The 57,671-nt window shown below is 33.0% G+C and carries 50 protein-coding genes (2 of these 50 only partly in view); 47 read left to right on the top strand and 3 right to left on the bottom strand.

Annotated features, from left to right (window positions below; genetic code table 11):
* The 13 genes from AAGU76_RS11490 to AAGU76_RS11430 all read left to right on the top strand — a co-directional run.
* Window positions 1-1,014 carry the 3' portion of a DUF4173 domain-containing protein gene (locus tag AAGU76_RS11490; RefSeq protein ID WP_342485627.1) on the top strand. 480 nt of this gene lie to the left of the window's left edge, so 1,014 of the gene's 1,494 nt are visible here — the last part of the coding sequence; its start codon lies beyond the left edge, outside the window; its stop codon occupies window positions 1,012-1,014.
* A 221-nt stretch (window positions 1,015-1,235) separates the two neighbouring features.
* Complete coding sequence (gene sdaAA / locus AAGU76_RS11485; protein WP_342485626.1) at window positions 1,236-2,783, top strand: L-serine ammonia-lyase, iron-sulfur-dependent, subunit alpha; 1,548 nt, start codon at window positions 1,236-1,238, stop codon at window positions 2,781-2,783.
* Between the two features lie 28 nt (window positions 2,784-2,811).
* Window positions 2,812-3,921, top strand: a complete 1,110-nt coding sequence (locus AAGU76_RS11480; protein WP_342485625.1) for an NAD/NADP octopine/nopaline dehydrogenase family protein — start codon at window positions 2,812-2,814, stop codon at window positions 3,919-3,921.
* On the top strand, window positions 3,896-4,570 hold the full coding sequence (locus tag AAGU76_RS11475; RefSeq protein WP_342485624.1) for a GntR family transcriptional regulator: 675 nt from the start codon (window positions 3,896-3,898) through the stop codon (window positions 4,568-4,570). The genes AAGU76_RS11480 and AAGU76_RS11475 overlap by 26 nt, the downstream gene beginning before the upstream one ends.
* 89 nt (window positions 4,571-4,659) lie before the next feature.
* Window positions 4,660-5,148: a TRAP transporter small permease gene (locus AAGU76_RS11470; protein ID WP_342485623.1), complete on the top strand. Its 489-nt coding sequence runs from the start codon at window positions 4,660-4,662 to the stop codon at window positions 5,146-5,148.
* A 4-nt stretch (window positions 5,149-5,152) separates the two neighbouring features.
* Window positions 5,153-6,460 (top strand): TRAP transporter large permease, encoded by a 1,308-nt coding sequence (locus AAGU76_RS11465; RefSeq protein WP_342485622.1) that lies wholly within the window; start codon window positions 5,153-5,155, stop codon window positions 6,458-6,460.
* Between the two features lie 111 nt (window positions 6,461-6,571).
* Window positions 6,572-7,564 (top strand): ornithine cyclodeaminase family protein, encoded by a 993-nt coding sequence (locus tag AAGU76_RS11460; RefSeq protein WP_342485621.1) that lies wholly within the window; start codon window positions 6,572-6,574, stop codon window positions 7,562-7,564.
* Window positions 7,565-7,599: 35 nt separating this feature from the next.
* Complete coding sequence (gene dctP / locus AAGU76_RS11455) at window positions 7,600-8,652, top strand: TRAP transporter substrate-binding protein DctP (RefSeq protein WP_342485620.1); 1,053 nt, start codon at window positions 7,600-7,602, stop codon at window positions 8,650-8,652.
* A gap of 63 nt (window positions 8,653-8,715) precedes the next feature.
* A complete protein-coding gene (locus tag AAGU76_RS11450; RefSeq protein ID WP_342485619.1) occupies window positions 8,716-10,011 on the top strand; it encodes an L-serine ammonia-lyase, iron-sulfur-dependent, subunit alpha in 1,296 nt (431 codons plus the stop codon).
* Between the two features lie 500 nt (window positions 10,012-10,511).
* Window positions 10,512-11,708, top strand: coding sequence for a flavodoxin domain-containing protein (locus tag AAGU76_RS11445; protein ID WP_342485618.1), 1,197 nt, complete (start codon window positions 10,512-10,514; stop codon window positions 11,706-11,708).
* 123 nt (window positions 11,709-11,831) lie between these two features.
* Complete coding sequence (locus tag AAGU76_RS11440; protein WP_342485617.1) at window positions 11,832-12,497, top strand: hypothetical protein; 666 nt, start codon at window positions 11,832-11,834, stop codon at window positions 12,495-12,497.
* A 118-nt stretch (window positions 12,498-12,615) separates the two neighbouring features.
* The gene (locus AAGU76_RS11435; protein WP_342485616.1) at window positions 12,616-13,671 is read left to right on the top strand and encodes a hypothetical protein; all 1,056 of its coding nucleotides are present in this window, start codon (window positions 12,616-12,618) and stop codon (window positions 13,669-13,671) included.
* Window positions 13,672-13,732: 61 nt separating this feature from the next.
* Complete coding sequence (locus AAGU76_RS11430) at window positions 13,733-14,290, top strand: hypothetical protein (protein WP_342485615.1); 558 nt, start codon at window positions 13,733-13,735, stop codon at window positions 14,288-14,290.
* A gap of 1,059 nt (window positions 14,291-15,349) precedes the next feature.
* On the opposite strand, the gene AAGU76_RS11425 is transcribed toward AAGU76_RS11430, so the two are convergent.
* From AAGU76_RS11425 to AAGU76_RS11415, 3 genes are all read right to left on the bottom strand, one after another.
* Window positions 15,350-16,015 (bottom strand): hypothetical protein, encoded by a 666-nt coding sequence (locus AAGU76_RS11425; protein ID WP_342485614.1) that lies wholly within the window; start codon window positions 16,013-16,015, stop codon window positions 15,350-15,352.
* Window positions 16,016-16,151: 136 nt separating this feature from the next.
* Window positions 16,152-17,612 carry a DUF4179 domain-containing protein gene (locus tag AAGU76_RS11420; RefSeq protein ID WP_342485613.1) on the bottom strand — a complete coding sequence of 487 codons (1,461 nt, stop codon included), beginning with the start codon at window positions 17,610-17,612 and terminating at the stop codon, window positions 16,152-16,154.
* The gene (locus tag AAGU76_RS11415; protein ID WP_342485612.1) at window positions 17,602-18,135 is read right to left on the bottom strand and encodes a sigma-70 family RNA polymerase sigma factor; all 534 of its coding nucleotides are present in this window, start codon (window positions 18,133-18,135) and stop codon (window positions 17,602-17,604) included. Before AAGU76_RS11415 ends, AAGU76_RS11420 begins: the two co-directional genes overlap by 11 nt.
* Before the next feature lie 835 nt (window positions 18,136-18,970).
* Between AAGU76_RS11415 and AAGU76_RS11410 the strand changes: the two genes are divergently transcribed.
* The 34 genes from AAGU76_RS11410 to AAGU76_RS11245 all read left to right on the top strand — a co-directional run.
* Complete coding sequence (locus AAGU76_RS11410; RefSeq protein WP_342485611.1) at window positions 18,971-19,636, top strand: hypothetical protein; 666 nt, start codon at window positions 18,971-18,973, stop codon at window positions 19,634-19,636.
* A 380-nt stretch (window positions 19,637-20,016) separates the two neighbouring features.
* A complete protein-coding gene (locus AAGU76_RS11405) occupies window positions 20,017-20,676 on the top strand; it encodes a GntR family transcriptional regulator (RefSeq protein ID WP_342485610.1) in 660 nt (219 codons plus the stop codon).
* 128 nt (window positions 20,677-20,804) lie between these two features.
* Window positions 20,805-22,010, top strand: coding sequence for an aconitase X catalytic domain-containing protein (locus AAGU76_RS11400; protein WP_342485609.1), 1,206 nt, complete (start codon window positions 20,805-20,807; stop codon window positions 22,008-22,010).
* Window position 22,011: 1 nt separating this feature from the next.
* Window positions 22,012-22,434 (top strand): DUF126 domain-containing protein, encoded by a 423-nt coding sequence (locus AAGU76_RS11395; protein ID WP_342485608.1) that lies wholly within the window; start codon window positions 22,012-22,014, stop codon window positions 22,432-22,434.
* A gap of 29 nt (window positions 22,435-22,463) precedes the next feature.
* The gene (gene hisD, locus AAGU76_RS11390) at window positions 22,464-23,732 is read left to right on the top strand and encodes a histidinol dehydrogenase (RefSeq protein ID WP_342485607.1); all 1,269 of its coding nucleotides are present in this window, start codon (window positions 22,464-22,466) and stop codon (window positions 23,730-23,732) included.
* Window positions 23,733-23,934: 202 nt separating this feature from the next.
* Window positions 23,935-25,476, top strand: a complete 1,542-nt coding sequence (locus AAGU76_RS11385; RefSeq protein WP_342485606.1) for a sugar ABC transporter ATP-binding protein — start codon at window positions 23,935-23,937, stop codon at window positions 25,474-25,476.
* A 7-nt stretch (window positions 25,477-25,483) separates the two neighbouring features.
* Entirely contained in the window at window positions 25,484-26,509 is a 1,026-nt protein-coding gene (locus AAGU76_RS11380; protein ID WP_342485605.1) for an ABC transporter permease, read from the top strand.
* A gap of 36 nt (window positions 26,510-26,545) precedes the next feature.
* Complete coding sequence (locus AAGU76_RS11375) at window positions 26,546-27,664, top strand: sugar ABC transporter substrate-binding protein (RefSeq protein ID WP_342485604.1); 1,119 nt, start codon at window positions 26,546-26,548, stop codon at window positions 27,662-27,664.
* A 94-nt stretch (window positions 27,665-27,758) separates the two neighbouring features.
* Window positions 27,759-28,535: a glucose 1-dehydrogenase gene (locus AAGU76_RS11370; protein ID WP_342485603.1), complete on the top strand. Its 777-nt coding sequence runs from the start codon at window positions 27,759-27,761 to the stop codon at window positions 28,533-28,535.
* Window positions 28,536-28,568: 33 nt separating this feature from the next.
* Window positions 28,569-29,561 (top strand): alcohol dehydrogenase catalytic domain-containing protein, encoded by a 993-nt coding sequence (locus AAGU76_RS11365; protein ID WP_342485602.1) that lies wholly within the window; start codon window positions 28,569-28,571, stop codon window positions 29,559-29,561.
* Window positions 29,562-29,799: 238 nt separating this feature from the next.
* Window positions 29,800-30,747, top strand: coding sequence for a GIY-YIG nuclease family protein (locus tag AAGU76_RS11360; RefSeq protein ID WP_342485601.1), 948 nt, complete (start codon window positions 29,800-29,802; stop codon window positions 30,745-30,747).
* Window positions 30,748-30,933: 186 nt separating this feature from the next.
* Window positions 30,934-32,022 carry a phospholipase D-like domain-containing protein gene (locus tag AAGU76_RS11355; protein ID WP_342485600.1) on the top strand — a complete coding sequence of 363 codons (1,089 nt, stop codon included), beginning with the start codon at window positions 30,934-30,936 and terminating at the stop codon, window positions 32,020-32,022.
* 7 nt (window positions 32,023-32,029) lie between these two features.
* On the top strand, window positions 32,030-32,185 hold the full coding sequence (locus tag AAGU76_RS11350) for a hypothetical protein (protein ID WP_342485599.1): 156 nt from the start codon (window positions 32,030-32,032) through the stop codon (window positions 32,183-32,185).
* Between the two features lie 132 nt (window positions 32,186-32,317).
* Complete coding sequence (locus AAGU76_RS11345) at window positions 32,318-34,051, top strand: phosphoadenosine phosphosulfate reductase family protein (protein ID WP_342485598.1); 1,734 nt, start codon at window positions 32,318-32,320, stop codon at window positions 34,049-34,051.
* Window positions 34,052-34,055: 4 nt separating this feature from the next.
* Entirely contained in the window at window positions 34,056-34,934 is an 879-nt protein-coding gene (locus AAGU76_RS11340) for a DUF4007 family protein (protein ID WP_342485597.1), read from the top strand.
* 9 nt (window positions 34,935-34,943) lie between these two features.
* Window positions 34,944-38,528 carry a hypothetical protein gene (locus AAGU76_RS11335; protein WP_342485596.1) on the top strand — a complete coding sequence of 1,195 codons (3,585 nt, stop codon included), beginning with the start codon at window positions 34,944-34,946 and terminating at the stop codon, window positions 38,526-38,528.
* Window positions 38,529-38,538: 10 nt separating this feature from the next.
* The gene (locus tag AAGU76_RS11330; RefSeq protein WP_342485595.1) at window positions 38,539-39,693 is read left to right on the top strand and encodes an aminotransferase class V-fold PLP-dependent enzyme; all 1,155 of its coding nucleotides are present in this window, start codon (window positions 38,539-38,541) and stop codon (window positions 39,691-39,693) included.
* Window positions 39,694-39,728: 35 nt separating this feature from the next.
* Window positions 39,729-41,891, top strand: a complete 2,163-nt coding sequence (locus AAGU76_RS11325) for a DUF262 domain-containing protein (RefSeq protein ID WP_342485594.1) — start codon at window positions 39,729-39,731, stop codon at window positions 41,889-41,891.
* Between the two features lie 103 nt (window positions 41,892-41,994).
* Complete coding sequence (locus AAGU76_RS11320) at window positions 41,995-44,208, top strand: DEAD/DEAH box helicase family protein (RefSeq protein WP_342485593.1); 2,214 nt, start codon at window positions 41,995-41,997, stop codon at window positions 44,206-44,208.
* Complete coding sequence (locus tag AAGU76_RS11315; protein ID WP_342485592.1) at window positions 44,195-44,383, top strand: hypothetical protein; 189 nt, start codon at window positions 44,195-44,197, stop codon at window positions 44,381-44,383. The genes AAGU76_RS11320 and AAGU76_RS11315 overlap by 14 nt, the downstream gene beginning before the upstream one ends.
* Window positions 44,364-46,376 (top strand): AAA family ATPase, encoded by a 2,013-nt coding sequence (locus AAGU76_RS11310; RefSeq protein WP_342485591.1) that lies wholly within the window; start codon window positions 44,364-44,366, stop codon window positions 46,374-46,376. The genes AAGU76_RS11315 and AAGU76_RS11310 overlap by 20 nt, the downstream gene beginning before the upstream one ends.
* A 6-nt stretch (window positions 46,377-46,382) precedes the next feature.
* Window positions 46,383-46,916: a hypothetical protein gene (locus AAGU76_RS11305; RefSeq protein WP_342485590.1), complete on the top strand. Its 534-nt coding sequence runs from the start codon at window positions 46,383-46,385 to the stop codon at window positions 46,914-46,916.
* Window positions 46,917-47,551: 635 nt separating this feature from the next.
* Window positions 47,552-49,411 (top strand): hypothetical protein, encoded by a 1,860-nt coding sequence (locus tag AAGU76_RS11300; RefSeq protein ID WP_342485589.1) that lies wholly within the window; start codon window positions 47,552-47,554, stop codon window positions 49,409-49,411.
* A 14-nt stretch (window positions 49,412-49,425) separates the two neighbouring features.
* Window positions 49,426-50,142: a hypothetical protein gene (locus tag AAGU76_RS11295; protein ID WP_342485588.1), complete on the top strand. Its 717-nt coding sequence runs from the start codon at window positions 49,426-49,428 to the stop codon at window positions 50,140-50,142.
* A gap of 89 nt (window positions 50,143-50,231) precedes the next feature.
* Window positions 50,232-50,723, top strand: a complete 492-nt coding sequence (locus tag AAGU76_RS11290) for a GNAT family N-acetyltransferase (RefSeq protein WP_342485714.1) — start codon at window positions 50,232-50,234, stop codon at window positions 50,721-50,723.
* A 39-nt stretch (window positions 50,724-50,762) separates the two neighbouring features.
* Window positions 50,763-53,054 carry an ATP-binding protein gene (locus tag AAGU76_RS11285; protein WP_342485587.1) on the top strand — a complete coding sequence of 764 codons (2,292 nt, stop codon included), beginning with the start codon at window positions 50,763-50,765 and terminating at the stop codon, window positions 53,052-53,054.
* 212 nt (window positions 53,055-53,266) lie between these two features.
* Window positions 53,267-53,977 carry a gamma-glutamyl-gamma-aminobutyrate hydrolase family protein gene (locus tag AAGU76_RS11280; protein WP_342485586.1) on the top strand — a complete coding sequence of 237 codons (711 nt, stop codon included), beginning with the start codon at window positions 53,267-53,269 and terminating at the stop codon, window positions 53,975-53,977.
* Window positions 53,978-54,047: 70 nt separating this feature from the next.
* Window positions 54,048-54,326: a chorismate mutase gene (locus AAGU76_RS11275; protein ID WP_342485585.1), complete on the top strand. Its 279-nt coding sequence runs from the start codon at window positions 54,048-54,050 to the stop codon at window positions 54,324-54,326.
* Between the two features lie 128 nt (window positions 54,327-54,454).
* On the top strand, window positions 54,455-54,832 hold the full coding sequence (locus tag AAGU76_RS11270) for a hypothetical protein (RefSeq protein ID WP_342485584.1): 378 nt from the start codon (window positions 54,455-54,457) through the stop codon (window positions 54,830-54,832).
* A gap of 204 nt (window positions 54,833-55,036) precedes the next feature.
* A complete protein-coding gene (locus tag AAGU76_RS11265; protein ID WP_342485583.1) occupies window positions 55,037-55,834 on the top strand; it encodes a tryptophan-rich sensory protein in 798 nt (265 codons plus the stop codon).
* 188 nt (window positions 55,835-56,022) lie between these two features.
* Complete coding sequence (locus tag AAGU76_RS11260; protein ID WP_342485582.1) at window positions 56,023-56,343, top strand: putative heavy metal-binding protein; 321 nt, start codon at window positions 56,023-56,025, stop codon at window positions 56,341-56,343.
* A complete protein-coding gene (locus tag AAGU76_RS11255) occupies window positions 56,340-56,732 on the top strand; it encodes a DUF2809 domain-containing protein (RefSeq protein WP_342485581.1) in 393 nt (130 codons plus the stop codon). The genes AAGU76_RS11260 and AAGU76_RS11255 overlap by 4 nt, the downstream gene beginning before the upstream one ends.
* Window positions 56,733-56,824: 92 nt before the next feature.
* Window positions 56,825-57,289: a nitric oxide synthase gene (locus tag AAGU76_RS11250; protein ID WP_342485580.1), complete on the top strand. Its 465-nt coding sequence runs from the start codon at window positions 56,825-56,827 to the stop codon at window positions 57,287-57,289.
* Window positions 57,290-57,487: 198 nt separating this feature from the next.
* On the top strand, window positions 57,488-57,671 hold the start of the coding sequence (locus AAGU76_RS11245) for a hypothetical protein (protein ID WP_342485579.1). 1,238 nt of this gene lie beyond the right edge of the window; only the first 184 of its 1,422 coding nucleotides appear in the window; its start codon is at window positions 57,488-57,490; its stop codon lies beyond the right edge, outside the window.

Below are 57,671 nucleotides of genomic sequence, written 5' to 3'. Positions count from 1 at the left end.
TGCGTGATATTTCTCCTCATGATGCTTTCCTCAGCGGACATGGTGTTTTCAAGCAAGGTTGACAGCACTTTGGGATGGTTCTTTGATGCGCTTAATATTGATTATATGTTCAGAGCTGCGTTCGGAGCGCTGGCAGGACTGTATCTTTTCAGCCTGTTGTACATCGTGTTTGAAGTGAAGAATGAAGCTGCTGAAAAAAACAAATTGATCATGTTAAATGAAGTGCCAAGGCCCATGAGCAAGGATACGGTTGTAATCAACATTCTGATGTTTTCAATTTTGACTGTTTATACGCTGTTTATCTTCATACAGTTCAAGTACCTGTTTGCAGGCTCATCACTGCCTGACAACATGAACTATTCCGAATATGCAAGGAGAGGGTTCTTTGAACTGATATTTCTGAGCATATTGAATGTGGGACTTATACTGATGACAGTGTACCTGTTCAAGGAAAATATCTATGTAAACAAAGACAAATGGTCCACAGTGACGAAGATATGCATGATGTACCTGTGTGCAGTTACATTCATAATGCTCGTATCATCCTTTTACAGAATGTATCTGTACGATCAGGAGTACGGCTTCACACGATTGAGGGTTCTTGTATACGGTTTTCTCATATTTGAAACCGCAGGACTTTTCATGACGCTGCTGTTTGTTAACAAACCAAGGTTCAACATTGTGGCGGTATACACGCTCATAGGTCTGTGCTACTACCTGTGCCTGAACGTAATACCCATAGATTATGTAATAGCAAAAAGAAACGTGGACATGTACCTTACCCATGAAACGAAATCAATTGACATTGATTATCTCATGAGCTTGTCTGTTGACGCAGCTCCTCAGATATGGAGGCTTAAGGACAACATGGACGCTGATATAATGACCAGGTACAAGACAGACCAGTATTTTGAGAACATCAGGGAGCAGTATGCAGACAGAGACGACTGGCGAAGCAGCAACTATGCTGTTGAGAGAGCCTTAAAAATTACCGGTAATATAGTATCAAAATAAGAAAGCAGTAAATATTTTAATTTATATAAATTGAAAAATTTTATATAGAGGGATGCAACTAAAAAGGTAGCATCTCTTTTGTTTTTTTATTTGTCTCCATAAGAAATATGCTCTCAAAATTTATTTTAAGCAATAGGTATACTTAATGTATACACAACGTATACATAGAAATAAGAATTGAGAAATATCTATATAAGGAAGGTCGAAAAATGAAGTCGATTATGAGGTTTGATGCATTTGACATTATGGGACCGATAATGATAGGCCCATCCAGCTCTCATACAGCTGGGGCAGTGCGAATAGGACTTATGGCAGGTCAATTATGCAACTACAACCCTACAGAAATTGAAGTGTTATTCCATGGCTCATTGGCAAGTACATATTCATTTCATAAAACAGATGTTGCAGTTATAGCCGGAGTTCTTGGCATGCCTGTTGACGATGAGAGGATTAAAAATTCTGTATCCATTGCTAAGGAAAGAAACATACATGTTGGTTTTGGTACTATAAACATTGACGGAGCTCATCCAAGTACGATTGTAATAAAACTAAAATGTAAAGATAAAGAATATTTGATTAGATCTGCGACAATAGGTGGCGGAAACATTTTAATCGAAGAGGTCAACGGAAATAAAGCTGATATGAATGGTAAGCAATATAATCTGATTGTGGATGTAAGTACAGAAGATTTAAACGAATTGAAAAAGATTATCTCCGAAGAAGTCAGCGGCAATTTTTTATCAGGGTGCAACAAATCAAACAACAGATATTTTCTTAATGTAATTTGTGAGGACAAGATTGATGAGCGCAAAATTGAGAAAATAAAAAATCTAAATGGTGTAAATGATGTGTATTACTTTTCTCCGATAATGTCAGCAAGCAATGATTCTTTAAGCTTTTTCAAAACAGTCAAAGAACTGGTTGACAAGTCCAAAGAAGATGATTGCCTGATAAGTGACACTGTAATTAAATTTGAGTGTACCAATTCCAATAGAACAGAAAAAGAAGTAATAGCTGAAATGGAAAAGAACCTTACTTCAATGAAAGAAGCAATCAACAATGGAAGTGAAAATGAAAATTTAATGCTTGGTAATATTTTCAGTGGTAATGCAAGGAAGATGAGTACGTTTATTTCAGATAAGAGAAGCATATGTGGAGTATCTTTGTCAAAGGTTATTAAAAATGCTCTTGCTGTAATGGAAGTTAACGGATCAATGGGTAAGGTAGTAGCATGCCCTACAGCAGGATCTGCAGGCACATTACCGGCAGCAGTAATAACCATAGCTGAAATAAACAATATAGAAGATGAAAAGGTTGTCAAATCCCTGTTCACAGGAGCGGGATTAGGTATGATAATAGCAGAAAATTCAACTATTTCCGGATCTGTTGGAGGATGTCAGGCTGAATGTGGAGTTGCATCAGCGATGGCCGCAGCGATAATCACTGAACTTTTCGGTGGAACATATGAGCAAATCTTAAGCTCATCATCTTTGGCTTTAGGGAATATACTGGGTCTGGTCTGTGACCCTGTAGCTGGAACTGTTGAACTTCCTTGTATACAGAGGAATGTTATGGCAGCTGCTAATGCAATTGTTTCAGCAGAAATGGCTCTAGCCGGAGTAGATAGTGTGATACCTCTAGATGAGATAATAGGAGCATTAGATGAAGTAGGAAAATTAATGGACAAATCACTGAAGGATACTCTGGGAGCAGGTATTTCAAATACACCTACGGCAAGACGATTAGAGGCTGATTTATTCAAGAAATAATTTGTGAAAATTATCTTAGGAGGGCAATATGAAAAAATTAAAATTTGCGGTTTTGGGTGCAGGAAATGGTGGCCAATCAATTTCAGCTTATCTAACCTTAAAAGGATATGATGTAAAGTTGTATGATAAATATGATGAAGTTGTAGCTCCTTTAATTGAAAAAGGCAACATTGAATTGAGAGGAGTATCTTTAAACGGGAATGCTGTAATAAGTGTGATAACAACTGATATAAGCAAGGCTGTTGAGGACACGGATATTATACTGGTTACGGTACCTTCTAATGCTCACAGTTTTATTGCCAATGAACTGGCCCCCGTTCTAAAGGATGGTCAAGTAATAGTACTATGCCCTGGATCCACAGGCGGTGCGTTAGAATTTAAGAAAATTCTAAACTATAAAAATTGTTCTGCTGATTATAAATTAGCGGAAACTACCAGTCTCTTTTATGCGTGCAGAGCAAAGGAAGGTGTGGCGAACATAAGTGGTGTTAAGAATATATTGCCTATTGCTTCACTACCAAGTTCAGATGTTGACTATATAATCAATCTGCTGGATGATGTTTATCCTCAGTTAGTTAAAGAAGAAAATGTAATAGCATCTTCTTTAAATAACTTAAATGCTATTTTACATCCTATTGCAGTCCTACTCAGTACCTCATGGATAGAAGCCACTGGTGGAAACTTCAAATTTTATTACGACAGTATAACTCCATCAGTAGGAAAGTTAATTGAAAGGATGGATGCTGAAAGAATGTCAATCGGGAAAGCTTTAAATGTTCATGTAAAAAGTGCTGCGGATTCGTTGAAAACATACTATTCAGCCACTGGAGACAGTATCTATGATATGGTTAGAACCGTAAAGGCATATGAACCGATAAGTGCACCGCCCAGTCTTAATTCAAGGCTGTTGTTCGAGGATATCCCGATGGGACTGGTTCCGATGGTTGAATTAGCTAAGTTAGTAAGTGTTAACGTACCAACTATGAATTTAATTATTGATTTAGCTTCTCAAGTTTTAGAGAAGGATTTCAGAGAAGAAGGAAGAAGCTTAGAGCGATTAGGAATATCAAATATGAACATAGATGAGTTGAACAAATACGTTAGTAACAACTTTGAATGCACACAAGGAGGAAAATAAAATTAAGACTAATTCAAAGATAGCATATGACATAATTAAAAACAAAATACTTAGATGCGAATACTTGCCGGGGCAATTATTATCTGAAAAGGAAATAGTTGAAGAATTGCAGATGAGCAGGACTCCGGCAAGGCAAGCATTAAATATATTAGCCGGAGAAAATTTAATATCAATTATATCAAACAAAGGTATACAAATAACTCAAATTTCAGAAAAAAAGGTAAAAGAAGTTACAGAAATAAGAGTAATGCTTGAAAAGCTTATGATAGAAAAAGCTATAGATAATATCACTGACAAGGATCTGGAAATGCTTGATTGTCTTCATGAAAAATTAAAAAATGATTTAAATAGAACAGATGCATTAGCGATATTTGAAGCTGGAAAGAACATTCACCAGTTCATTGCGGATATTGCAGATGATGAAACATTAAATACAATCATAAAAATCTTAAGGAACGATAGCAGCAGAGGATACATTTACTTCTTAAAAAATAAATTTCAACGTAGCTCTCAAGAACAAATTAGAATTATTAAGGATAGTCTAAGAACTTCACATGAAGACATTCTACATGCATTAAGAGAAAAAAATAAAGAGAAGGCTGTTGAGGCCATTGCCAGAGATGTAACAATATTTAAGGAGTTAATATAAAACTATCATATGCTTTTAAGTAAGAGATAATTTGCCAGTGGTTACTTTACATGAATAATTATTATAAGATATGAAAGGAGAATTTAGTGATGAAAAGCTTGGCATCTAAGTTAATAGGCTTTCAGAAACTTGTTACAACTATACTTGGTATCATGATACCGACAATTGTTGTAATACAGGTTTTACTAAGATATGTGTTCAAGGCTCCATTGATGGGGATTGAAGAATTGCTTTTTTTCCCCACGATTTGGTTATACATGTTAGGCGGAGCCAATGCTTCACAGCAACGAAACCATATAGAATGCGGAATATTGACTTTATATATTAAAAGGCCAAAAAGCATAATGATATTCAAAATTGTTAAGAACACAGTTTCTTTAATCGTAAGTGTATGGCTGCTGTACTGGTCATTCTGTCTGTTCAAATATTCCTTTAACGCCTGGAAAACCAGTGACCTATTGTATATTCCTATGTTTTTCCTGGAAAGTGCACCATTTATAGGGCTTCTTCTTATGACATTTTATGCAACAGTTGAATGGGTTGATCATGTTAGAGTTTTCATCAGGGAAAGGGGCTGAGATAATGGATATAGCAGTTATAGTTTTGCTAACAATTATATTACTTATCTTTTTACTTATGCTTAGTATACCATTGCCATACTGCTTTGGCGGAGCATTGCTTTTCTTAAGTGTTTTCGGCGGTGTTGCAATGAAAAGCATGTTCCTGTGGGGAACAAATCAATTAATAAGTTCAGTGTTGCTTGCCAGTCCGCTGTTTATATTAGCAGGTTCGTACATGGGCAGCAGCGGTATAGCCAAAAAGCTTCTTGATCTTGCGGATGCCTTTGTCGGAAGGATTAAGGGAGGTTTAGGTATAGTTAGCGTGCTTACTTGTGCTCTTATGGGAGCCATTTCTGGGAGCGGTTTTACCGGAGTAGCCGCAACAGGACCAATTATGATACCCAGAATGGTTGAACAGGGATATCCCAGGGGATATGCAACTGCCCTTGTTACTGTATCATCAGTACTGGGACTATTGATACCTCCAAGTGCTGTAATGATTATGTACGGTTGGGTTACGGAAACATCAATACTTGCATGTTTCTTATCAACGCTCGGACCAGGACTAATAATCACATTTTTATTCTGTGTTATCAATATGTTTTGGACTAGAAAATTTGATTTAGTTTTGCAGTCTAAGGAACCTATTGATATAAAAATAAAACAAATACGTACTAAGACTTGGGCGGCCGTTCCAGCATTATTTATGCCGGTTATAATTTTAGGCGGAATCTACGGTGGCGTTTTTACTCCTACAGAAGCGGCAGCTGTATCAGCTATTTACGCAATATTGGTTGGCTTCTTGATTTACAGGAGTATGACTGGAAAAGAATTTTTCAATATTACTTTGGAATCCACTACTTCAATAGGTGCAATCATGACGATGATACTGTTTTGTCTTATGCTGAGCCAGACGTTAGTGATGCTTCAAGTTCCTCAAGCCTTGATAAAAGTAATTTATGGCTTCACAACCAACAAGACTATCATACTGATTGTGGTCAACCTGTTCCTCTTTGTAGTTGGAATGATAGTAAACGATTCTACAGGAATGATTCTGATTGCTCCTCTTCTGCTGCCTCTTATGAAGGATTTAGGAGTTCATCCGGTACATCTTGGAGCAATAATGGGAGTAAACCTGGCAATGGGAGGAATTACACCTCCATATGCAAGTATTTTGTACCTTGGTATGAGAATAGGTAAGTGCGAATTTAAGGATATATTAAAACCTGCTTTAATGTTCCTGCTTTTTGGATATGTTCCTGTTGTATTCCTGACTGCATTTTTCCCTGCTGTGGCATTGTGGATACCTGGATTATTTGGTTTAGTGTAAAAGCTTAGGTGATTGGAAAACGTTACGCAAGCACATTAGTGTGCTGCTTTCTGTAAGGCATAGCGATTTTAAAAATCAGCTAAGTATAATAGAAAATAAAGGAGAATGAAGATGGAAACTATTTTGTTAAGTCAAGAGCAAATTAAAGAACTCATTTCTATGAAGGAGGTTGTTGAGATATGTGATAAAACCTTCCAGGGTTTTGGCGAAGGAACTGTCATAAATCCAACTAAAGTAAATCTAGACTTAGGGGAGACAAGTTCGTTTCCGCCATACAATGGTTTTATGAACGCTATGCCTGCCTTCATTGGCTGGTTGGATGTTGCAGGTATAAAATGGGCAGGCGGATTCTTAGGCAAAAGAAAAGAACTTGGATTGCCATACATAACATCGATGATATTGTTGATAGACCCAAAGATAGGAAATTTTAAGGCAGTCATGGATGGAGAATATATTACAAGTTATAGAACAGGTGCACAAACTGCAGTGGCGTTGAAATATTTGCTGGATAAGAAGTCAATCAAAATAGGACTATATGGAGCAGGAATGCAAGGACATACTCAAACACTTGCTATTTCACAATTGTTTGACATCGAAGAATTGAAAGTATATGACATTTACAAAGAAGCGGCACTTAAATTTGCAGAGGATATGAAAGATGTTGTCAAAGGTAAAATAATTGTGGTTGACAATCCAGAAGAAGCGGCAGTTGGAGATGCAATTATATCCGTGACTCAGTCTAAAGATAAATTTATTAAAAATGAATGGGTGAAACCAGGTACGATATTGTTTCCAATGGGTTCCTACCAGGAATGCGATGATGAGTTCATTCTCAATGCAGATAAGATAGTTGTAGATCACATAGGACAATGCCTTCACAGAGGAGCATTAGCCGAATTAAATGCACAAGGAAAGATTGCTGAGGAAAATATATATGCTACTATAGGGGAGTTAGCATATGGATCAAAGGAACATAAAATTTCCGGCGATGAAAGAATACTTTGCATACCCATAGGAACAGGAGCTATGGATATTTCAGTTGCAGGAGTCGTTTATAATAAGGCAGCAGAAAAGGGAATCGGATCAACATTTGAATTTGTCTGAGATTTGAATAAAGTTAAAAAAATAGGAGGATTACAATGAAAAAAAGATTATTAGCGTTGTTATTAGTAACGATTATGACAATTTTACCAGCTATAACAGCATGCTCATCCGGAGATACAAATCCTAGTGCCAATTCAAGTACAAGCGGCAGTACTGATATAAAAGAAAGAACATTTAAGATTGGTCACATTAGACCGGAAAATTCAAGTGCAGATTTAAATGTTAAGTTTTTTAAGGAAGAGTTGGCAAAAGCCAGTGGAGGAAAACTTAACGTGGAAATATATCCTGCCAGTCAGTTGGGAGATTACACTGTTGTACAAGAACGTGTTGCTATAGGCGATGTTGAAATGCAAATTGCCCCACTAGCCACTAATATGGATAAGGGATTTGGAATATCCAATGCCCCATACATAGTTGAAAACTGGGAACAAGCAAAGAAGGTATACAGTAGTGACGGAGAACTGGTTAAAGCAATGGCTGCTTTGCTTGAGAAAAACGGTATAAAGTATCTGGCTGCATATCCTTTGTATTTTGGTGGAATAGCTTTAATTGATGAGCCTGCAAGTCCTGGTGATGCAAATGTACCTAAGAATATTAAAATAAGGGTACCATCTATGAAATCTTTTGAACTAACGGCAGATACATTAGGATATATGGCTACGCCATTGGCATGGGCAGATACGTTTACATCTATGCAGACAGGAATAGTAGACGGGGCAATAGGAGCCGGTGCTGAAGGATATTATTCAAACTTCAGAGACTTAATTAAATACTACCTCCCATTAAATGACCATTTTGAAATGTGGTATTTGTACATGAATTTAGAGCTTTGGAACAAACTTTCTCCGGAGGAGCAAAAAATTATTCAAGAAACTGCAAAAGCATTGGAGCAAAAGAGATTCAGTGAAGCGGAAGCAGAAGAAGATGAATATAAATCGAAATTAGAAGCAGCGGGAATTACTGTAATTAAGTTTACAGATGAAGAACTGAAGGCATTTGCTGTTAAGTGCAGAGAAAATGTATGGCCAAAAATAAAAGCTGATTTTGGAGCAGAATTGTTTGACAAAATAACCAGCAATATAAAATAGGATTTTGCTGCCAATACATGACCATGATACAGTGTATTGGCAGCAATTTAAGGGGGCATTAAAATGTATGAAGGCTTACTATCAATATTGCATAAGGAAGTAAAACCTGCATTGGGATGTACCGGACCAACTTCCGTATCCTATGCTGCTAGTGTTGCAAAAGATGCAGTAGGCGGTGAAGTCAAATCAGTTAAGGTTTTTGTTGACAGAGATACGTATAAAAATTCAATAGCAGTTGGAATTCCGGGTACATCTGAAATGGGCGTTGTTATTGCTGCAGCCCTTGGAGCAGTATGTGGTGACTCAACATTAGGACTTGAGGTATTAAAGAATGTTACAAAAGAAGATGAAGAAAAGGCAAAAACTCTCGCTGAACATAACGTATCTTTGGAAATAAACTGGGATATTGAAGGCGTTGGCCTATACATAGATGTATGGGTGGATACTGATTTAGGTACAGGGCATGCAATAGTTGCAAAAACTCATACTAATGTAATATTAATTGAAGCGAATAATGAAATTAAATATAAAGTCAAAGAAGACGAAATAAAGAATATTCTTGATGAAACAAAAGACATCATAGCTGGTTATACTGTGAAAGATTTTTATGATTTCGCAACTAAGATGCCTATTGAAGAGTTAAATTTTCTAAAAGAATCTATTAATATGAACAAGGAGCTTGCAGAAACCGGTCTTGAAAAAGGATCCGGCAAGGGTTTTGGAGAAGCATTTCTTAAACTTCAAAAAACACAATCTGCATTTTTCAAGGCTAAGGCATATACAGCTGCTGCATCGGATGCCAGGATGGCAGGTGAAAATTTACCTGCAATGAGCTGTGCCAGCAGCGGGAATGTTGGAATCACCGCATCACTTCCATTGTATATAGTAGCTTTAGAAAACGGAATCAATGAAGACATACTGATAAGAGCGTTAAGTTTAAGCTTTTTAATGACGATTTATATTAAGAACCACATCGGCCGATTGTCGGCAATGTGTGCATGTGCTATTGCGGCATCCATTGGTGTTGGTACAGGAACGGTTATTCTTTTTGAAGGCTCTTTTAGCCAAGTTGAAGGGGCCGTAAAAAATATAGTTGGAAGCATTGGTGGTGTTCTGTGTGACGGAGCTAAACTGGGGTGTGCGCTAAAATTATCTTCTGCAGTTGGTATTGCAATTGAATCAGCTTATATGGCATTGGACAATACTGTTATTGCTTCAGGAGATGGAATAGTTTGTGATACTGCTGATGAAACTATCAAAATGTTGGGTCGAATCGCAAGACTAGGTATGATTGAAACAGATAAGGTTTTATGCAAAGAAATTATACAACGAGAACAAAATAGTAAAAGATATAATTAAGATAAGAATATTTACTTAAATCATTACTGATATGATAATCTGAAATCTTTCATAAATCTCTCCATAAAACCTGCTGATTTTCCAGCAGGTTTTGACTTTTGTGCAAAGTCAGCCTTTTGGAATGTGGGAGGATGTCGGAAATATAATGCTAGAGATAATGAGATTTATAGTAAGCTAACCAGTTGTTTTAATCGTGATTTGTTTGTATAATTGTATTTAGTAATGTAATATTTAAACCGGAGAGGATCGTTATGAATTGCAATTGCTGTTTCAAGGGGTTATGCACTTGAGGAAGAGGGCATCATAGAGCTTGACGGTCATAAGAAGATTAAGATAATTGACAAGGAATCTCTGAGAAATATTTTCGAATACAGAAATTAATTTGAAAAAATGATTTAAATCACGGTTTCATCTATCCATAATCCATATAATAAGGACATAAAACAAAACAATAGAAATGACAGAACGAAAAAATCATTTCAAATACATGGGAGGAAAATATGAAAAAACTTGTGAAAAATAATGTTTACTGGGTAGGAAAAATGGATTGGGAGTTGGAATGGTTTCATGGAGCAGACTATTCCATAAACAACGGCTCAAGTCAAAATGCATACCTGATCCAGGAAGAGAAGACGGTTCTCATAGACACAGTCTGGAAGCCGCATTCAACGGAGTTCATTGATAATCTGGAATCCGAAATCGACTTGAAAAAAATTGACTTCATCGTCATGAATCACGGAGAGATCGACCACAGCGGTTCACTACCTGCATTGATGGAAAAGATACCTGAAACTCCGATCTATTGCACGGCAAATGCAGTAAAATCCCTGACAGGTCAGTACCATCATCCGGAATGGAACTACAAGGTGGTAAAAACCGGTGATTCCATTGACATAGGAAACGGAAAGAAGCTCGTCTTTGTTGAAATGAGAATGCTTCATTGGCCGGACAGCATGGCCACGTATCTGACTGAAGACAACATACTTTTTTCAAATGATGCTTTCGGACAGCACTATGCCGTAGAAGAACTTTTCAATGACAAGGCAGATCAGTGCAGGCTATGGGAAGAAGCCATGAAGTATTATGCAAATATTCTGAACGCATTATCTTCGTTTGTTACTAAGAAAGTAGAAGAGGTTGTAAGTCTGAATCTCCCCATAGAAATCATCGCACCAAGCCATGGTGCCATTTGGAGAGATAATCCTCTGCAGATAGTGAATAAGTACTATGAATGGTCAAAGGAGTATCAGGAAGATCAGATTACAATTGCATATGATACCATGTGGGATGGCACAAAGCAGCTGGCGCATAAAATTGCTAAAGAAATTTCAAGTATTTCCCCGGAAACACGCGTTAAAATATTTAATATCTCCCATGCAGACAAAAACGACATCATGACCGAGGTATTCAAGTCAAAGGCAATTGCAGTGGGTTCTCCTACCGTAGGGCAGAGCATTCTATCATCTGTTGGCGGATGGCTGGATTTTTTGAAGGAATTGAAGTTCAAGAATAAGGATGCGGCAGTGTTCGGATGCTACGGTTGGAGCGGCGAATCAACAAAGGTGCTGCGAGAAAGGCTGACAGACGCAGGCTTTAAGGTTGTGGAACCGGAAATAAAATGCAACTGGAATCCTAGAGACGAAGATTTGGATAAGGCAGAAGCAATAGCAAAGGCCCTTTGCAAACAAACAAATTAATAACAAAAATAAGGATGCATAAAGTGATGATATGCATCCTTTTCATATTTGCCAAAATATGTTAGAATATTATAGGGTAATAAAATAGGGGCCATGTGGTCCTGGGATATATCGGGGGGATATATGGCTAAATATAAGTATATGTTTTTATTGATGTTTGCATTTTTGCTGCTCACTGTGAGAGAAGTAGCAGTGATTCAATTTGGAAGAATGAAACGAAAAGATTCAGAAATCATATCCCTGAACAAAAAATTCAGCATAGTGGGGTTTATGTACCTTGTTTTTCTAGTTTTCTGGATTGTATTAACCGCAATAAATGTTTTAAAGGTTTACCATCTGCTTAAATATGATTATGTGGACAGCATTTTTCAGATGTTCAACTTAAGTTATATGGACAACTTAATTGAAGGTTTCTTCAATAACAACGATCATGTATGGTACCTTCGAACATACGACTACATGTCTAATTTAACCAATGGGCTGTATTGGATGTTTTTCTCGCTGAACATGTCACTTATGTATTGTTACAGAGGATCAGTAGGAACCATCATCTACGAAGAAGGAATCACCGACAGCGGCAACTTCTTCAAGTGGGAAAAATTCAAGGGATACTATAGCTGCGGACCGTACAAGAAGTCCTTTAATGAAGAAACATATTACAAATTCATATTCAATCGTCCAACATTCTTTTCCAAGGATAACACACTGGTCTTGAATGTCCACAGCGAATACAAGGAAGCAGTTGAAAAAGCAGTATCAGTCTACGTGCAGAAAACAGAGGAGCAATAATAAAGGATGTGTTCCGCTAGCGGGAGCGGTAATTGAATTAAGTGAATCAGAGTGTAAGTACTGAGAGAAACCAGAAAGGCAAATTACTATGTCAATAGATATAAACAGGAGGAGTAAAGTGAAAAAAATAATTATAACAATCATATTTAGTTTTATCGTATTTTTTAATTTATCGTCATTTTCTGTGTGCATGGCCAGTGACAGCGTGATTGTAACATTGCCTGCTTTCAGTGTCAGTTTGAATGGTCAGCATACCACATCAACGTATCGTAAATATCCGCTCATAGTATATAAAAATATAACATATTTTCCAATGACATATTATGATGCCAGATTGCTTGGGTTATCTACAAAATGGAATAAGGTTGATGGACTGAGCGTGGATAAAAATGAAGGATATTTTTATGAATATGTCAATGAAGTTAATGTTGATAAGAATTCAAACAAGCAAACAGCAAAAATAATAACAAGTAAAATAAAGGTAAACGGAAAAGAAATAGACAATGCAAAGGAGCCCTATCCTTTATTGTTTTTTAGAGACGTGACGTATTTTCCTCTAACCTGGCGATTTGCAGTTGATGAATTCGGTTGGAAATATAGCTTTGATAATACAAACGGGCTCATCATTTCAAACGATAAAGTTATAATGAAGAATCCAAATGCTTACAATTGGATAACAGGTGACTATGCAGGTGCCGGAGCCGGGTCGATGGCAGGAACAGACGATTTAATGTTTCCTATACGTGCATTAGTTAATCATGTAGATATCTCACCGGGAAATACTACGTTTGAAGAAAAGGAAAAAATAGAAAATTTAAAAGAAACTAGTTTATTATTGTACAACCGAAGTTCAGAAGATGTAGGCATAAAAGAATCCGATCAATGGCAGTATCATATATATAAAATTATTAACAACCAGGAGGAATTGGTTTATAAAAAAATATTCCCATTTTATTATGGAGAGCTCAGAGCCCTTCAATTTGCTTACTGTAGAATAGATACCCCATATTGGAAAGAAAATATGAGTGCCGGAAATTATGTAATCAGATACATTCATCCTGAAAATCTTGAATATACCAAGAAGGGCTCAGAGCAATCACATTCTGTTCCAATAGAAGCTCCTTTAAGGTCTGCTGATTTTTACTTGGAGGGTACTGTAACAGTAAATAAATAAAATTCACATAAAAACACAGGTATGTTCCTAATTACCAGACTAATAATAAAGGATACGAACTATGAAGAAAAAAATATTTTTATTTAGCATACTAATTTTATTGGTATTATTAACTGGAATTGGTTATATTTATGATAAAAATAGTAATATACAATATGGTTATGTTGTAAATCCTACAGTAAATATTCCACCAGTAGGATATGAAGCCAACTTACTACAAAGTAGCATTGCAAGTATAAATACTGTGCTTGAAAGTCGAGATGGAGATAAATTAATTATGTTCAAAGATGGTACATTAATCCATTTTCCTGTTAATGACGAAACTGTATTAAGCCAAATAAGTTCTGTTTATAAAGAAGTAGGCTACTGGATTATGAATCCATCTAACATGACTGAATTTGTAATAAATAAAGTGACTGTTTCGGTTAATAAACAAATTAAAGTTGATGTAAGTATAACAACTCATTTTTTAGTAGAGAATCCTAAAGAAACAGGATTTGTAATAACAGATAAAAGTAAAATAAAACTATTAGACAAAGAGTTTCATTTAGAAGATTCATTTACAATAAATGATAGTAACGAGAAAATATTGGATTTTATAAATTCTCATAATGAATAATGATAGATAAATATACATAGAAATCGCAAAAACTGCATGTAATTTAAAAAACAATAACATAGCTATAAAGAATACATCTGAATATGCAAAGTGTAACACAACTGAATTTTATTAATATGGATTATACAAAATAATAATATAGAAAGGAAAGTATACAAGGTTTCTATGGATAGAATAAATAGAGAACAGCTTTTGAAATATTCAGTGCGAGCAGGTCTGAGTTGGATTATTTCCCACTTTGTATTGTTCTATTTTTTCAATGATAACGGCCTATTGGACGGCTATGGGGATTATAATTTAGCAGCATATATTCTTATGATTGTGTACTTGATAAGCCTACTTATTTTTGACACATTGCTTTGGTTTATTAAAAGCCAGGAGGCAAATCGAGTAATGAAGCGGTATTGGGCGATAATTTGTGTTATTACATTTATATGGCTTTTGTTTAAGCAACCGCTGATGGCATCAAGGGCTGGCGGGGAAATTTTAATATTATTATTTATCTGGCTATTATCGCCTTTAGCACCAATGTTACCTTTCAGTTACTTATTACTATTTCAAAGACTCGGCATTAAATGGGATATGGTGATGACATGGCACAGTATTATAATTTTATCTATATCTTTAATTCATTTCTTTTATTTTTATATGTTGTCCAAAAGAGTTAATTGAGTGGAGAATCAACAAAATACTTTACTCTCCAGTTTCTTACATATGTAAGGAACCATATAGTCTTGTAAATACACTATAAAAGTTTCTTTTGTCAATTTATTAAGTGATGATACATCATAAACGCAATAACCTTTATTATCAGTTGCAGTAGTTAGTGTAGCAAATTCTGGTCCCAAAGTGCCTAATTTAGATGACCTTTATCCATAACGAGGTTTTCTGACTTCTTGCTTATCTAAATAGCTTATGAGATTGCTACTTCCTTTTTGACAATCTATTACAAATGTTTCATTAAAATAAATTATACCAGTTAGTGTAGGCATAGGCATTGCAGCAAGTGCAACATTAAATAGTATAACAGCACCTTTTTAAAAAAAGTACCAGTCTAGTTTAAGGCTGGGTCTCTTCATTAATCAAAACTTCGGGGTGATCTTTAATGTAAAGTTCGTTAGTGTGTATAATATCAAAAACTGTAGATAAATTATCCATTAATTCTGTTTTCCTTACAAATAAATCTCTATAGTAATATGTTTCAGGTTTTTCCATTGCTACCCTTGTGAAATAAAGCGTAGGGGATGATTCCGGATATTTAAAAACATACCTATATTCTATCAAAGAAAAATACGGAAGTTTTTCGAATTTAGCGGAGTATCTCTCCATTATGTTGCCGTATTCAATATATTCTTCTCCCCTGTAATTAACTATACCCAATCCTGTAGTCTCATAGATACTAATAACTTTATTAGATTTAGAGTCAACTACTTTTAAATTATTTAAAGATTCTTGTAATTCTTCAATATTTACATAAGTATCTTTCCCTATTTTAAAAGCTTGTATATCATTTTCTTTCCCATTAATTAGAATGTTATAACCTTCTTCAATGTTTTCAACATTTTTAACATATTTATTTTCTTCATCTGCTTGAGTAGTATTGGAATTTATTTGAGTTGTATTTGTTTTTATATTTTGAAATACATTTAACTGCATTAACAGTAAACTTAAAAATACACAACTTATAAACCCTCCCATAAAGATTAGAATATTTTTATATTTCATTTTTCCCCTTCCTTATATGTTATTTTATTGTAATAATATTAGTAAAAATCTAAATGCTGAATTAAAGGCTTATATTAAAGAGAATATTTTCCTGAAAAACTTTTTGCAAATTAATATAAGGCAGTTTTCAACATAATTAATTATTGAGTGGTATTATTATTGTTTCATCTTCATTAAGCAGCATGTTCGGCATTTCTACATACCAGAACCCTCCAATTTGATCAGAGATATTATCTGGAGCGTCTGTACTCCAAGAACCTGTTATAACAGCATTACCGTCTTGCTTATCATATTTAACTTCTTTTAAATTAATATATTTACCTATCCCCTTACTGCCATTTTTATCTAAAAACCCAAAAGCTCCATTAATAATGCTTCTGTATTGAAGTATTGCCCCATAAGGTTTGAGTGTTACTTTTATTTGATTATCATCAATTTCTATACTTTCTGTTGTATATCCACCAATATCACTTATTTTTATTTCTGTTGGAGTAGTATCATTAGACATCATTACTTGGTTTTCAGCTGGATCTCCAAAAGTTAATATTGGTATTAAATATAGTTCGTTAATTTTTTCGTTAGTAGATGGATATATAAATTCGAATACATTCTTACTGATATCTCCGTTTTCAGCAAATTTAACTATATCATTTAATACAAGATAATAGTTGCCGTTTTCATCCATCAAAGCAAAATCTCTAAAAGGTTCTGAGCCACCCTCACTTATAGCAATTTTCCCGCCAAACGGAGATATAGACAATTTATCAATTGTAATATTATGTTTATATTCTTTTCCTTGTACTATAGATGTGACTTCTGTTTGTATATTGGGAGTTACAGCAAACGAATCTTCAATTGTGCTGCTTCTATCAATTGTCATATCAAAAGACCAAGTACCTATAGTATAACAAACATATTCAGTAGATATATTTAAATTAAAAATCTTTGGCAATTCATCTGAAATTATATACTTTTCAATGACAACAAAGGAGTAATCATTTTTAAAGTAACTTTCACAATCTGTTATATCAGTAATTCCTAAATCTTTATCATCTATTTTAAATTTATAAATTGGATTTAAAGCAGGAAGATATCCCATAAAATCGCTTATACCGTATCTTTCAAAATTACGTTTAAACACTGAATCATTCATAATTATATCTTTTATAGGTACTGGACTGGTTACAGTAGACGTTATTAATATAAAGTTTCCATCTACAGCTATATTATTTATTGTAATTAAAATACCTTCACTTTCACTCGTATAATTTACAGGGGCATTGTGCTTTTCATATTCAGATTGCTTAGACTCAATATTTAGATTATCTATTTTATAAAATTCTTTTATAAAATTTTGAGTCATTTCTAATAATCTTGGTGCTGCAGCAAAGGCTGTCGTAATAAGAAATAAGGTAATTATAGAGGCTATAAGTAAAACCTTTATCCTTCGAGTATTCTTCTGTACCTTTTTAAGACCGGTATTATCTTCAGGCAATTTTTCTAGTGCTGACTTAATTGAATTCTTGAATTCTCCCGGCATAGGATTTGATTCCAGCTCAATCATAGATTTAATCATTTTATCAAAATTATTGTTCATTTGTAAGCCCTCCCTGAGTCAATAATTCGATTTTTAGTTTCTGCCTAGCTCTAAAAAGTCTTACTTTAACTGTGCTTTGTGGTATATCTAGAATTTCGCTTATATTTTTTATGCTAAAGTCATCATAATAAAATAAAACAATAATTGCTCTATACTTCTCTTCTAATTTTTGTACTGAATCCCATACTTCATAAGAAGACTCATAATCCTTACTAATTTGAGCTGGTTCAATCACTTGCTCCATATAAATTAGTTTCTTGTTTTTTCTAATGATGGAGTATGACTCATTAGACACTATCTTTAATATCCAAGCTTTAAAACAATTTAAATCTTTAATAGTATTTCTGCTTACATAGGCCTTATAAATAGCTGAACCTACGGCATCTTCAGCATCATATTCATTCAAGAGAATGCTCTTTGCTAAACGGTACATGCTAAGTTGGTGAGTTTCTACTAAATTAGAAAACTGATTTTTATTGATTGTTTCATTAGGTTTAAAATTGTCAGCTATATTGTTTGCCATTATGTTTTTACCTCTGCTTTTTTCATTTCTGATATATTGAATAAAAATGAAAGTCATGTAAAACTACTTAGTGGTTGATGCTCAATTACCTATTATTTCCATATACTAATAAGTATAACCTATACGAAATATAGAGTCTACAACTTATCAAACTACTACATTTAAATTTAATTTCATATATAAGACAATTAACTAAGCTAAAAGGTTACATTTTAATGCAAATGTTTTTGAAATATTTCCTCATTCATCAAGATTAAATTTTTAAAAGAAATTGAAATAAGTAATTGGAAATATGCAACCTTTTTTGCTCATATAGAGTCTTATTAATATAGATAGATTTACACAAATAGAGAAGTGGAAAATATTTAAATAGATTTGTTTCCTGACTATGGAAGACAAATTCCTTTTGGCACAGGTACTTCGATAGTATATAATTATCTTGATTACAGATTTAAAAATACAACAGATATTACATTTCAACTTATAACATATACATCAGAAGAATATTTAAATGGAGAGGTCAGAGCTAACAAGCCGCTTGATTGTAAATATCATATAAAATCGGAGGATGAGTATTTCTCCAAAGAAAACGATGAGATATTCAGAAATGGAAAAATATTTAGATATTGCGTCGATTTGAAAACAGGCAATTCAATATCCGCAGAGCTAATAAAGACAAATCATGCTAAAGTAATGTATGATGTATCACTTTAGATAACAAATAATTGAGCCATATGGCTTTTATATTTGATTTGTCTTTTTAGACCAGGGGGATTTAGTGAATAGAAATTTCATTCTGTAATTGTTAACAGTTATGTTTATACAAGGGGGAAGTATGGCTAGATACAAGAATATGGTTTTATTTATGATTGCACTTTTGCTGCTTACTGTAAGAGAAGTAGCAGTGACTCAAATTGGAAGGATGAAGCGAAAAGATTCAGAAATCATATCCCTGAACAAAAAGTTCAGCATAGTGGGGTTGATGTACCTTGTTTTTCTAGTTTTCTGGATTGTTTTAACCGCAAGGAATGTTTTAAAGGTTTACCATCTGCTTAAATATGATTATGTGGACAGCATTTTTCAGATGTTCAACCTGAGTTATATGGATAACTTGATTGAAGGTTTTTTTAATGACAACGATCATGTATGGTACTTCCGAACATACGACTACATGTTTAATTTAACAAACGGGCTGTATTGGATGTTTTTTTCGCTGAATATGTTACTTATGTATTTTTACAGGGGAGCCATAGGAACAATAATTTACGAAGAAGGAATCACAGACAGCGGCAACTTCTTTAAATGGGAAAAATTCAAGGAATACTATTGCTGTGGACCGTACAAGAAGACGTTTAAAGAAGGAACATATTACAAATTCATATTCAGTCGTCCAACGTTCTTTTTTAAGGATAATACTCTGGTCTTGAATGTCGACAGCGAATACAAGGAAGCAGTTGATAAAGCCGTGTCAGTCTATGTACAGAAAACAGAGGAGAAATAATAATGGATGTGCTATTGCATTAAGTACATTTCTGTCATCCTGAGCGTTAGCGAAGGATCTCATATGTTGAAACAATGAGATTCTTCGGGCTAAAGCCCTTAGAATGACACAATAATGATCACTAATGCAGCAGCTCTTCTAATTATAAAGAGAATATCTTCCTGAAACATGATACTATAAATTTAATATAAGATATAATTATTGCAATATAATAGTTTCCATTCCAATCTCCCAATGTAAAATCTGCTTCCATATTCAGATCAGCATGTTGTTCCTTTGATTAAATTTCACATAGATAAAATTAATATATTAGTATTGACATAATATTATTATATCAGTATAATAGATGTATACATGTAATATATATGAAGGTAGAGAATATGGCGCAAATAAAATATGCACAAAAAAAGAAAAATTTAAGAGAAATAGCTTACGAACAACTAAAAGAAGATATATTCAGAAACAAAATTAAGCCTGGAGACTGCTTAAGTGAAAACCTTATTGCCAGTGAGCTTAATATGAGCAGAACTCCTGTAAGAGAAGCCCTAAGAATGCTTTCCAGCGAAGATTTAGTTGAAATAAAAGACGGAATTGGAATTTATGTAAAAACGATTTCATTTAAAGATATTAAAGATATTTTTGAAGTTCGCAAAGCATTAGAAACATTAGCAATTAAAACATCTATTAACAGAATTACTGATTTGGATGTTGAATTATTAGAAAAAAAATTCATAAATTTATTAAAAGACCATGAACAAGGAGTTAATATTTCATTGGAAGCATTTGCAGATGTTGACTGGGAATTGGACGAACTAATAGTTAATAAGTGCAATAATGATTACGTTATTTCCATAATTAAAGAAATAAATGCAACGATTAGAAGATATCAATATCTTTCTCATGAAGCATTTAACGATGTACAAGAAAGCACAACTCAACATTTAAGAATCTTATCATATATAAGAGATAAAAATTTGGAAAAAGTCATTGAAGAAAATGAAAGGCATATAGACTGGTCTCTAAATTGTTTTTTAAAATAGAATTTAAACTTGTAATAATAAAAAAACTAACAAATATATTACTAATTATTTTTTTACACAAGGTGTATACATCTGATATCCAGATAATATTTCAAGACATATAATATAATTTATTGAAGGAGGAGAAAATGAAATTAACACAAGAACAGCAAGATATGCTTGACGGAAAATATGGTAAAGGGACTCAATATGCAATGAAAATTCAGGTTGCTATTGGTGAATCCTTTAAAGCAGAAAAAATGGTTCCTATCACTAGAGCACATGTTGCTTTAAGCAATCAGGAAGCAGATTTATGGTTTGCTGAAAAGTTATTGAATTCAGGTGCTAAATGCAGGATTAGCCCAACTGTTAATCCAGGATTTTGTTTATCATTTTTCACTGAAAAAAACATGGTAAACGAAGAAGATGCAAATTTAATGCAAAGAACTCACAATGCTTACAAAGGGTTAGGAGCAGTACTAAGTTACAATTGCACTCCATACATAGATACAAATGTTCCTAACTATGGGGAAAACGTTGCGTTTTCTGAATCAAGCGCAACTCCTTATGTAAATTCAGTATGGGGAGCAAGAAGCAACAGAGAAGGTGCAAATTCTGCTCTTTGTGCAGCTATAACAGGTTATGTTCCTGAATATGGACTTTTGCTTGATGAAAACAGAAAAGGAAGTATATTAGTTGAAGTTCAGGCAGAAATGAAGACTCCTTTTGACTATCATATTCTTGGAATGATGGGCAAAAAGATCGGCAAGGGGATTCCAGTTTTTATAGGTCTTCCTAATCATATAAGCAAGGAAGATTTAAGAAATTTAGGTGCACAGCTTAATACTTCAGGTGCTTATGATATGTATCACATAGTTGGATTTACTCCTGAAGCACCAACATTGGAGGCAGCATTTGGCGGGAAAGAACCTGTTAGAAGTGTCATAATTACTGATGAAGACTTAAAAGAAGAATTAAATAGCATTTCATTGGAAGGAAACAGACAAATTGATTTTGCAATGTTTGGATGTCCTCATTTCACTTTGGAGGAAGTAAAACATATTGCAAATAAAATAGAAGGCAAAAAATTGCAAAAAGAAATGTGGATTCTCACATCAAGCCATGTAAAAGAAATGTCTGACCGAATGGGATTTACAGAAATAATTGAAGCATCAGGAGGAACAATAGTTCCTGATACATGTCCTGACCAACCATGCTGGGGACATTTAAAGGGTAAAGTTGGCGTCACTGAATCTCCTAAATGTGCGTACTATCCGCAAAAAAGAGGAATCCATTTTGTTATACGGGATTTAGATACATGCATAGAAGCATCTTTAACAGGAGAGGTGAAATAATATGGATAATAGCAAGAAAATATTTAAATGCCACAAAATATCAGAGGGTATTGCAGAAGGAGAAGTTATTTTATCAAATGATGATATATGCTTTTATCTAATAGATCCTCCTACAGGAAAAATAATAGAGCCTGCACACGAACTAGAAGGTAAAACAATGGCTAATAAAATTTTAATTTTCCCAAGCGGAAAAGGCAGTTCTGTTGTACAAGCAGATGGGTTGTACCAATTAAATCAAAAGAACAATGCACCAAAAGCAATGATAATAAAATATCCAGAAACAGTGCTTGTTTCCAGTGCAATCATAATGGAGATACCAATGGTTGATGATGTGGAAGAGGATTTTTACAATGTAGTAAAAGACGGCGATATTGTTAAAGTCGATGCAAACAATGGCTATATATATATTCTAAATAATAATTGAATAAATTAAAAAATTATAAGGAGATAATTATGATAATTTATAAAGAAGCTATTAAAAAAACATACAAAAGAGATTTAGATGTTAGCAAATCTGTAAGTGAAATCATTAATAATATTATCAAAGATGGAGATAAGGAAATTATCTCATTGTCTAAAAAATTTGAAAATATTGACTTAGAAAGTATAAGAATATCAAAAGAGTCGATAAAAGATGCTTATAATAAAGTTGATTATGAAATAGTTGAAGCTATGAAAAAAGCAGCTGAACAAATAAAGTTTTATGCAGAAAAACAGTTAGAATGTCTATTACCATTAGAAGTAAAAACATCTGTTGAAGGTGTAACTTTAGGACATAGACTAGTGCCAGTAGAATCCGTTGGTGCATACGTACCAGGAGGAAGATATCCGTTGCCAAGTACTGCATTAATGCTTTCAATACCTGCTAAAGTTGCTGGCGTTAAGAGAGTTGCCGCATGTAGTCCTGCTTCTAAAGAATTTGGAACAATACATCCAGCTGTTTTAGTTGCTCTGGATATTGCAGGAGTAGATGAAGTATATTGTGTTGGTGGTGCTCAAGCTATAGCAGCATTAACTTACGGAACAGAAACAATTAAAAGCGTTGATTTAATAGCTGGGCCTGGAAATAAATTTGTTACTGAGGCTAAAAGACAGGTTTTAGGTGAAGTAGGCATTGATAGTTTGGCAGGACCGAGCGAGGTCTTAATAATTGCAGATGAATTTGCCAATCCCAAATATGTAGCTATTGACCTTCTTGCACAAAGTGAACACGATCCAAATGCAAGAGCAACTCTTCTTACAACCTCTGAAAAACTAGCACAATCAGTTATTAATGAATTGAATAATTTTGCTAATGAGTTATCAACTGGTGAAATAGCAAGAAAATCATGGGAAGATAATGGTACTATAATTATTACTGAAAATATGGACGAGGCGATAAAAATTTCAAATGAGATAGCACCTGAGCATTTAGAAGTACATACAAAAAATGATAAAGAAGTAGCTGAAAAACTTATGCATTTTGGCTCGCTATTTATAGGTGAATATACACCTGTAGCTTTTGGAGATTACTGTTCTGGAACTAATCATACATTACCAACAATGAGAACTGCACGATATTCAAATGGAGTTTGGGTTGGGACTTTTATAAAGACATCATTCTATCAACATATTACTAAGGAAGGGTGCGAAAATCTTTCAAACACTTGTATTAAGATGGCTGGAGTTGAAGGCTTATTTGCACATCAGAAATCAGTTATTGTTAGAGTGAATGGCAAATAAATTAAAAATTTTACTATATAAAGAAAGTAATTTCTTAATACATTTAGAAATTTCTTTCTTTATAGTTACATAATTATTATTTTGAAAGTATATAAATGAATTTCTATTAAAGTAGAAAGGTGTTTATGTAAATGATTACAAAACATAAAAACAAAAACGGAATAAAAACATATAAGCATAATGAAAGGAGGGCTGATACAAAGTGGCAGAGTTAGCATTAAATAAAAAGGGTGATATTGTTCTTGAATTAAAGCATATAACCAAGTTATATGCTGGTACAGTTGCACTTGAGGACGTTAATCTAACTATAAGAAAAGGAGAAGTACATGGATTAATCGGTAAAAATGGTGCAGGAAAATCTACTTTGGTAGGCATTATTTCTGGTATCATTCAACCAAGCCAGGGTGAGATTCGCATAAATGGAAATAGCGTTCGTTCACTTACTCCAAGTGTTGCAAAAAAACATAAAATATCAATTATTACTCAGGAACCTCAAGTAATTGAAGAAAGTACTGTAACTGAAAACCTATTCATGCCGGATTACCAAAATGGGAAACAGTTTATTAATTGGAGGTTGATGGAGGACAAGGCAAAAGAAATACTTGATGAAATTGGTTTTCATGTTGAACCTTATCTTAAGATTCAAGATCTATCAATTAGTGAAAAACAGCTGCTTTTGGTTATTAAATCATGCTACGTTGAAGATGCTGACATTATAATCATGGATGAAGTATCTGCTTCTTTGAACCAAAAAGACGAAAAAATACTTTATTCGATTATAAGAGAACGAATTGAAGCTGGTAAAACAGTAATTTTTATATCGCATCATACAGATGAATTATTGAGGATCTGTGATAAAGTGTCAGTTTTACGTGATGGACACAGTGTGGGATGCCATTCTTGCAGTGATTTGGATATGAAGAGTCTTGCAGCTCTCATAGTTGGAAATACAAATTATGATGCATTAAAATTAGAAGATAAATCAAATATGATTAGTGACGAAGTTGTATTTGAATTGAATGATTTCACAAGTTATGGAAAGTTCCAAGATATAGAATTGAAATTACATAAAGGTGAAATTGTTGGTCTTGCTGGTTTGCGTGGAAGTGGTAGAACAGAATTGTTCAAAAGCATATGTGGGATTGAAACTCATGACAAGGGAAGTATAAAATTACAAGGGAAAGCGAAGAGTTATAAATCACCATCAGAATCATGTGAAGACGGAATACTTTATCTTGCTGAAGAGAGAGAAACTGAAGGGTTGATTTCAATATCATCAATAAAGAAAAATATTACTATAAACATATTACCACAAATTAGTAAAGGAGAATTTGTATTAAATAGATTAGAAAATAATTTAACTAATGATCTTATTAAAACATTAAGCATTAAAGCTTTTTCTCAAGATCAGGAGATAAATCAATTGAGTGGAGGCAATAAGCAAAAAGTTTTAGTTGGTAAAATTCTGGCTAGGAAACCTATTGTATGTTTGCTTGATGAACCTACACGTGGTGTGGATATTGAAGCTAAAGAAAGTATTTTGTATTCTATTAATGAAGAAATGCGGAAAAGTTCCAGTATTTTAATAAGTTCTCCAGGTATTGATGATTTAATTAAGATAAGCGATAAGATACTTGTTTTATATAATGGCAAGATAATTGATCAGTTTGATCGAAATGAATTTGATGAACAAGATATTTATCGCGCAATGCAAGGTGAAATAATTCATAAATGTGAGGTGTAGCTTAAAGATGAAATCAATTACTAAATTTCAATTGTTCGTTTTAGATAATCTGGTATGGTTACTTGTAGTATTGTTTTTTATTTATAATACGATAGCAACTCCATCGTTCTTTACAGCAAAAAATCAGATTAACATATTATTTCAAACTTCCTTGATGGGCGTACTTGTTTTGGCTCAAGGTATTGTGATGATGGTTGGTGAGTTAGATCTGTCTATAGATGCAACATTAGCTTTTGCGCCTGGAATAGCAATTCTACTGTCAACTCATATTGCAGGACTAAATCCAATGTTAAGTATTTTAATTACTTTGGTATTCGGGTCAATAATTGGATTATTTAATGGTGTGTGCGTAGCTAAGTTAAAAGCAAATTCGTTCTTACTAACTCTTTCTTCTCAGATTGTAATGCGTGGATTGGTATTATTTTTGATTCCATTTTCACTTTCTAATCTTAGTTCAATATACACTTACTTAGGAAGAGGAAAAATTGGGGCTTTTCCAATTGCAGCAATTTCTTTAATCATAATTTATTTGATTTTTGAAGTAATATTTAGTAAGACAATTTTTGGTCGTAAATTCATACTCACTGGTGGAAATAGACAAGCTTCTTATATTTCAGGTATTAAGACGGACCGTGTTATTATTATGGCATTTGTAATAGCGGGTATATTATCAGCTTTGGCAGGACTCATAGCCGCAGGACGTCAGAATGCTGTTTCTAATAGTATGGGAATTAATATGGGTATGATGGCAATTACTGGCGCAATACTTGGTGGATGTAGTTTTAATGGCGGTATGGGAAAACCTATTGGTATGCTTGGAGGAGCACTTCTTTTAGGAATGATTGATAATGCACTAACATTGAAAGGTGTTAATGTTAATTTGGTAAGTATGACTAAAGGGATATTAATTTTTGTGGCAATTCTTCTTGATCGTAGTAAATACAAAATTAAATCAAATATTATGTACAAAGAGAATTTGAGAAAGCTTGCTGAAAATGCAGATAAACTTGTATGTAATTCAGACAAGGTATAAAAATTTTAAAAAAAATATAAAAAATGGAGGTATTATATGAAAAAAATAAAAGTTTTTTTAACGACAGTAATGGTGATTTTAATGTTCTCACTAACAGTTGGTTGTGGTTCACAAAGTAAGCCTTCAAGCACTGAAAACACAGATAATAAAGGGTCAACAACAGGTAATTCAGCAGAACGTAAAAAAATCGGTATGGTAGTAAAGAACACAAATTCAGAGTATATACAAGCTTTTATAATTGGTGCAACACAAACTTGCGAAGAATTAGGTATAGATTTGGTAGTAACAGATGCTCAAGCTGATAGCCTAAAAATAATGGATGCAATTGATACTTTTATTGTTCAAGATATTGATGGTTTTATTTTAGCAGGTGCGGAAGATCTTGTTACTTTAGTTCCAGGTATAGAAAAGTTGAATGAAGCAAAGATACCAGTATTTGCATTGGATACTTGTCCAGAAGGTGGATATGTTGATATGTTTTTAACCTTTGACTTACAAGCTTCATCTGAAAAAGCTGCAAGGCAGATGGTAGAAGGTATTAAGAAGGCGAATAATGGACAGGTACCAGAAGGTGTTGTTATTGAAATTACTGGGTCTCTCGTTGATATGTTTACTACAGAATGCCATAACGGGTTTATAAAGGTAATGGAAGAATATCCACAATTAACTGTTGTACAAGGAGAAGGAAAATGGAATAATGATGATTCATACAACAGAACAAGTGATTTATTGACAAGGTATGGTGATGAGGTTGTTGCAGTTTATGTTCAAACCCCTGACATAATGGGTTCTGGTGCTGTAGCTGCTATTGAAAATGCCGGTAAAAATCCTGCTGATTATTTTATTTCAGGTATTTGTATAGGCTTAGAAGGTATTGATTTATTAAATAAAGGCAAGCTTTATGCTGTAGTTGAACAACCTGCACTAGATAGTTCTATTTTAGCAGTTCGTTATTTAAATGATATCTTTAATGGAAAAGAAATACCTAAAGTAGGTGATACAGTTAAAGAAGAAGGTGCTTTATGGTCACCGGCTACAGTAATAGAAAATACATTTGCAGATGGTGGAACTACTATGATATTACTAGGGCCGCTTGTACCACAGGAAGTTTCATCGGATAATGAAAAACTTTGGGAAAACAGGATTAAAAAATAGGATTATAACATTGTTCTATTATAAATAAAGTGACGGGATTATATTTAATATTTTCCCGTTACTAAAACTAATTATATAACTTGGAGGTAAATATATGTCAATTTTGAATGGAATAAATCTTTTTGATCTAAAAGATAAAGTTGTATTAGTAACAGGTGCAGGTAACGGATTAGGCAAGGGTTATTCTCGTGTTTTTGCAGAATCAGGATGCAAAGTAGCTTGCGCTGATATTAATAAGGAAGCTAGTGAAAAAACTTCAGCAGATATTATCGCTGAAGGAGGTATTGCAAAATCATTTGTTGTTGATGTAACCAACATAGAATCAATTAACACTTTGATTGAGGAGATAGTAAAAGAATTTGGTAAAATAGATATTCTTGTGAATAATGCTGGAATAGAAATAGCTGAACCGTTTTTTGATGTAACACCGGAACATTTTGATAAAATAAATAGTGTTAATATTCGTGGTGTTTATTTTGTTTCTCAAGCAGTAGCAAAGCTTATGAAGAAAAATGGTGGTGGAAAAATAATTAATATTGGTTCTTTAGGTAGTTATATTGGTTTAGCTGAATCCAGTGTTTATTGTTCCACTAAAGGCGCAGTTATACAACTTTCGAAAACTATAGCTCTTGAGTTAGCTAATGATAATATTCAAGTAAATTGTATAGCTCCAGGTTATTTTATAACACCAATGACACAACCGTTTTATGATGATCCTAAACATAGAGCTTGGATTGAAGATAGAATTCCAATGAGTCGATGGGGTACGGTGGCTGATTTAGCTGGCCCTATGCTATTTCTTGCCTCTTCTGCTAGCAACTATATAACTGGTCAGACTGTTATAGTTGATGGAGGGTGGTTAGCAAGTTAGCATTTTTATAATAATTTAGTAAGGAGACATTTTATGAGAGCGGTAAGATTTTACGGTGTTGGAGATGTAAGGGTTGAGGAAATTGAAAAAGTAAAATCTACAGATAAACAAGCATTAGTAAAAATTATTTATGGCGGAATATGTGGATCGGATTTACATATTTTTAGAGAAGGAATGTTTGTAAAAAATATTCCGGAAACTATGGGGCATGAATTTATTGGTCGTGTGGTTAAAGTTCCAACAGGCTCAGATTTAAATGAAGGTGATATAGTGATAGGGGATCCTCGTGTGCCATGCGGAAATTGTAATGCATGTAAATCAGGTGAATATAATCGTTGTAAAGATTTAGGTTTCATTGGTGAAGTTTCGCCCGGTGCTTTTGCTGAGTACTTAGCAATTGAACCCCAAAAATTAATTAAAATAAAACATGATGTTGATACGAAGCGAGGTGCATTAGCAGAACCTTTAGCAGTAGCAGTTCATGCTTGTCATAATATTGTTTCATCAAACCCTAAACGAGTACTAATAGCTGGTGCCGGTCCAATAGGACTATTAATAGCATATTTATTAAAATTTCAATACGGTATTTTAAAAGTAGCAGTTACAGATATAGATGAATACCGTCTAAAAAAAGCTATTCAAGCAGGTGTAGATGAAGTAATAACATCAATTGAAAATACAAATGGAGAATATGATTGTATAGTTGATGCAGTTGGCTTACCTAATGTTCTAAATACATCTTTATCAGCAATTGCACCTGGAGGATGTATATATATTTCAGCTATTTACGAAAAAAATCCTATTTTAGATGTAAATATTATTGTAGGTAATGAACTCCTTATAAAAGGCAATAACGCATATAGTTTTAAAGATTTAGAAGAAGCAGTAGAAATGATTAATAGTGGAAGTTATGATTTTTCATGGTTAATTAGCAGAATTGTACATGTTGATAATGCACCAAATGCATTTGATTTATTAACTACAAGAGAAAAGAAAGATTTAAAAATATTGATTGATTTTCAATAGTGAATTTTTTGTTTATATTCAACGTATCTTAAAAGAAATATAAAAAAGAAAAAACTCAAGTAATTAAGCTTGAGTTTTTTAGTACGCCAAGAAGAAATAATATTTACACTAGGACGACTCGTCATTCTGAATGCGTAGGCTGAAGAATCTCACTTCTCATGCTTGTCAAAATATGTTAAAATAAAATCGTGTTATAAATAAAACAGTATACATTATTAGTTATAGGTAAAGGGAAAAAATGATAGACATTTCAGATAAGCTAAAAGAAAAACTGAAGCAAATTCCGGAGCAGCCCGGCATCTACAGGATGATGGACAATAAAGGAAACATCATTTATGTCGGCAAAAGCAAGTGCCTGAAAAAAAGGGTGAAGACCTATTTCGCTAATAATCCCAAGTGGGAAAAGGTGAATAGGATGGTGATGCTCATAGACAACATAGACTACACAGTCACTGACACTCACCTGGAAGCCAGGCTGCTTGAATGCTCACTCATAAAGTCAATAAAACCCATATTCAATTCACAGATGAAAAACGACAGAAGGTATGTCTATCTCAAGGTAGAGGACTACAACAGACACAATGCCCTAAGGGCAGTGGGTGAAAGGGTGGAAAATTCCTTCGGGCCGTTCAGAACCAAGGGAATACTTTTCGAAATTATTGATTCCATGAAGAATCTGTATCCGGTACAAAAAACATCACAGGGCTATCAGTTTGAATACCATTTGTTTCCGAAGCCCATGGACAGGGAAATGTTCAATGAAAACAGAAAGGCTCTTCTTGAGCTTTTTTCTAATGTGAAAAACTTGGATGAGTTTATAGACAGCCTTCAGACAAAAATGAAGGAGGAATCATCCGGATGCAGCTTTGAAACAGCCGCCATGTACAGGAACATGATGCAGAACATGAAAAGATTGAGAGATGCCCTTGCCAGGTACGAAGACGTAATGTCCAGGGATATTTTGCTTAAGATTCCGTTAAAGGAAGGGTACAAGCTTTTTTACATCTCAAAGGGAAGCATTGTTCTAAAAGAAAAATTTGCAGATGTTTCAGACAGTATCATAAAGAGTTTCACAGAAAAAGCAGCAATATCCGAACTGGCTTATACTGCAGAAATGGATGAAAAATCACAACTGGACTACAGGGACATCCTGTACTCGGAAATTACCAGCCTGATGGAAGAATGATATAAAAACTGGCGAATTATTAAGCAAAGTTTTTATAAATTATGGCAAAAAAGTAAAAAATAGTTTGGAATATCTTGTAATATATTGTATAATTAAAGGTGAAAATGTTTATAAAAGTTACGAAAATTTAAAAAGTAACGATGCAATATTTTACACATAACAAACGTTCTTACAAGGGGCCGGGGGATGAAACTTAGTAAGGGAATATACGAATCGGTAATAAAAAAAATTATTGCCGAGGACATGAATGCTCTTGGAGACAGCAGCTATTTCCATACCAGGGGCATAGACAAGGAGGAAGGCAACATTGTGCTTTCCGGATACATGTCAAAAGTCATAGACAAGGCGTTGAGAAGGATAACAGGGGAAAACAAGCTCAATGTCCAGGTTGATTTATGCAATAAAATCATCAGAATGCTGATTGAGGAACTGGATATCAGCGATTTTGACGAATATACAAACAGCGAAGAAGCAAGACTGCTTCTTGCCATGCTGGACAAAATGGACACAACTCTAATAGACGACTACACGAACAAGAAAGTAAGACCAATCACATCCATAGCCGCCAATACACTGTTCACCGGTGCCCAGAACGAACCATCCCTCGGAAGCGAACTAATTAAAGAAATAAACACATCAGACAGAATAGACATGCTCGTGTCCTTCATAAAATGGAGCGGCCTGTCTCAAATATACGAAGCCCTAAAGAAATTCACCACGAACAAAAAACTTAGAGTAATAACAACATCATACATGGGAGCCTCGGACTACAAGGCTATCTTTGAGCTGTCCAAACTTCCAAACACGGAAATAAAAATCTCCTATGATACGAAACGAACCAGGCTACATTCCAAGTCCTATATGTTTTACCGTTATACAGGATTTTCTACCGCTTACATTGGTTCTTCCAATCTATCAAATGCTGCACTTACTAGCGGATTGGAATGGAATCTGAAAATATCTGAACACACATCAAAGGACATCATCAAAAAATTCAGAGCAACATTTGATACATACTGGCATGAAAGCGAGTTTTGTACATTCAACAAGGATGATGAAGGTGACAGAGACAAGTTAAGGATTGCTCTTAATTCAAACAAAGACGTTCAAAGGGACAAGGAATTTTATTTTGAAATAATTCTTTATTCTCATCAGATAGAAATACTAGACAAGCTTCAGGCAGAAAGGGAAATTCATAATCGATATAAAAATCACAGCCTTACTACTGTCTGGGAACAGCCAGGTTCACACGTTACGAAGGCAGCAGATCAATGAGTATAGTATGGAAGCTGGACAACAAAATGCCCGAGTTCATCAAGAAAAAGATAAACAGCAATGTGATGGTGGGGTAAAAACGAAAACATTTGGAGATTATGTTTGTAAAGAGGAAGTAAACTGGTTTACTACACGAGTAGTTGTTGAGCAAATTCTTTTATAATGCTAAAGCCGCAGCATCATTTGTAAATTTGTTCTGACTAATTAATTGTCTATATATGTTGAATTATGATATAATGATGATAGATCACTTAAAGAACGTATCTATAACTTTGATTAATTATTTGAGGTAAAAATGATAGAATTATTATGTCCAGTTTGTAATGTACCGATGAATTCAGATAGATGTATAAAAGAAGAATGTCAAGCAAGAACAGTGGCTTCTACAACAATTTATTGGTGTGATGAATGCAATATACCGATATTTGATAAGGTGTGTGACACTTGTGGAAAAGAAGCAAGATATATTTCTACTGACATTAGGCCTGTTTTTCCAGAAGAAAAATTATTGTTAGCTATAATTTTAGAAAAAGAAGATCTTTTATGTTTTGATAATGCATCAATTTGGAATGGAAGTGGTGCTTATTTTATTGATGGGCAAAAGCTCAAAATTCAGATAAATAAATTAAATAAACTACCATTAGATGAAATTATAAAAATTAAAGAAAAATATAATAGATACATTGAAATGGTTAACCGAAATTATTTTAATGAGATTATTGATAAATTTATTACAGCAAATCAAGTTAGATACAATTATATTAATGATGAAGCAGTAAAATTTATTCAAGGATATTTAGGGAAATATTCAATTGAAGATATGCTGGTATCTTTTAGCGGTGGCAAAGATTCAACAGTAACTTCTCATTTAGTAACAAAAGCTTTAGGAACTAACAAGGTATTACATATTTTTGGAGATACAACTTTAGAATTTGATAAAACCTATGAATATAAAGAACGATTTAGAAAAAATGATGATACTAAGAGTATACAAGTAATAACTTCAAAGAATAGGGAGAAAAATTTTGAAGAATTATGTAAAATAATAGGTCCACCAAGTAGAGTCATGAGGTGGTGTTGTACAGTTTTTAAGACTGGAGCTATTTCAAGAACAATATCATCCGCCTATAGAAATAAAACTAATATATTAACATTCTATGGTGTTAGAAAGAGCGAATCAATAAGCAGAAGCAAATATGATAGGGAAAGTGATAGCCCAAAAATCACGAAGCAAACAGTCGCTTCGCCAATTATTGACTGGATAGATTTTGATGTGTGGTTATATATTCTAACAAATAAAATTGATTTTAATGATGCATATAAATTAGGATACTCGAGAGTTGGGTGTTGGTGTTGTCCTAATAATGGAGGATGGTCCGAGTTTCTTTCAAAAGTTCATATGTATGAAAAGTATACTAATTGGAGGAACTTATTAGTAGACTTTGCAAAAAAAATAGACAAGCCTGATCCTGAAGAGTATGTAGATAGTGGAAACTGGAAAGCAAGACAAGGCGGCAATGGATTAGAAGTTGCTGAAAAATCTATAGTGTCTTTTGAACCTTGTGCTACGGAAGATAATGCTTTTAACTATGAACTTCAAAAACCAATTACAGAAGAACTATATGAATTGTTTAAACCATTTGGCTATATAAATAAAGAACTTGGGAACAAACGTTTAGGCGAAGTTTATGTACTTGATAAAAAAGGAAATGTTGTTCTTGTGTTGCAAGGAAGAATTGGAAGTACACATTTTAAGGTGACAATTAAGAAAAAGAATTTAGCTAAAGCTAAGACCTTGGCTGTAGCAGAAGGTAAGGTACAATGTCAGCTAACAAAGTATCAAATGTGTATGAGTTGTAAAGCTTGTGAAAGTATTTGTAAACATAATGCCATATCAATACGTGATATTGGGAATGGTGAAGTTTCATACAAAATTGACGATGAAAAATGTGTAAGGTGTACAGAATGTGTTTCTCACTTCAATGCTGGATGTTACATGAGAAAAGTTTTAACTATAAAGAGAGGTTAATAACATGACAGATAAAAAGGTTCCTTTCAAATTAAGAGGGCATGAAAAGTTTCCTCTTAGAGAAGGATGGCTTAATAAAGGATTGATTACAGTTGATACTGATTCTAGAATTTTTTTAGATTCTAATGGTCCAGACAAACTTGGGGTTGGTAATAATATGGTAAGATCAATAAGGTATTGGTTAAAGTCTTTTAATTTGATAACTGAAAAGCCTGGACAAGGTGCACAACTTACTGACTTAGGTAAAATAATTAAAGAAAATGATTTGTATTTTGAAGATATATTTACATTATGGATTTTGCACTCTAATTTAGTAAAAAACATTAAAGAATCAACTGTTTGGTACATGTTTTTTAACAGGTGTGATATTGATGAATTCAGAAAAGATGAGATTTTTATAGTTTTATTAAATGAGTTGAAAAACTACGTTAAAGAGGAAAAATTCTCGGAAAATTCATTAAAAGATGATATAGATGTGTTACTTAATATGTATAATAGTAAAATTGAAAAAGGTGTTGCGTGTGATCCTGAAGATAAAACCATTAGCCCCTTCTCAACATTAGGCTTATTATCACGAAAAGATGATTATTATTATAAAAATCAGCCTGATTTAAGTAAACTAACAGAACGTGTAATATGGTATGAACTCTGTTGTTTGTTTGAAGATACTAACAATGTAAGCATAGATAGTATTACAACAGGCGATGATAGCTTAGGAAGTATATATAATTTATCAAGAGTTAGTATTAATGAATATTTGGATAAATTAGATGGATTAAAATATATAAGAGTGAACAGAACTGCTGGGTTGGATATGATTTATAAGCTAAAAGACGCAACACCACTATCGGTAATAGAAGATTATTATAAAGAACATAAATAAGGTGATCATATGACAATTAATAAATTAAGTGAAATAATTCAAGTTAATGAAAATTTTAGAAATGCCATTAATATATATCTAAATTTAAATAAGAAAGATAAAATATTAAGTTATATTCCGACTAAATCATCTGTAGATATACTAAATGCGTTTCTTGAATCAGTGGATAAAAATATAAACCAATCATCCATACTTATAGGACCATATGGAAAAGGAAAATCCCATCTATTACTTGTTTTACTTGCAATTATTTCCTTAGAGAGAAATAATGGTAATGATAAAATTATAAAACAGCTTATTAAGTCAGTAAGCGAAGTTGATAAAAATGTTTCGGAAACCATCAATAAAATTTGGATAAAGAAGGGTAGATTTTTACCTGTTTTGATTTCAAGCACTTATGGTGATTTGAATCAAGCTTTTTTATTGGGCTTAAATGAAGCATTAAAAAGAGAAAATATAATGAATATATTTCCAGAGACATTTTTTAAACACGCACTTGCTATTATTGACAATTGGGCAAAGAATTATGGGGATACTCATAGACTCTTTGTTAATAAATTAAAAGAAAAAGAAATTACTTATAGTGAGATAGTGTCTGGTCTAACAAGCTATGAAAAAAAGTCTCTTGATATTTTTAAAACTATATATCCTGAACTTACATCTGGAAGCCAGTTTAATCCACTGATAAACTCTGAAATATTACCACTTTACAAAGATATATCTCAACAGTTAAGAGACGAATATGGATTTAGCGGTATTTATATTGTATTTGACGAATTTAGCAAGTTTATTGAAAGTAGAGATAAAACATCTGTTGGAAATGATATGAAGCTATTGCAAGATGTATGTGAATTGGCTTTAGATTCTGATTCGCCACAAGTTTTTATAACTTTCGTAGCGCATAAGAGTATTAAGGAATATGGAAAACATTTATCAAATGAAATCATAAATTCTTACACTGGTATTGAAGGAAGAATAGTTGAAAGATACTTTGTAACTTCATCAAAAAATAATTATGAATTAATAAAAAATGCTATACAAAAAGATATTAATATTGTAAAAAGCGAACCAAAATGCAATAAATACATATCTGATAATGCTGTTAATGAAAATTATGAAGTGCCTTCATTTAGGACTATGTTTAATAAAGATGATTTTAGAAGAATTATTGTTGAAGGTTGTTATCCTCTAAATCCGATTAGTGCATATTTGTTGTTAAACGTAAGTGAGAAGGTTGCGCAAAATGAAAGAACCTTGTTTACATTTATATCAAAGAATGAACCTTTTAGCATGTCAAAATACATTAAAAATCATAAATACTCTGACAATTGGATTATAACGCCTGATTTAATTTATGATTATTTTAAAGGGTTGTTTAAAAAAGAAGTAGTAAATGAATATGTTCATAATGTATGGCTAAAATCCGAATATGCAATTGCAAATGCAGATAATAGCGATCAAATAAAAATTTTAAAGGTAATGGCACTAATAGATATAGTGAATAAGCCAGAAGAAATACCGGTTGATGAAAATAATATTTCACTAGCTTCAGGTATCAATAATGCTCGTGAGGTATTAGATAAATTAATTGATAAAGAATTAATTTATAGAAAACGTTCAAATAATAATTATTATTTTAAGACAAAAATAGGTACTGATTTAAAAAATGAAATAGATAAAAGACGGAGATTAAAAGAATCCATTAAGGTTAATGTTGGTAAAGTTCTACTTGAGATATCAAATAACAAGTTCATTATGCCCAAGGTTTATAACCAAGAGTATGCAATGACTAGATATTTTAAATTAGAATACATTGACATAAATAGTTTTTTTGGAATTAGTTATGCAAGTAGCATCTTCGATGAAGATAGTTTCTGTGACGGAAAAATTATAGCTCTTATATGTTATGATGATGAACAAATTAATGGTATAGAAAATGTTTCAATGAAACTAAAAGAACTTGCATGTGAAAAGCTTGTTGTATTGCATCCAAGTAAGTCTTTTAATCTAGTTAAACTAATTCAAAATTATGAAATCATTCAAGAATTGAAAAATGATGTTGTATTTATTGAAAATAATAAGGTTCTAAGAAATGAATTAAATATTTTCGAAGAAGATATTTCTAATGAAATATTAGAATATTTAAATAATGCTTACGAGATTCAAAACGGATGTAGAGCCTTTTATTATAAAGAAGGGCAATCCTTTAAATGGGAACACAATAATTTAAACAAATTAATAGATTATATTTGTTTTTCCTACTACAAAAAAACACCAGTTATAAATAATGAATTAATAAATAGACAGTTTATTACAACTTCACCAATAAAAAAAGCAAGAAAAGCTATTATTGATTACATTTTAGAAAAAAGTTATGATGAATCTTTTTATGCTGGAACTAATCCAGAAGCGACAATTTATAGAACATTATTTATTGTCACAGGTATTTTGAGCAATAATGAAAGTGATAATATGAAGACTTTTTTAGAACAGATAGACTCATCTATTTCATTATGCAATAATAACAAATTATCTTTAAGTACAATTGTGCAAAATGTAAGTTGTGCACCATTTGGTATTAGGAATGGAGTATTACCAATATATTTAGCATATGTGTTATGCAATAGAAATGAAGATATTATTGTTTACTTTAAAACTAAAGAAATGGAATTGACTTCAGATATAGTTCTAAATATGTGTGAAAATCCAGGTGATTATTATTTATTTATGTCTGCTAAAAGCGCAGAAAAGGAAAAGTACATTACAGGATTAACGAATTTATTTTCAATTGAGACTAGATACAACCTAACTGGATCAAGATTAAGCCATATTTTAACAGGTATACAAAGATGGTTCAGGGCATTGCCTCAGGTTACAAGAACGTTTAGAAAGCAATGTGATATTTTTGAAGAAGCAACAATTTTCGATGCAATGCTTATTATAAAACCATTGCTACAAAAAATAGATGTCAATCCATATGAAGTTTTATTTGAAAAGATACCTGCAGCTTTCAGATCTGAAGATGACTATATAAAGTGTCTTGAAAGTATTAAACAGTTAAAATATGTTCTGGATAATTACTTAAGTTGGTTAAGTGAAAAAGCTATTCAATTTACTCTTAATGAATTTAATTCTAAAGATGATTTACATCATACGTTGAAAAATTGGTACGATAAGCAGAGTTTAATGTCTAAGAGGGGAATTTATAGTAATAGGATTACTAATTTAATGAATTATATATCTAATATGACAACTTTTGATGATACTGAAATTATAGCAAAGGTTATAAAATCTATCATAGATGTCTATATTGAGAATTGGAATGATAATTCACTTGAAGAATATTTAGTAGCATTGAAAGAAGTAATAGTGGAAGTTGAGTCAATAAAGGATGAGAATAGATCAGATAAATATCAAATTTCTTTTACAAACAGGGAAGGCAACATAATTCAAAAATATTATGATAAAAGTAATGAGGGGACGGGTGCAATTTTAAGAAACATAATTGAGGATAACTTGGAGGACTTTTCTGATTTAAGTGTTAATGATAAGGTATCTATTTTAGTTGATATGATTGAAAAGATATTAGGTTAGGAGAATTAATATGGATAAAGTAATTTATTTAGATAATGCAGCAACTACATTTCCAAAACCAGAATCTGTTTATACTACGATGGATGAAGCTAATAGAAATTATGCGGTAAATTCAGGGCGGGGTTCATATAAATTAGCAAAATTAGCAACTAAGATAATTGATGATACAAAAAAATCAATATTGAAACTTGCTAATGCTAAAGAATCAGCTAAAATAATATTTTCTCCTTCTGTTACAATATCATTTAATCAAATTCTTAATGGATTAAATATACCAGCTAATTCAGCAATTTATGTTTCACCTTATGAACATAATGCAGTTGCTAGAACAATTAACTATTTAAGTAAAAAAAACAAACTTATAATCAAGGAATTACCAATTGATGAACAAACATTTGAAATAGATATTGATAAAATGAAATATATGTTTTCCAAAGAACCTCCTTATTGTGTTTGCGCTACTTATGTCAGCAATGTGACAGGATATATATTACCTATTAGTGAAATTTTTAGAGAATCTAAAAAATATAATTCTATCACAGTGCTTGATGCAGCTCAAGCTTTGGGATTAATAAAAATGAACTTAAAGGAACTTAATGCGGATTTCGTTGCATTCGCTGGACATAAAACATTATATGGGCCATTTGGAATTGCTGGTTTTATAGACAACAGTAATATTGAATTAAGTGAATTCATTGTAGGTGGAACTGGAAGTGATTCGTTGAATTTGGACATGCCTCAATCAAGTCCATACAAGTATGAATCAGCAAGTCCAAATATTGTTGCAATTGCTGGGTTAAAGGCAGCACTTGAATTTATTGACGTAGAAAAAATATATAATCATGAAAAGACGTTGACAAATTATCTTATTGAACAATTACAAAGATATAAGAAGGTTAAAATGTATTTACCACATAATCTCGATAATCATATTAGTATAGTATCTTTTAATATTGAAGGTTATAAATCCGAGGATGTAGGAATGATACTAGATGAAGATTACACCATTGCAGTAAGAACAGGTTATCATTGTGCACCACTTATACATAAGTACTTGAAGGATCAAAATGAATTGGGTACGGTTAGAATAGGATTAGGTTATTTTAATACTATTAAAGATATAGATATATTAATAAAAGCAATTCAAGATGTTATATGCAATTAAGTTTATGTAATTATTATCATAAAGGGAGTATAACAATGTCAATAAAGTTGAAAGAAATTTTTAATGAAAATGATGAAGACAGATTGGTTTTGCCAGATTTTCAAAGGGATTTTGTATGGGATAAAGACCAACAAAAAAATTTACTTGTATCATTTATGACATATTTGCCTGTAGGAAGCATTTTACTATTAAAAGGAACAAGTGATGATTTCGCAAACAAAAAAATGTGTTTTCCTAAAACTAGTTGTGTGCCAACTGAATCATGTACATACCTACTTGATGGGCAACAAAGAATTACAAGTTTAAAGAGTATGTTTACGGATTTGTTCAGTGATTTAGATACTTGGAGAACAACTTGGGAAAGTATTTATAAGGATCTTAGGAATAGATGGTTTGTTAGAGTAATTCCTAAGAATAATGAGGAAGATATTTTCGGATATGAGTTTCTGAACTTCAAAGATCTATGCTCATACGAACCTAGTCAGGTAGTAAATAATATAGAATTCAAAACCATTCATAAGACTAAGATTCAAGATTGGTTTAATCCAGGTTTTATTGTGTTAGATAAGAAGGAGAAAGTGGTTCCGTTTAGTGAGATGAATTTGCGAAACTCTATTCTAGCAGAATATGCAGCTAAAGAAGGATTAGTACCGTTATACTCTCTATATAAAAAGGATAAATCTAAAGCGTTACATGAATACGTTATTGAAAAGATTGGAAGAGAAAGGGTTGAAGATTTAAAAGCTGAAATTAGAGATGTAAAGAATCTTGATGAAAAAAATCAAAAAATTAAAAAATATTTAGAGGAAATAGAACCAAACATAGAGATTCTTATTCAAGATTGTGATGAGGAAGGTATAAATAGCGCATGGTCGAACCTTTCTGCAAAATGGAGTAGGGAGATTATTAATTTTCTAGAAGGTATAATGAATGAAGAAGTACCTACTATTGAGCTGTCATCAGACCAAATAAATAGGGCAGTAGCTATTTTTGAAAGTATAAATAAAGGTGGTACACCGTTAGATACCTTTGATTTAGTTGTTGCTAAGGCAGCTAAAGATAAAAGTTTAGAATCTTTAACAAAACGTTTGTTAAATAATCTAAAGGAAGATATTTATTTAAGCAATGCAATACTAAATAATCTACATGAAAAACCAACAAAATGGTTTCCAGAATATGTAGGACTAACAAATGATAATGAATTATCTAAAATAATAAAGTCGCAATTTTTAAATATGCTATCTATATTTTCATATGTTGAGTATGGTAATGTTGATGACATAAAAAATGACTTAGTAAAAAAGAACTTGATTTTAAAATTAACAGCTGAACAAATTAATAATAATTACCAACATGCCATTAAATCATTAATTAGAGCAAGTGCTTTCTTACAACTACGATGTGGCATTAGCGTAATTACAGAATTACCTTACGAATTGATGATTTTACCAATTGCATATATTTTAGTCGATGACAAAAAATGGGAAGATAATAAAGTACTTAATAAAATTGAATATTGGTACTGGACTTGTCTATTTGGTGGTGCATATAGGGAAAGGCAAAATGAGCAATCAATTAAGGATATAAAATCTCTATATAAGTGGACAAGCGGTGAAATTGATAACCCGTTTGAAAACTACAACCAGAAATGTTTAAAAGATCCAGGGTATTCTGATATTAATTTATTGTTAATGAAAGATGAGACACATGAAGAAATACAAGGCTCTATTAAGAAGGCTTTAATGCAGTATATTTTAAGCCAAGAACCAAGAGATTTTATTTTTAAAGATTTATATTTGACAGCATATAAGATAGGGTCACAAGAGTGTTTTGATTTTGAGGGCAATGAGCAATTTATTAAGGCACAATTGCATCATATAATCCCTTTAAAAAATGCGACTGATATTGGACAATCCTCTAAAGAAATTAGAAATAATAAAAAACATATATTAAATAGTCCATTAAATACAACATTAATAAGTATGAATTCTAATCTTCAGATAAGTGATATGAAACCTGAAGATTACTTTAAATATGTATCTGAGGTAGCTATGTATGGACATTGTATACCAGCAAATTGTAAACAAATTTTTAATGAAGATGAATTTGATGAAAAAACATATGAAAAAATTTTAGAATTGAGATTCAATGAAATTAACAAAACCTTAATTATGGAGTTAGATAAACTTAAATGTTAATAAGTTGATTAATATATTTAGACTAGCTAGTTGCTGTCAATAGAATTAATGTTATTAATAGCATAGCTTATGCTATGACTTTATTGTACCCGGGGGTGGGAATTTGAGTCTTCAGAAAGTAGATTTGAAAATGTCTTATAGGACTCCACGAGATAATATAGTTAAAGATTTTTTAAATCCCTTGTTGTCAAATGCTTCAACTTATAAAAGAGCAGTAGGTTTTTTTTCATCATCTTCATTAATACAGGTATCATATGGAATTAATAAACTTGTTAATAATTGTGGAAAAGTAATGCTTATAGCTTCACCTCGACTAACAGAAGATGATATTGAAGCTATAAATAAAGGGTATGATGAAAGAAAAAAAATTATTGAAAATGCACTTCTAAGAGATTTTAATGAACCTAAAGATTACTTTGAGGAAAGGAGGCTAAATTTATTAGCACATTTAATTAAAGAAGGGGTTCTAGATATAAAAATTGCCTTACTACAAAGTAATAGTAAGATAGGTCTATTTCATGATAAATTAGGCATAATTGAGGACAATGAAGGTAATATAGTGGCGTTCTCTGGATCATTAAATGAAACTGAAGCTGCCTTTGTTCTTAATTATGAGGCAATTGATGTGTTCGCATCTTGGTGGAGCGAAGAGTCCAGAAAAAGAGTAGAGGAAAAAAATGAAGCGTTCAATAGAATGTGGAAAAATACTGAAGACGAAATCCAAATTATGGATTTTCCAGAAGTAGTAAAGAATAAACTTGTATCATATAAAAGAGAAATTGTTGATATATATTTTGATGATTTTGATGAAGATAAAGAAAGTGGTACTGGAGAAAGAGAAGATACTTATAAACAAAATGATATTCCAACTTTGCCAAGGGATTTAAATTTTCATGAGTACCAGAAAGAAGCAATAAACAATTGGAAATTAGAAAACTTCAAAGGTATCTTTGATATGGCAACTGGCACAGGAAAGACTTATACTGGTCTTGGTGCTTTACTTGAACTTTATAAATATTGTAATGGAAAATTGGCAGTAATAATATGTTGCCCTTATCAGCACTTAGTTGATCAGTGGGTTGAAGATTTGGAATATTTCAATATAAATCCTATCATTGGTTACAGTACATCCCAAGATAGACATTACAAAAAACGACTTAGGGATTCAATATTTGATTATAACTTAGGAATTAAGAAATTTTTATGTTTTATTTGTACAAATAGCACATTTAGAATAAAAAGTATTCAAAGAGAAATTAATACTTTAACTGACAATGTTTTAATTATTGTTGATGAAGCACATAATTTTGGGGCAGAGAAACTATTTGAAAGTTTACCAAGTAATATAAGATATAGACTTGCGCTTTCTGCAACTCTAGAAAGACATAATGACGAAGAAGGTACTGAAAGACTTTATAAATATTTTGGTAAGAAGTGTATTGAATACACTCTTGAAAGAGCGATTGAAGAAAAAAAACTAACCCCTTATTATTACTATCCTGTAGTTGTTACATTATCGACTGAAGAACGTAATAAATATACTGAAATAACTAACGAGATAGTAAGATGTATTACATATGATAAAAGAGGCAAACTTAAGCTAACAGAAAAGGGCAAAATGCTTGCCCTAAAGAGATCAAGAGTAGTTGCTGGAGCAATTGAAAAAGCTAGTCAGCTTTATAATATTATGAAGAACTATACAGAAGAAACACACATACTTGTATATTGTGGAGCTACTAAGTTGTTAGATCAAGAATATGAAGATGATGATATAGAAGATATCAGACAAATTGATTATATAACAAAAATTCTTGGAAATGATCTTGATATGAAGGTAGCTCAATTTACTTCAAGAGAAGATAGCGAAAAAAGAAGGATTAGAAAAAAGGCCTTTATGGATGGTGACATACAGGCACTAATAGCAATTAAATGCTTAGATGAAGGAGTTAATATTCCTAAAATTAAAACAGCATTTATTTTAGCTAGTACAACAAATCCTAAAGAATATATACAAAGGCGTGGAAGAGTTTTAAGAATGGCAAAGGGCAAGGAATATGCAAGGATATATGACTTCATTACATTACCACATAGCTTGGAAGAAGTAATGCAGTTAACTTATACAGAAATGCAAAAAGATAAGTCTTTAGTAAAAAAAGAAATAAAGAGAATGATTGAATTTAAAAGCTTAGCATTAAATCCATATGATTCAGATGATTTACTAGAAGAGATAAATGAAAAATATAGGCTTTATGAAGATGACATGAATTATGAAGATGACATTGAAATTGAAGTTGGAGGTGATATTGATGGAAGGTAAATGTATAGAACAAAATGGAATATCAATTGATAAGAAAAAGGCTAATAGGATGATTATGTCAATTCTTTTTAACGAAAATTTAAACCATAAAACAAAAGCTAAAAGTGATAGTGATATGGTAAAACTTCATATGGAAACAATTAAGGAGGAATTAAATGCTTATCAAGAAAATTGAAATGTTTAATTTTAGACAATTTGAAGGTAAAAAATCAATAGAATTTTCAACAGATGAAAATAAAAATGTTACTGTTATTATTGGCGAAAATGGTACAGGGAAAACAACTCTTGAACAAGCTTTTCTTTGGGCATTGTACGGAATTACTGAATTTAAGGTAAAAGAATTGATAAACCGTGATATTAGAGATGCAATGATGCCTGGTGATGAAAAAGTAGTTAAGGTTGATTTGTATTTGAACAATGAAGGTCACGATTATGTTATTTCGAGAAGACAAAGGTTTCACCGTGACTATAAGGGTATTAAAGAATCTAATATTGAATTTTCAGTAGGTGAAAAAAATGATATTGGAGAATGGGATTATAAGTCAGAAAATCAATCTAATATCTTTATAAAGAAAATGCTACCTGTCGAACTTTCGAAGTTTTTCTTCTTTGACGGAGAAAGAATCAAACTCATGAGTGAAGAAATTGAAAAGGGTAAAAGTAGAGAATTTGCAGATGCTGTGCGTGGTCTCGTGGGATTAACAGCAATTATGAATGCTATTTCGCATTTTAAACCTTCTACTACAAATAATACTGTAATAGGGAGATATACAAATCTTATAGACAGTTCAGGCGATAAAAAATTAGCGGATTATACTCGCAAGATAGCAGAGTATGACAGACAAATAGAAGTTCTTGAAAGTCGAATTGAAGAAATAGAACCTAATATTGAAAAATATTTTGAACGTGCACTAATTATAAAACAAGAAATACTAAACATGACTCCTGCGATTAAGTTAAAACAAGAATATGACCAGCTTACTATTGAAGTAGAAGCTTTAAAAGAAAAAAAGAAGTCTATTACTAACACATTATTACGAGTATTTTCTAAGCAGTCTATAGATTTTTTTTCAAAGCCGTTAATTAAAAGTACTATGGAGGAGTTAAAAGAAAGTAATAAGTTGGACAAGGGTATCCCTATGCTTCACTCAGATACAGTTAAATTTTTATTAGAACGTAAAATTTGTATTTGTGGAACTTGTATAGAAACAGGTTCTAAGGAAGCAAAATCACTTTATGATTTAATAGATTTACTTCCTCCTAAGAATATAGGTCAAATGATAGGACAATTTTCAGATGGTGCAAAAGTAAGGATCCGATCGTCTGAGAATTATTATTCAGTTTTTGACTCAACTTTCAAGAATATTAGGGAAGTATCAAATAGAATTGATGAAAAGACACATAAAATGACCGAAATATTCAACAATCTTTCTGATACATCTAAAGCTCAAGAGATGAGAGAACAACAAAAGGAGTATGAAAATCAAGCATTAAGATTTAAAGTAGAAACTAAAGAAAAACGCGATAGATTAGTCTCAATAACAAAAGATAGAAAGTATATTGAGGCAGAAAGAGACAGGCTATTATTACTAGATGAAAAAAATAAAGAAAACAGAGAATTATTAGAATATGCTAAATATATATATAATGAGCTTGTAACGTCATATTCAAAAAAGGAAGATTTAGTTAGAAGGCAGTTACAAGATAGCATAAATGATGTTTTTAAGACAATCTATGATGATGGAATATTCCTAGAGGTTGATTCGCGCTATAATATAAAAGTAGTTGTAACTGATACTACAGCAAATGGTGATGAACTCGAACGTAATACAGCTCAAAATTATGCCATAATTTTTGCATTTATTTCTGGTATTATTAGAATGGCTAAAGAAAGAAGCAAGGATGAAAGAATAGAAGGTCTTGGTGAAGATGGTTCTTTTGAACAAGCAGAAGGATATCCCTTAGTTATGGATGCTCCTTTATCAGCATTCGATAAAAAAAGAATTCATAAGATATGTGATACTATACCTAAAATTGCTCAACAAGTGATCATATTTATTAAAGATACTGATGGTGAAGTAGCAGAAGAGCATATGGGTGACAGAATAGGGAAGAAATGGTTATTAACAGCAGTATCTAAAACTCAGACTAATATTGATAGGAGGTAGGATAAATTGTTTGACAAGAATATAATTATTAAAGGGCATCATGCTACGTATATGAAGAAATTAGTATCAAAATTTGATTCTAGTTTATCACAAGGAATATTTGATAGAAATCTAGATGTATATTTAATAGCACCAATAGTCGGGAAACTATTCAATAGAAAAAGTGTGGTAGATAATGATGTTAAAGACGATACTAGTATACATACAGAACAGATAAACTCAGTAATGGATCAATTAGAGTTTAACTATAGAATTATTATGATGCTTGAAGATAAAGAGAAAGTAGATATTGAAACAAGAACAAATAAGGCTTTTCGCTATGACCGTGATATAGAAAATAGAAAAAGTGGAGATGCTATATTTGAACAATATGTACTAGGAGGTATAGAAGTTCTATATGAAAAAATAATGTTAGAAACAAATGACACTGATGAGTATTTAAGGAAGATGTATCAATTTATTTCTGAATTTTATAATAGATATTTTTCTGAAATTGATAATGAAGATATCTACAAGTTATGTAAGCTAGCTGGAAGTTAATTATTGTATATATTAAAGAGCATATAAGGATTATATGCATTATAAGAAGACTTCGAAAAAAGTAAAGAACACATTCGTTTTCCATCATAGGAACATCTGAAGTAATATTATTAGATACATAAGATTCTGCTATGAGAACTAAATATAGTGATAAATATGGTTATCATTCAGAGTATGATTCATATACCAGCTTATGTGCACAAACAAAGAAGGCGGTTATAGGTTCTAAAAGTGCTAGAAACAGAGCCAAGCAATATTGGATTATAATGTTGCTGATACACGTTTTGGATCTGAAGAAGGTATTCAAGCTTTAAGACTTATGGGCGGAGATTACTTCGTTAGAAATTGACGAGGAATCTTCCCTTAATTAGTATTTTATATATTAGCAGAGAATTAATTTGCTTTATTTATTTAATTATATAAAAACTGATTATAATCAAGATTTTTGAATAAATTATTTGAAGTAACCTTATAACAAATCATTTTTCTGCTAAAAAGGCAATTAAAAGAACCTTTTCATTGATATATTAATATGAGTTACTGAACGCTATATGTCGGATATAAGGTTCTGTTGTTAATTAATTACTGATGAGAAAGATTTGTTAAATTTACGTTATTTTAAAAAGGGTGGGTACATGTCTGAAGAAAATATAAAAAAATTTAATTTTAAAGAACCGCATCCAATTAAGTTGCTGAAAAACAAAAGTTATCCGACATACCAGCTTTATGCCACGGTGTTAAACAAAACTGATCCTGAGAAGGCTATTGTAATTTGTGTGCTGGAAACAATGTCATGGCTGAGAAAACGTTTTAGGGAGCTGGAAATGCCGCAGGAGATTATGTTTCCTGAGCCTGATGATTTTGAAGGGGTTACTCTTAATGATTTTAAATCTTTCAGGATTAACGAGGGGTATGTTGTTGATGTGGTGTTTGTCAAGGAAAAGGGGATATGGGCTTTTCACCTGATCGAACCGGACCTGGGACCAGATCCGGGGAATGAAAATCAAAGGCGGCAACCGGTGCCGGGAAGGGTATTTGAAACAAACATTGCTTTTAGGATATTCAACGGCAAGGTTGAATGCGGATTCAAAACTGTTTGTTCAGAACCAGAGAGTACCAGGGAAGTCTGTGAGGTGTTCAGGCTGGCTGTTGTTAAATCCATCGTGAAAAATAAAAACCTTGGCCTGGAACAGGTTCTCCCTATAACAAGGGATGCTCAAACTATCAGCAGCAACGAAGGTGTTGACAATGTAATCGGATATATAACGAGCAAAGAACGGCAGATTCCTTATGTGCTAATTGCTGAATATAAAAAGGAATTGGACATCAGCAAGCTGAAAATAGAAAAACCTGAGTTCGATGTGCACAGTCTTATATATCGCAGCATTGACGAGCTTATGGGAATAACATCGGATGATGCAACGGATGGATATACGCTCTTTTTAGAAAAATTGAATAAAACAATCAACCACAGGATGGGTTATGCCCAGTTTGCATTTCTTCCAAACAAATACTTGGAATACTTCAATGAAAACTGTGCAAGGTGCAAAGCATCTAACGGCAGCATAATTGTGTTTTATCCGGAAAAGTTTAAATCAGCTTGCAAAAAATACGACTGCAGCTATATAATGCTGAATGAAGATAAGTTTTTAAAGAATTTAGAGGACGAGCTTCAGGAATATTCCAAATATAAGATTTATGATTTTGGACATGTGAAGTTTATCAATGAAGCACGGATTGAGGAGCTTCAGAGAGTAATTGATATCAGTAATTCAAAAGAAGAGATTATTGCTGCGTATGAAGATAAAATCAGAAGCATAGCATCAGAGAAAAACAATGATCTAAATATGCTGAAATCTGCTATAATTGAAAAAGACGATAAAATTGAAAGGCTTAAAGAAATAATTGATAAACTGGATGCTAAAGATGATGTCTGGATTGCTGAGATTGAAAAAATAAACCATTCTTATGATGAACGCATAGATAAGCTGAAGCAGGAATTGAAAAGAAAGGATATTTTGCTGGGGAGACCTAAAAAGACTGAGGAAGTACCTGACTGGGTGGAAAAATATTTTTCAGGCAGGCTTATTTTCCATGACAGGGCAAAGAGTCTGATATCGAAAACACCAACAACCGAAGTTGATATGAACCTGCTTTGCGATGCCATAGAATATCTTGCACATGAATACAGAGCTTTTCTGACGGGAGAAATAACAAAAGAGGAATGTGCAAAAGCTTGTTCTGAAACATACAACAGAAATTTCAATGTAAGTCCTTCCGGAGACATGAGCATTCAAGCTTACAGTTTTGAATACAAAGTAAAATACGGAGTCGGATTTACCGGCAAACCCAAGGAAGTTGCTCTGAATCAGCATCTCAAGGTAGGGAATGAAAATAAAAATCTGCTTAGGATATACTTTTTCTATGACAATGATAAGAAACTAATAGTGGTTGGATCTCTGCCTAAACATCTTAAGACTATAACTGAAAAGTAAAGGAAGTTAATCATATGAAAAGAAAAGTATCTTTAATAACAATATCTGCATTAGTGCTGGCACTGGTTGTGTCCGGATGTGCTCAGGATGCGAATCCAGCAGATGAATTAAAGGCTAAGGACAATGTTATTGCAGCATTAGAAGAAGAAAAGCAAGCGTTGGAAGATAAAATCTCTGAGTTAGAGGGAAAAATTACAGAGCTAGAAGAAGCCAAGACTGCTCCTGATTTGCAAAACAGCATGATATCAACGGCTTTAGAGGTAGTGCATTTATTAAATGATAAGGATATGATAGGAATATCAGCATATGTTCACCCGACAAAGGGTGTTAGATTTAGCCCTTACGGCAATGTAGATGTTTCATCTGATCAAGTCTTTACAGCAGAACAGTTTGAAGGGTTAATGACTGATGCACAGGTGTATACCTGGGGCAGTTATGATGGTTCCGGAGAGCCTATAAATATGAATTTTGCTGATTATTTCAAAGAATTTGTATATGATGAAGACTACGAAAATCCGCATATGATTGGCAACAATGTGGTGATTGGGCATGGAAATAGTTTGATTAACATTGACAGCGCTTATCCGGATGGAGTATTTGCAGAGTTCCACTTTACAGGGTTTGATCCTCAATACGAAGGGATCGACTGGAGCAGCTTGCGTTTGGTATTTGAAGAACAAGACGGCACGTGGTACTTGGTTGGAGTCATTCATGATCAATGGACAATCTAAAAATTATGGCAGCAGCACATGAGTAAATCTTATTAATGCAATATAAGAAAAATATATAATATAAAAAGTATGGTTAGAGGGAGCTAATGATGGATGAAATTGTGATTAGAGGAGTTAAAAAGGAAGATTCAGACAGAGTGGCTGAGATTGAAGCAGAATGCTTTCCGGCAGCTGAAGCAGCTTCAAAGAATTCTATTGAGAAACGTATAGCCACTTTCCCGGAATCTTTTTTTGTAGCAGAGAAAAACGGTAAAATAATCGGTTTTATTAATGGCTGCGCAACAAATAGTCCAGTAATTTATGATGCATTATATCATGATGCCAGCCATCATATACCAGATGGCGAAAGTCTGACAGTGTTTGGGCTTGATGTTCTTCCTGAATATCAAAGACAGGGTATTGCTGCTAAATTAATGAATTATTATATTGAGACAGCTAGAAATGATGGCCGTAAGAGAATTATCCTTACCTGCAAAGACAGGCTTGTTCACTATTATGAGTACTTTGGCTATGTAAATAGTGGTGTCTCAGAATCAACCCACGGCGGAGCTCAATGGTTTAATATGACACTCACTCTGTAAATTTACCAATAATTAATACTTGGGGAGCTATTGCATATCATGAAAAATACTTTAAAGAGAAGTGCTGCAAATCCATTTGTTCGTATTAAAAACAATTATGCTTTTGAAATTAATGATGAATTTGAAAAGTTAACTGGTTACTTAAGAACAGAGCTGTTAGGAAAATCAATTTCAGAAATAAATAGTATATTGAAAATTGATGCCCAAGTGAATCTTAACGATATTGAAGGTGATCGTAGCTGTTATATATTTACTAAAGAACATGAACCAAGAGAGGTAACTATTTTCTGCAAACGAATTCAATCCGAAAATCAACAGATTTATTTCATAAAAGAAAAAAGAAATTCAAGAATTGAAGATACAATTCCATATGCAGCAAGTATTTTAGAGGATAATGATGTTGGTGTTGCAATTTACAGCATATATGATGACATTTTACTGAAAGCAAATGAAAAATTTTTAACATTCAGTAAAATACCATACGAAAATATTGAAAATTGCATCGGTATAAAGTGGCAGGAAATATTTTCTCATTGGCAAAAGCATTTTGAAATCGTTTATTTAAACATTATTGAAAATGGTAAGCCTTTTCACTTAAAGGAGGTTAAATGGAAATATCCTGGGGAAGGAGACACTTATTGGAATTTATCTTTTGTACCAATAATTATTAAAGGGAAAACAAAGTACTTAGTGCAAACTGTCGCAGACGTGACTGAGAAAATTGTAAGCAGGAATATAATTGAAAAGCAAAAGCAAGAATTGGAAGTCATTATAGAAAATATTTCTGATCAATTGATATTATTTAATAAAAACGGCGAATATATTAAAATGAACAAACTGGCAAGAGATAAAGCTATGTTTGATATTAAAGCAGCCAAAAACTTCAATGAGGCTTATAACGAAGTTAAAATTTATGATATGAAGGATAATTTATTATCAGTTGAAGACGTACCATTAAATAGAGTAATTAAAGGAGAAACGTTTTCTAACGTTAGAGTTATCAGAAAAAACAGCGAATATACTCAATATACATCGATCAGCGGTACTCCCATACACGATGATAATGGTAATTTTATAGCAGGCGTATTAATATTGCGGGATATAACTGACCAAGTAAAATACGAAGAAAACTTATATATAAAAGCTCAGTATGACTCATTAAGCAACATAATAGATAATCTTGATTTAGGTTTTGTAAGGCTTACGTATCCGGAATTTAATTTCATTGATATAAATAATAAAGCTTATGAACAATTAAAACAAATGAATCCAAATATTGTTTTGCAGTCATCTATTAAAGGTAAGAATTTATATGATGTTTTTCTTGAAGAACCTCATATGAAAGAATTATTACATACTTCTTCAAAAAACAATAGCTGTTTTGAAATTCGCAATTTTAATATTGAAGGAGAAGATGTATTTTCTAAAATTATATACCAGCCGTTATATGGATTGAACAATGAGATTGTAGAAATTATAGTTCTTTGGGTAGATGTCACTGAAGAAGAAAAATCAAAGGAAATATTAGAATCCACGGTGAAAATGCAGGAAGAAATATATTCAAATGTGGCACATGAACTCAAGACTCCGCTTAATGTTATTTTTTCTGCTAACCAATTGCTGCTTATGTATTTAAAAGATGATTCATATGAAGAAAATAAGGCCAAATTTTACATTTACAGCAACAGTATTAAACAAAATTGTTACAGACTTACTAAACTTATCAATAATATAGTGGATTTATCTAAAAGTAAGGCTGGTTACTTAAAACTTAATCTAAGCAATGAAAATATTGTGGAAGTTATTGAAAATATTGCAGATTCAGTTTCAGATTATGTAAAGTCGAGAGGACTGAGAATTGTATTTTTTTCAAATGCAGAAGAAAAGATCATCGCCTGTGATCCAATTAGAATGGAAAGAGTTATGCTGAACCTTATTTCAAATGCAATAAAATTTACTAATCCATCCGGTGCAATATACATTAATGTATTAGACAAAGGAAGTACGGTTGAAATAATTGTAAAGGATACAGGAGTAGGAATTGAAAAGGAATATTTGGATTTATTATTCGAAAAATTTTACCAGATAGATAAAACTTTATCTCGCAATGCAGAAGGAAGCGGTATTGGGCTGTCACTAACAAAATCAATAGTTAATTTACATGGGGGAAATATAAGTGTTGACAGTGAAATTGGTAAAGGGAGTGTATTTAAAATTGAACTTCCGGTAAGGACAGTAGAAAAGAAAAGGTCAAAAGAGCAAACTAACTATAATAACAATAAAATTGAAATGATAAACATAGAATTTTCTGATATATATTCTAACGATTAACTGAAATTGAGAAGCCGGAGTTGTACCTTGATTCCGGTTTTTATGTTAAAATATATTCCCATTTTATAGAATAATGATGTATAATGCAGTATCGTATGATTTATATGAAAGAATTCATATATGAGTGAATTAACTTTATTGAAGTGTATGTCAAAAAATAAAACAGTGGTATCTGTTGGATAAAATAGATTGTTATTACGTGGAGGCATGAGATGAAGAAACCTATGATTGGAGTTATACCATTATATGATGAAAAGAAAGAAAGCTATTGGATGCTGCCGGGATATATGAAGGGGATCGAAAGAGCGGGAGGAATTCCTGTTGTGCTTCCTCTAACTTCGGATGCAGATATTATAGCTTCAATAGCAGACAAATTTGACGGATTTCTTTTTACGGGCGGTCACGATGTTGATCCGGGCATGTATGGGGAAAAAAAGGAAGAATATTGCGGGGAGCCGTGCAGTGAAAGAGATGTGATGGAAGAAGCTCTTTTCAAACGGGTGATTGAACTGGACAAGCCGGCCTTTGGAATTTGCCGCGGCCTGCAGTTGTTTAATGTATTGCTGGGAGGATCTCTTTATCAGGATATGATTATTCAAAGGGAACCGAAATCTAATATTGAGCACAGGCAAAAACCGCCTTATGACAAGCCGGTTCATTCTGTACATATAGAAAAGGATACGATTCTTTATGATATACTTGAGAAAGAAACAATCAATGTGAACAGCTATCATCATCAAGGCATCAAGCAGATGTCAAAAAAACTGATGTGTGCTGCAGAGGCAGAAGACGGAATGATAGAGTCTGTGTATATGTCTGATAAGAGGTTTGTGCTGGCTGTTCAATGGCATCCGGAATTTATGTTCAATGTTGATGATGATAATTTGAAGTTGTTTGTTGAATTTGTCAGGGCTTGTGTTTAAGGCTGCATGAATAATTGGCAGAAATTTTTTGGATGCTATCACAATACAATATATTTTGGAGGAAAATAGTATGAATTTACTGGAAGAGGCACGAATTGATATCAACGACGTGGATAGGGAAATGGCAAAGCTTTTTGAAAAAAGAATGCAGGCAGCAGAAAAGGTTATTGCTTACAAGATAGAAAATAATCTGCCTATATTTGACAGCAGCCGAGAGGCAGATGTTATTGAAAAAAACTGCAAACTCATCGAGAATGAAAAATATATCACGTATTACAAGGAATTTATTCAGCATCTTATGGATTTATCAAAGAACTATCAAAAATCAATTTTAGATCAAAACAAATAGGATGAATTGTAAACACAGTGGATGCATGCCCTACAGAAACACTGGGTTACTCTGTACCGCGTTGATTATGTTTACTCTCTAAAAATTCAGGTATAATATAATAAAATAATGAATTTAAGGAGCATAGAGTGAAAAATCATAAATCCACATTTTTAGGCTTAATCGTGGCAGCAATGTCGTTTATATTGATGTATACAGGGATTGGGTTCATTAATAACGCTGAATTATCAACACAAAACATAGCAGCTTATGTCCTGTTTTCATTGGTGCTGGGAATCATATCGGCAATTTTCCATTATTATAAGCTAAAATATGCTTTGATATTTTTTGTGGCAGGCATAGCAATCGGGTATTTTGAAATGTTTCGCAGGTTAATGGGAGATTTGAATGGCTGGGGAGACCTGACAGGCTTAATGTCTTTGTTCATGTTTATTTTTACAGGATTAATTGCGGGAATCATTGTCCAGACAGTTTATTACTTATATAAAAAGTTTAAGAAGACATAAATCAACAATAGTGTTTTTGCATTCATTATGAAGGTATCGGTTGGAGCAGTACGTATTGCCTTAATAAGACAAGTGCGAATATTAAAAAAAGAATTCAAAATACTTTCTCAAGAACTTATATATTATAATATATGGGTTCTTACTTTTATATAAGAACAGTATACTAAAATAGAATGCACCAAAATCCAAGAGGGGGAGATTGTAATGTTTGGTAATAAGGTAAAATGTTCTGTGAAAATTATTGCTGCTGTAACTTTTTTGTTAATGATTGTTGTTAATATTCTTGCCAACACCCTGCCTATTAATGGACAAACAACCGGTGAGGTTTCAAATTCCTATCCCAATCTGTTTGCACCGGCAGGAATAACCTTTGCAATCTGGGGATTGATCTATTTGTTGTTGGCAGGTTTTACGCTTTACCTGCTGGGCTTTTTCCAAGGAAGTTCAGATGCTGTAAATTTTGAGCTGCTGAACAAGGTCGGAATAGTTTTCTCCATATCATCAATTGCCAATGCAGCATGGATTTTTGCATGGCATTATAACAGGATTCCCTTATCCATGGTGCTGATGGTGGTGATTCTTGACTGCCTGATTTTCATTAATTACCTGATAAACAAGGAAGAGCTTAGTGCAAGAGAAAAGTTATTTGTAAGGCTTCCATTCAGCGTCTATTTCGGGTGGATTACAGTTGCAACAATTGCCAATGCCACCACACTGCTGGTAAGCATAGGATGGGACGGATTCGGATTGCCTGAGCAGTTCTGGACAGTAATAATTCTGATTGTCGGCAAGCTTATCGGAACAGCAACGATAATAAGAAACAAGGATATTGCATACGGCCTTGTCATGCTGTGGGCTTACGCCGGCATATTATTGAAGCACGTTTCCGAAAGCGGCTTTGCAGGCCAATATCCTTCGGTAATATACACCGTCATAGCATGTATGATTATTTTTGTGATAGCGGTGGGGTATGTTTTGTTAGGTAATAGGAAAAAACACTAGGAAAAAAATAGGTTCAAGGTATATGTTTAGCAAAGCATAATAAAGGAACAAAAATCACTTGCTAATAAGGTCCTGTTAAGATTACAATGGATAATGATGGATAATTAATATCCGATGATGAAATTCCGGCCTAAAGCTTATTTTCATAGGAATTCATTTAACAAATATAAAAAATAATGGAGGGCAATATGATAGTTACTACTACACCTACAGTGGAAGGAAAAAGGATTGTTGAGTACAAGGGAATTGTTTTTGGTGAGGTTGTCAACGGCGTTGATTTCGTGAAGGATTTCGCTGCCGGCCTCACGAATTTCTTCGGAGGAAGATCAGGCTCCTACGAGGGTGAACTTATTGATGCCAGGGAAAGTGCGCTGGCTGAAATGGAAAAGAGGGCAATGAATCTAGGTGCCAATGCCATAGTAGGTGTTGACGTGGATTACGAGGTACTGGGCCAGGCCAACAACATGCTCATGGTTACCGCTTCAGGAACGGCGGTTGTTATTCAATGACAGTAAAAAGCAAGAGGGTACAATATGGAATTGCCTTCTTGATTTTGTTGATAACCGAGGCTGCAATCGCCATATATGTGCACGATGACTTCATAAGGCCGTACATTGGCGATGTGCTTGTGGTAGGTGTGGTGTACTGCTTCGCAAGGATTTTCTTTCCTGACGGAGTGAAGCTCATGCCTCTTTATGTATTCCTGTTTGCCGCCTTGGTGGAGACTCTGCAGTATTTTCAGTTTGTGAAAATGTTGGGATTAGAGGGGAATACATTAGCAAAAATCATAATAGGTTCAACCTTTGATGTGAAGGATATTATGTGCTATTTCGCCGGAATGCTAATCATAGCTGCCTTAGAAACATGGAGGAATAGCAGCAGAGCAAGGGCAGAGTAATTTTAATTTAATTAAAATAATCTATGCGGCTTATTAAATCACGGTTTGAACTTTTGCCGGCTTAAGCCGGCTATAAATAGGGGTGATTTCTAATGAAGACATTGATAGTATATGACTCTGTTTTCGGAAACACGAAAAATGTGGCATTGGCCATGGAGGAATCTTTGAAGGAGAACGGCGAAGCTGCCGCAGTACATGTGGGCAAGTTTCATCTGGGTTTGCTTGAAGGAGTGGGGGTGCTGGTTGTTGGTTCTCCCACAAGAGGATTTAAGCCAACCAAGGAAATTGCCGGCTTTTTAGACAAGATTCCGGCAGGAAGACTTGGAGGCATGAAGGTTATGGCTTTTGATACCAGGTCAGATGTGAAGAAAATCGACAACAAGATTCTTAATTTCATGGTGAAGCGTTTTGGTTATGCTGCAGAGCCCATAGGGGACAAACTGGTTAAAAAGGGCGGAAAGCTTGCCAAGTCTCCTGAAGGATTCATAGTGAGCGATACGGAAGGCCCCATGGTGGACGGAGAAATTGAAAGGGCCAAAAACTGGATTAAGCTTTAGCAGGTGGGCAGTTGCACTAAATGATTAGTGTAACGCCCATTTTTATTTATGAGATGATAAATTGCGCTACCATATTCATGAAATCACGAAACTTTTACCAAACTTTTACAGGAAGCATATGCTGTTTCAACATTTGAGATATACACTGACTGCAGATTGATTGAATCAATACTACAGTTACAAAAGGAGATTAATTTCATGAATTTCAGCAAGAGAAAAAGTATTTCTGCAGTTTTATCATTGGCTATGATTTCTTCATTTGCACTTGGAAATGTGGGTACGGTTTATGCTTCGGATTTGGGAAAAGGTACTGACTATTATATCGTTAACCCTTATGAGACTGTGGACTGGGAAAATTTCGGTCAATACAAGGCTGACTTCC

This window comes from Sedimentibacter sp., from assembly GCF_038562225.1.
Taxonomy (GTDB): domain Bacteria; phylum Bacillota; class Clostridia; order Tissierellales; family Sedimentibacteraceae; genus Sedimentibacter.
This window is presented reverse-complemented; position numbering and strand designations above follow the sequence as displayed.

What these genes read in the sequence shown, in the direction of transcription:
- AAGU76_RS11395 (WP_342485608.1), top strand. Translation starts at nt 22,012, where the DNA reads ATGGATAATAGCAAGAAAATATTTAAATGCCACAAAATATCAGAGGGT.
- AAGU76_RS11355 (WP_342485600.1), top strand. Translation starts at nt 30,934, where the DNA reads ATGAAACTTAGTAAGGGAATATACGAATCGGTAATAAAAAAAATTATT.
- AAGU76_RS11375 (WP_342485604.1), top strand. Translation starts at nt 26,546, where the DNA reads ATGAAAAAAATAAAAGTTTTTTTAACGACAGTAATGGTGATTTTAATG.
- AAGU76_RS11285 (WP_342485587.1), top strand. Translation starts at nt 50,763, where the DNA reads ATGAAAAATACTTTAAAGAGAAGTGCTGCAAATCCATTTGTTCGTATT.
- AAGU76_RS11360 (WP_342485601.1), top strand. Translation starts at nt 29,800, where the DNA reads ATGATAGACATTTCAGATAAGCTAAAAGAAAAACTGAAGCAAATTCCG.
- AAGU76_RS11345 (WP_342485598.1), top strand. Translation starts at nt 32,318, where the DNA reads ATGATAGAATTATTATGTCCAGTTTGTAATGTACCGATGAATTCAGAT.
- AAGU76_RS11265 (WP_342485583.1), top strand. Translation starts at nt 55,037, where the DNA reads ATGTTTGGTAATAAGGTAAAATGTTCTGTGAAAATTATTGCTGCTGTA.
- AAGU76_RS11425 (WP_342485614.1), bottom strand. Translation starts at nt 16,015, where the DNA reads ATGAAATATAAAAATATTCTAATCTTTATGGGAGGGTTTATAAGTTGT.
- AAGU76_RS11420 (WP_342485613.1), bottom strand. Translation starts at nt 17,612, where the DNA reads ATGAACAATAATTTTGATAAAATGATTAAATCTATGATTGAGCTGGAA.
- AAGU76_RS11370 (WP_342485603.1), top strand. Translation starts at nt 27,759, where the DNA reads ATGTCAATTTTGAATGGAATAAATCTTTTTGATCTAAAAGATAAAGTT.
- AAGU76_RS11325 (WP_342485594.1), top strand. Translation starts at nt 39,729, where the DNA reads ATGTCAATAAAGTTGAAAGAAATTTTTAATGAAAATGATGAAGACAGA.
- AAGU76_RS11310 (WP_342485591.1), top strand. Translation starts at nt 44,364, where the DNA reads ATGCTTATCAAGAAAATTGAAATGTTTAATTTTAGACAATTTGAAGGT.
- AAGU76_RS11450 (WP_342485619.1), top strand. Translation starts at nt 8,716, where the DNA reads ATGTATGAAGGCTTACTATCAATATTGCATAAGGAAGTAAAACCTGCA.
- sdaAA (WP_342485626.1), top strand. Translation starts at nt 1,236, where the DNA reads ATGAGGTTTGATGCATTTGACATTATGGGACCGATAATGATAGGCCCA.
- AAGU76_RS11410 (WP_342485611.1), top strand. Translation starts at nt 18,971, where the DNA reads ATGGCTAGATACAAGAATATGGTTTTATTTATGATTGCACTTTTGCTG.
- AAGU76_RS11440 (WP_342485617.1), top strand. Translation starts at nt 11,832, where the DNA reads ATGGCTAAATATAAGTATATGTTTTTATTGATGTTTGCATTTTTGCTG.
- AAGU76_RS11365 (WP_342485602.1), top strand. Translation starts at nt 28,569, where the DNA reads ATGAGAGCGGTAAGATTTTACGGTGTTGGAGATGTAAGGGTTGAGGAA.
- AAGU76_RS11405 (WP_342485610.1), top strand. Translation starts at nt 20,017, where the DNA reads ATGGCGCAAATAAAATATGCACAAAAAAAGAAAAATTTAAGAGAAATA.
- AAGU76_RS11415 (WP_342485612.1), bottom strand. Translation starts at nt 18,135, where the DNA reads ATGGCAAACAATATAGCTGACAATTTTAAACCTAATGAAACAATCAAT.
- AAGU76_RS11260 (WP_342485582.1), top strand. Translation starts at nt 56,023, where the DNA reads ATGATAGTTACTACTACACCTACAGTGGAAGGAAAAAGGATTGTTGAG.
- AAGU76_RS11275 (WP_342485585.1), top strand. Translation starts at nt 54,048, where the DNA reads ATGAATTTACTGGAAGAGGCACGAATTGATATCAACGACGTGGATAGG.
- AAGU76_RS11330 (WP_342485595.1), top strand. Translation starts at nt 38,539, where the DNA reads ATGGATAAAGTAATTTATTTAGATAATGCAGCAACTACATTTCCAAAA.
- hisD (WP_342485607.1), top strand. Translation starts at nt 22,464, where the DNA reads ATGATAATTTATAAAGAAGCTATTAAAAAAACATACAAAAGAGATTTA.
- AAGU76_RS11255 (WP_342485581.1), top strand. Translation starts at nt 56,340, where the DNA reads ATGACAGTAAAAAGCAAGAGGGTACAATATGGAATTGCCTTCTTGATT.
- AAGU76_RS11430 (WP_342485615.1), top strand. Translation starts at nt 13,733, where the DNA reads ATGAAGAAAAAAATATTTTTATTTAGCATACTAATTTTATTGGTATTA.
- AAGU76_RS11250 (WP_342485580.1), top strand. Translation starts at nt 56,825, where the DNA reads ATGAAGACATTGATAGTATATGACTCTGTTTTCGGAAACACGAAAAAT.
- AAGU76_RS11335 (WP_342485596.1), top strand. Translation starts at nt 34,944, where the DNA reads ATGACAATTAATAAATTAAGTGAAATAATTCAAGTTAATGAAAATTTT.
- AAGU76_RS11465 (WP_342485622.1), top strand. Translation starts at nt 5,153, where the DNA reads ATGGATATAGCAGTTATAGTTTTGCTAACAATTATATTACTTATCTTT.
- AAGU76_RS11380 (WP_342485605.1), top strand. Translation starts at nt 25,484, where the DNA reads ATGAAATCAATTACTAAATTTCAATTGTTCGTTTTAGATAATCTGGTA.
- AAGU76_RS11460 (WP_342485621.1), top strand. Translation starts at nt 6,572, where the DNA reads ATGGAAACTATTTTGTTAAGTCAAGAGCAAATTAAAGAACTCATTTCT.
- AAGU76_RS11350 (WP_342485599.1), top strand. Translation starts at nt 32,030, where the DNA reads ATGGAAGCTGGACAACAAAATGCCCGAGTTCATCAAGAAAAAGATAAA.
- AAGU76_RS11480 (WP_342485625.1), top strand. Translation starts at nt 2,812, where the DNA reads ATGAAAAAATTAAAATTTGCGGTTTTGGGTGCAGGAAATGGTGGCCAA.
- AAGU76_RS11470 (WP_342485623.1), top strand. Translation starts at nt 4,660, where the DNA reads ATGAAAAGCTTGGCATCTAAGTTAATAGGCTTTCAGAAACTTGTTACA.
- AAGU76_RS11445 (WP_342485618.1), top strand. Translation starts at nt 10,512, where the DNA reads ATGAAAAAACTTGTGAAAAATAATGTTTACTGGGTAGGAAAAATGGAT.
- AAGU76_RS11400 (WP_342485609.1), top strand. Translation starts at nt 20,805, where the DNA reads ATGAAATTAACACAAGAACAGCAAGATATGCTTGACGGAAAATATGGT.
- AAGU76_RS11340 (WP_342485597.1), top strand. Translation starts at nt 34,056, where the DNA reads ATGACAGATAAAAAGGTTCCTTTCAAATTAAGAGGGCATGAAAAGTTT.
- AAGU76_RS11300 (WP_342485589.1), top strand. Translation starts at nt 47,552, where the DNA reads ATGTCTGAAGAAAATATAAAAAAATTTAATTTTAAAGAACCGCATCCA.
- AAGU76_RS11290 (WP_342485714.1), top strand. Translation starts at nt 50,232, where the DNA reads ATGGATGAAATTGTGATTAGAGGAGTTAAAAAGGAAGATTCAGACAGA.
- AAGU76_RS11295 (WP_342485588.1), top strand. Translation starts at nt 49,426, where the DNA reads ATGAAAAGAAAAGTATCTTTAATAACAATATCTGCATTAGTGCTGGCA.
- AAGU76_RS11280 (WP_342485586.1), top strand. Translation starts at nt 53,267, where the DNA reads ATGAAGAAACCTATGATTGGAGTTATACCATTATATGATGAAAAGAAA.
- dctP (WP_342485620.1), top strand. Translation starts at nt 7,600, where the DNA reads ATGAAAAAAAGATTATTAGCGTTGTTATTAGTAACGATTATGACAATT.